We start from the raw sequence: 57203 nt of genomic DNA on the forward strand, positions 1-57203 counted from the left end.
CGGGCGAGCGCGAGGCCGTTCCCGGACGAGTCTCCGGGCCGGCCCTCGGCCGGTCGGCGAGGAACCGCACGTCGGCAGGCGCCGATGCGCTCTCGAATCGCCTCTCGGGCGCGCAGGCGATAGCTTGTAAGTTACTGGTTATTCTTTGTAGTACATTTCCGGGATGAGGAGTCCCTCACCATAAGCGCCAGTAGCGCGGCTGGGCACTGCGGGACGAGCAGTGCATTCCGTCCTAAGTTATGAGGAGTTCGGCAAGCATGAGCCATAGGACGCTCGGTCCGCCGCATGGCTCGACCGCGAAGCGATCGATGTCCGGAAGTGGAGCGGGGTACGTCGTGTCGATACCGCCCACGGATCGAACAGTGCTGTCGAGATGACAACCCCCCAGCACCTCCGGCATATCCACATCGAATCGGGAGCCTTGATCCTGGACTACCAAGCGTGTGCGGAACAGGCCAGGAGCGTGGCCGCCAACTTGGCGCGGAGCCATCCGGAGCTGATCGTCACCATCGATGACGACGTCCACGTCGAGTTGCCGACGCTGCCCTGCGGCGATTTGTGGAAGTGAATCCCGCAGGCGCGGACTCGCCCGAGTACGTGGTCGAGGCAGCGGGAGCTGATCGCGCCCCGGGCGGATCGGTCCGAGGATCGTCGCGGCCGGAGTCGCTGTCTACGTGAATGCGCGTACGAAACTGGCGATCGGCTGCGTCGGTCGTCGTAGCCGATCGCGCGCTCGCGCGGGAGCGCGCGAACTCCGGGATACCGTACGCTCACGGCATGGTTCTGCGGGCGGTGTCGCGACGGCTGTCTGCCTGGATTTCGCGTCGGCCCGCCTGGTTCCCGGATGTCCTGCTGGCGCTGTTCGTCACCGTGATCCAGGTGCAGAGCGCCGCGATCCCGGTGCCGCTCGAGCCGGCCTACACACCGGTGTCGGGTTTCGGATACGCCCTGCTCATCGTCAGCGGCCTGGCCGTCGCCGCGCGTCGCAGCCGGCCGGTCGCGGTGTTCGTGATCACGGGGCTGGCGAGTGTCGTCTATTTCGGTCTCGGCTTCCCCGACCGGCTTTCCTATCTGGGCCTCTTCGTCGCCCTGTACACCCTCGCCGCCTACGGCGACGGGCGGCGATCGCTGCTGGTCGCCGGTACGGGCATCACGGTGCTCGCGCTCGGCTGGCTGATCGCCGCGGCGGACATCCAGCCGCTGGTGGCCATCGGCTGGGTGTTCTTCCGGATCGGCGCGTCGGTGATCAGCACGATCCTCGGTGAGTCGGTCCGATCCCGCCGGGTCATCGCCGCCGATGCGCAACAGCGCGCGGAATTGGCCGAACGGTCCCGCGACGAGGAAGCCAGGGCTCGGGTCGACGCCGAGCGGCTGCGGATCGCGCGCGAAGTCCACGACACCGTCGCCCACGCGATCGCCATCATCAACGTGCAGTCCGGCGTCACCGCCCACGTGCTCGACAAGCGACCGGAACAGGCCCGCGAAGCACTGCGCACCATCGAACAGACCAGTTCGCGGGCACTGCGGGAGATGCGAGCCATTCTCGGCGTCCTGCGCGACGGCGACGAACGCGAGCCCTATCCCGGTCTCGGCCAGATCGATGAACTGGTCGGCAAGGCCCGCGACGCCGGGCTCGACATCGCGTTCGAGCAAGCCACCCCGGTGACGCCGCTCCCCAGCGCCGTGGGCAGCGCCGCGTACCGCATCGTGCAGGAATCGATCACCAACGTGATCCGGCACGTCGGCCCGACCAGGGTGACGGTGGCGCTCGAACCCGGCATCGACGCCTTGCGGATACGGGTGATCGACGAAGGCCGCGGCGACGCCGCGCGCGTCCCGGCGCACGCGGGCGGCTCGAACCCGACCGGCCGCGGCATCCTCGGGATGCGGGAACGCTGCCGGTTGCTCGGCGGTGAACTCGACGCGACGCCGCGTCCCGGCGGCGGGTTCGAGGTCACGGCCCGGTTGCCGCTGACTCCGGTCGGGTCGCGCTTGTGAACTCGACGCCTCCGATCAAGGTTCTGCTCGCCGACGACGAACGCCTGGTCCGCTCCGGTTTCAAGGTCCTGCTCGACCTGGAGGACGACATCACGGTGGTCGGTGAAGCCACCACGGGTGCGGAAGCTGTCGAACTCGCCCGTGCCACTCGCCCCGACGTCGTCCTGATGGACATCCGCATGCCCCGACTGGACGGGATACGCGCCACCGCCCAGATCGCGCAGGCCAGCGGGATGGAGCGGGTCAAGGTGCTCATCCTCACCACCTACGACACCGACGAGAACGTCTTCGACGCCTTGCAGGCGGGCGCGAGCGGATTCTTGCTCAAGGACGCGGGCCCTGCCGAGCTCTTGCACGCCATCCGGGTGATCGCCGCCGGTGACGCGTTGCTCGCACCCCGGATCACCCGCCGCCTGATCGGCCAGTTCACCGCGCAGCGCAGAGCTGCCAAGTCCGCGCAGGACCGGCTCGCCGTGCTGACCGACCGTGAGCGCGAAGTGCTGGCCCTGGTGGGGCAGGGCATGAGCAATGACGAGATCGGCGCCGCGCTGTTCCTCAGTCCCGCCACCGCGCGCACCCATGTCAGCCGGGCGATGGTGAAACTGGGTGCGCGCGACCGCGCGCAGCTGGTCGTGATCGCCTACCAGACCGGGCTGAGTGATCCCACCCCTTAGGGATCGGATTCCTCCGCGTCCGAGTGCCGGCGCGGCCTTCGGGCAACGAGCGGTGCGAGCACGAGATCCCCGCGGTTCGTCGGGGCGGTTGGCGCGGTACATCGTTGCCGCGGTGAGTGATTCGTGAACCGGATGCGCGCCCGGCTACGCCGACCGACGCAGCCGATCGCGCGTCGTGTACGCATATTCACGTAGACAGCGACTCCCGTCGCCGGAAGCCGAGTATGCCCGGCGAGCGCGACGATCGACGGCATGATCTTGGATCCCGAACTCGAAGCAGCTGTCTCGTTCTTCCCCCCGGCCGACCTGAGCGACCCCGTCACCGCCCGCAAACGCCTCGCCGAGCTGGCCGCCGCGATCCCGGTGCCGGCCACCGCGCACCTGCGGATCGAAGATCGCACGGTGCCCGGCGACGTCGATGTGCCGATACGCATCTATCGGCCACGCGGAGCGCGAGGCGCGATGATCTGGCTGCACGGCGGCGGATTCGTCATGGGCGATCTGGACACCGAACATCCGTGGGCCACGATGCTCGCCGAGAACTCCGGCGCGACGGTGATCTCGGTGGGCTTCCGCTTGGCGCCGGAACATCCGTTCCCCGCCGCCCATGACGACGTCTACGCGGTGCTGGCCTGGACGGCCGAGCACGCGGCCGAGCTGGGCATCGACCCGGCGCGGATCGCGATCGGAGGCCACAGCGCCGGCGCGGGACTCGCGACCGCGGTGGCGCTGCGGGCGCGTGACCGGCAAGGGCCGCCGATCCGGTTCCAGCTGCTCAACCAACCCGTCCTCGATGACCGGCAGCAGGCGTGGTCGGCGCGTAATTTCACCGATACGCCCTTCGTGACTCGGGCGAAGGTGACTCAGATGTGGCAGCACTACCTGGGTTCCACGCCTGCCACACCGTACGCCGCGCCCGCGCGGGCCACGGATCTATCCGGTCTGCCACCCGCCTACATCGCCACCGCCGAGTTCTGCCCGAACCGCGACGAAGACATCGACTACGCGCTGCGCCTGCTGCGGGCGGGCGTGCCGGTCGAGCTGCACCAGTGGCCCGGCACATTCCACGGGTCGCAGGCGATCCTGTCCGCCGAGGTGTCCCAGCGCCAGAGCGCCGAACTCGCCGCTGTCCTGCGCCGCGCCCTGGCCGATGCTTCGACCGGCTCGCAAAAGCATTCAGCCGCACAGTGATCGACGAAGGCCGCAGAACGATGAGCACCATCGACCTCGCCGAGGCGAGGAAGCAGTCCACCCCACCCCCATCGGGTGCCGAACCCTCGGCGCAGCGGAGCGCGACGGAGTTGCTGCGCCCATACCTCGGGGGTTTCGCCGCCGTCGTCGTCCTCCAGATCGTCGGCGCCGTCGCTGGTCTGGCCCCGTTGCTCGCGGTGGTCGAACTGGGCCGAACGCTGTTGTCGCCGAACCCGATCGATCACGGTCATGTCCGGATGATCGCGCTCGCGGGTGCGGCCGGGCTGTTCTTCCGGCTGCTGTGCACGGCCGCGTCGTCCGGACTCGGGCATCTTCTCGACAGCCGGGTGCAGCTGTCGTTGCGCAGGCAACTGGCCGCACGACTGGGCCGGGTCCCGATCGGATGGTTCTCCCGCCGCCGCACCGGCGAGCTGGCGACGATCGTCGGCAAGGACGTCGACGCCGTGCACCCGCTCATCGCCCACACCCCTGGCGAGCTGGTCGCGGCCTTCGTCGTGCCGCTGGTGTCGCTGATCTACTTGTTCACCGTCGACTGGCGCCTGACGTTGATCACCCTGATACCGGTGGTGCTGGCAGTCGCGTTGGTCCCCCTCATGATGACCCCCGCCCGGCTGCACGCGCAGAAGGAGTTCGACGCTGGGATGGGCCGGATCGCGAATGCGACCGTCGAGTTCGTGCAGGGCATCTCGGTGGTCAAGGCGTTCGGCTCCGGCGAGCGTGCCCACCGGAGATTCCGCACGGCCACAGACGATTTCGCGGACACCTTTCTGCGTATGGTGCACGGTCTCGCCGGAATCGGCGCGGCGATGCAGGTGGTGCTCTCGCCGCCGTTCGTGCTGCTGGTCGTGCTGATCGGCGGCACGGTGCTGATCCAGGGCGGATCCCTGGCTCCGGCGGATCTCCTGCCGTTCCTGCTGCTGGGACTCGGCCTGACCGCCCCGGTCGCGGCGCTGGGTCACGGCTTCGACGATCTACAGGCCGCGCGGCGCGCGGTCGGCCGGATCCGGGACGTGCTCGCGGTGCCGTCGCTACCGGAGCCCGCGCTCCCGGTCGCACCGCAAGGGAACCGGGTGGAGCTGCGTGACGTCCGATTCGGCTACGACGCCGATCACGAGGTGCTGCGCGGGATCGACCTGGTGCTCGAGCCGGGTACGGTCACCGCGATCGTCGGGCCGTCGGGAAGCGGGAAATCCACCCTGGTGCAGCTGTTGCCCCGATTCTTCGACCCGACCCACGGTTCGGTCCTGCTGGGCGGTGTCGACCTGCGCCGACTCGGCAGCCGGGAGCTCTACCGGATGGTCTCCTTCGTCTTCCAGGACGTTCGCCTGCTGCGCGCGTCGGTCGCGGACAACATCGCGCTGGCGGTACCGCGGGCCTGCCTCGACGACGTGGTGCGCGCGGCCCGGCTGGCGAACATCCACGACCAAATTCTGGAGCTGCCGCAAGGCTACGACACGGTGCTCGGCGCCGATGCCGGATTGTCCGGCGGTGAGGCGCAGCGGATCTCGATCGCCCGGGCGCTGCTGGCCGACGCACCCGTTCTCGTGCTCGACGAGGCGACCGCCTTCGCCGACCCGCAGACCGAACAGGCCGTGCGCCGAGCCATGACGACACTGAAGGACGATCGCACGATCCTGGTCATCGCGCATCGTCTCGAGACCATCGCCGACGCCGACACCGTCGTGATGCTGGAGAACGGAACGATCGTCGAACGCGGCACGCCCGCCGACCTGCTGGCACAGAACGGGAAGTTCGCCGAATTCCGGCGATCGCACCGAGCCGCGCGCACCGATGCGACCGAAACCCTCGGCGGCGTGCTGCGGCGCGAGCTCGGGCCACGGAGCAGGCAGCCGAACGCGACCATCGCCGATCAGACATCGCAAGGAGGCGAACCCCGATGATTCGAATGCTGCTGCGCGTGCTGGGACGCGAGTACGCCCGGCCCGTCCGTCGCACCGTGGCCATGATGACGGCCACCTCGATAGCAGAAGGCCTGTCCTACGCACTTCTGGTTCCGCTGTTGCGGGCGCTGTTCGGTGACACGCCCACGGACGCCTGGCCCTGGCTGATCGCCTTCGGCGCGGCGATCGCGGGCTATGCGGCGCTGCGCTATCGCAGCGATCTGTCCGGATTCCTCGTCGGGACCACGCTGCTGCGCGGTGTCTATCGCCGATTCGGCGATAGCCTGGCCCGATTGCCCCTCGGCTGGTTCACCGCACGCCGCGTCGGGGAGGTCTCGGTACTCGCGAGCGAGGGTGTGCTGCAGGCGATGAGCGTGATCGCGCATCTGCTCGCACCGATGATCACCGCGAGTGTGACGCCGCTGACGATCGTCGCCGTGATGCTCGCCTACGACTGGCGCATGGGGCTGGCCGCGCTGGCCGCCGTACCGGTCGTGGCGGTGATCCAGCTCTGGACGGGACGCTCGATGGCCGCCGCGGATGCCGAACGGACCGAACGCGTGAAGGAGGCGACGGGGCGAGTCATCGAATTCCTTCAAGCGCAGCCGGTCCTGCGCGCCGGCGGCCGGACCGCCGAACGATTCAGGATGCTCGACGATTCGTTGTCGGGGCTCGAACGCGCCTCCCGCCGGGCCGTGCTGTCGGCGCTGCCAGGCATCGTGGGACTGACGCTCACGGTCCAGATCATGTTCACCGCGCTGCTGGCCCTCGGCGCCTACCTGGCGCTCGGCGGGCACATCGGTGCGGCGGAGATCCTGACCATCCTGGTGCTGGCCGCCCGCTGCGCGGATCCGCTGCTGTCGCTGTCGGAGATCGGCGGCAAACTCCGCGGCGCGCGTTCCGTGCTGGCCGGTCTCGACACGGTGTTGCGCACCGAGCCGCTGCCGGAACCTCGCAGGCCGATCTCACCGACCGGTCACGACCTCGCGTTCGAGTCCGTCGTCTTCCGGCACGGCGGCCGCACCGTGATCGACGACGTGTCGCTGTCGGTACCCGAGGGACAGCGGGTCGCGATCGTCGGACCGTCCGGTGCGGGCAAGAGCACACTGCTGCAACTGCTCGCACGGTTCTACGACGTGGACGACGGCACGGTGCGGGTGGGAGGCGTCGACGTGCGCGCGATCGGCACCGATGTGTTGATGCGGCGGTTCGCCATCGTCTTCCAGGACGTCTATCTCTTCGACGGCACCATCGAGGAGAACGTGCGCCTCGGCCGTCCCGATGCCGACGAGGCCGAGGTGCGGGCCGCGGCGGCCGCCGCCCGGCTGGACGAGGTGATCGAGCGGCTGCCCGGCGGCTGGGCGACGAATGTCGGCGAGGGCGGGGCGCTGCTGTCCGGCGGTGAACGGCAACGGGTTTCGATCGCACGAGCGTTGCTGAAGGACGCGCCCATCGTGCTACTGGACGAGGTGACCTCCGCGCTGGACCCGGTGAACGAGGCGGCTGTGCACGACGGTATCGAGCGCCTGATGGCGGGCCGGACGGTGGTGCTGGTCGCGCACCGGCTGCGGACCGTCCAGCGCGCCGATCACATCGTCTTCCTGGACAACGGCCGGATCGTCGAAGAGGGCAGCCACGACCAGTTGGTGCGCCGGGGTGGCCGATACGCCGATTTCTGGGCGATGTCCATGGCAACGGCAGCGAGCGAATGAGCCGGGCCCGGTCACGCGGCCGCGAGGCGCCCTTCGGTGGCGTAACGGGATTCAGTGCGCTTCTCGGATCCAATCCCGATAGTGCGTCGATGCCAGGTGTGCGTCCGGCCCCGCGGTGAGCACATCCCCGGTGACGGCGGCGAACATGCCCGCGGTGTCGTCGGTGACGACGGTGCGGTCGTCGTGCTGGGCGGCCAGGGTGAGCCTGCCGAGTTCGTCGAGGGTGAAGACGTCCGGACCCGCGAAGTTACGAATCCCCAGCAAAGGCTCGCCGGTGGCGACCTCGACGACCGCGTCGACGACGTCCGCGGCGGCGATCGGCTGGATCGGGGTGGCGGGCAGGCGGACGGTGTCGCCGTCGGCGGTCCAGGACAGCACCGCGTCCATGAACTCGAAGAACTGGGTGACGCGGACGATGGAGTACGGCGTCGGCCCCTGCCGGAGCAGCTCCTCCTGGAGGGTCTTGGCCCGGTAGTAGTCCAGCTGGGGCACCTGGTCGACTCCCACGATCGAGAGGACGACCTGGTGGCGGACACCAGCGGTCTGTCCGGCGGCGAGCAGGTTGTCCATGGAGGCGCGGAAGAAGTCGAGGGACGCCTCGTCGAAGGTCGGCGAGTTCGCCAGGTCGATCACGACTTCGGCGCCTTCCAGTGCCTGGTCCAGGCCTTTCCCGGTGATCAGGTCTACACCGGTGGACATTGCCGCGGGGACGGCCTCGTGCCCGGCGGCGGTCAGCTTCCGAACCACCTGCGAGCCGATCCGCCCGGTTCCGCCGAGCACTGTGATCTGCATGGTTGCCGCCTTTCCCGTTGTGCCACCGGCCATTCCGGCGGTTGATGGCGGGTGGCCGTGCGCCACGAGCAGTCGACCGACCGTCCGCGGTCGAAGCATTCCACCGGCGACCGGCGGCAGGGCGGCTTTGCCGACCCACACGACAGAACCGTTATCGGTTCGTTCCGGCCGAGAGACCGGAGCGGTGGCCGGGAGGTCCTGGCGCTGAGCGTCGCCCTGCCCGGTCTGCGCCATCAGCACCCTGGCCTGCGCCGGCACGAACTCCGGCCCGCTTTCGACGCCGAGGCGGCAGGTAGAACTCCGGCTGATTCCGCGCGGTGGCCCGCCGGATCCGGCTCACCGATCGTCGAGCCGCCCGGGGCGGGTGTGACGGCGCCGGATCATTCCTCTGTTTCCATGTGCGAATCCATCCGCGAGAGGATCTCTTCGATGCGGTCGCGCACCCACAGGGCCAGCCGGTCGCTGCCCATGGCGGTGGCGACCGGGGCCGGGTCATCCAGGGGCATCACGTAGCGTCCGTCGTCGGGGAGGTCCCGCCACAACAGGCCCGCTTCGACACGTCCGCGGGGCCCGTACTTCGAGCGGCCCTGTAGCACTTTGACGATGCCGGTGCTGACGGCGGCGGTATCGAAGAATGTGGCGCTGCGGAACGCGTCGTCGTCCGGATCGTCGTTGTCCGAGATCGTAGCGCCGGGGCGCTCGGGCTCGGGCCCGGGTTCGGTAGCCGGGAGCGAGAGGCGGATGTCGTCGAGCCGGCCCGCGCCGGACCGGGGGAGGAGTCCGACCACGGTGTCGGCCAGCGCGTGCGGATCGCACTCGAAGGCGTCGAAACCGCCACTGTGCGCGAGTGTTTCGCCCGGCCGCTGGGTGATCACGTAACCGCGTGCCCGGTGCCGCACCGCGTGCACCCGGGTGCGCGCTTCGGGATTGCCGAAATCCTGGTCGTTCCAGGCGTGCGCGACGAGGAAGACATCCGGTTTGGCGAGCGCGCCCGCCAGGGCGTCCAGGTCGTGGTCGAGCCGTTGGCGCAGCCGCTGCCGAACCTGTGCCTTCTCCTGCTCGTAGTCGGCTTCCAGCCGGGTGCGGCTGGTGAAGACGAACGGGGCGGGCAGTTCGCCCTGCCGGACCTCCTCGCAGAGCAGGTTGAACTCCAGATCGGTGAACTCCCATGTGCCGCTCACGACTCGATCACCGGCTTCACCCGATCGGGCGCGGCGCCGATGGCGTCATCGAGATGGACCTTCGACTGCAGGAACTTGGCGGGCTTGTGGGCCGTGTTGCCCTGCCCGGGGCCACCCGCCGCGCCGGGCGCTCCCATCATGGGCGCGCCCGCGGGCATACCGTCCTGCCGCGCACCGGCCGCCGCGGCGGGATAGAGCGGCGCTTCGGCGCCGGGCAGCGACGCGCGCGGAAACAGGTGTGCGGCACGGGATTGCTGCGTCGGGTGTTCCGACAGCTGGGGCTCCGCTCCTGCTCCCGTGCCCCCGGGGCCGGAGCCCGCGCCACTCCCGCCCGCGGGATCGACGGGAGCGTGCCCCGCCGCGGCCGCCAGCGCATCCGGATCGAACTGCCGCAACAGGTCCTGTAGTTTCTCCGCACCCGGCAGCGTGCTCCCGAATTGCGTGAGACTTTCCAGCCCCTGGGTCAGCGCCTTGCCCAGCTGTCCGAGGAACTCCCGGCCCGCCGAGGCGAGTGAACCGGCGCCTTGCCCGCCCGCGGCACCCGCCGCCGCGTCCTGTTGTGCCAGGCCTGCCCCGGTGGCCGACGGCCCGTCCGTGCGGGTCGCCGCCGCGAGCGCCTGCTCGTCCAGCGCGCGGGGGAGGTTCTCCAGGACCGAGCGCACCCCCGCCGGGTCCACACCGCTGAGTTTCGACAGCGCGTTCTCGTCGACGACGTCCGGGATGCTGTCGAGAATCGAACGCACCTGCTCCGGTGGCAGCCCGGTCAGTTGCGACAGGGTGTCCTCGTTCAGCAGGCCCGGGAGATTGTCGAGGACCGACCGCACCTGTGCGGGGTCCGCGCCCGCCGCCCGTGCCAGCGCGTCCTCCAGGGACCCCGCGTCCGCGCCGGAAGCCGTGCCGCGCGATCCCGCCGGTGCGCCGCCTGGCGAGCCGCCCGTACCGGAGGACATGCGCGGCAGCGGGACCGACCCGAGCGAGGGAACGTCGGGCAGGCCGCTGCTCGTGGCGGTTTCGGGCTGTCCGCCCGGCGACCCGCCGCCCCGGGGTGAGGAAGAACTTCCCGACCCGCCGGACGAACGCGCGGGCGCCGCGCTGTCCTGGGATCCCGCGGCGCCGCCGAACAGGCCCGCGGGCACGGAACCGGATCCAGTGCCGGTGGGGCCGCCCGCCGCCTGCGAACCGGTTTCCGCCGCGTCATAGCCGGCGGGCAGGGAGCCGCCGCCACGGCTGCCTGGCGAGGCGCCCGCCGTCTGGGCGTCACTCCCTGGACCGGCGGCGGTGCCAGGGCCGGAGCCCGCGGTCTCGGAACCGGCCCGCCCCTGTCCGGCCTCCAGGCCTTCCCGGTAGCCCTCCTGGTAACCGGCCTGATAATCCGCGCTGGGGCTCTGATCGCCGGTGCCCTGGTCTCCATAGCCGGATTGCTGACCGCTGCCACCCGGCTGCCGGCGGCCCTGCCGGTTCGGATCGCTGCCGGGGGTGTTCTGATTGCCGCCCGGCTGGTTCTGAGTGTTGCCCGGTTGATTCTGCCCCTGGCCCCCGGAGGGCTGCGGCGCGGCGATCGGCCCGTTCACCACCGGCATCACCGACACCGTGTTCTTCATGCCCTCGCCGTAGTGCTTCTGCCATTCGTCGCGGTAGCGCCGGGTCACCCGGCCAGGGCAGCAGTCACCGGGATCCGAGGTCGCGGGCATGCTGAGTTTGGTGAGATGCAGCCACTGCGCCGTGTAGTCCAGGTTCTGGCTCATCGCGATCATGGAGGTGATCAGCGGCTGCACCCCGTCGGAGTAACTGCGGACCGCTTCGGCGGCCGCGGTCGCGCCCTGTCCCTCCCACGCGTCGGTCCCCGCGGAGATCACGGTCACGAAATTGTTCAGTTTGCCGAGCAGATCGTTGGCCAGGCTGTGCCAAGTGCCCGCGGCGGCGAGCACCGGCTGCGGATCGAGATCGCGCCCCAGCTCGTACAGTTCGGTGAAACCGAGACTGTCCTTGTTCTCGATGTTCGCCGTGACACCGGGATCCTTCGCACCCTGGTAGTCCTTCAGCGACGAGGGGAAGCTCTCGGCGTTCGCCTTCTCGACGTGCAGGTGCCCGTCCTTGTCCTTCCAACTGAAACCGCCGCTGGGCTTGTCGAATTCGGCGTCGGGAGCACCGGGCGCCTTCTTGCCCGGCGTGTAGGGCGTCGCCTGGGTGGGCATCTTCAGCGCGCTGAGCGCCTTGAAGGTGTCCCCGGAATCGCCGTCGGTCTTCGTGTACGACTTTCCCGCGGCGATGTAGGTCTCGCCCATGTCGGTGACGATCTTCGCGTGATCGCCGAGGATGGTGTGCAGGCGGGAACCCTTGGTGGTGAACGCCATCGCCAGTTGCGCGCCGGAGGTCAGCGTGCCGATCGGCGCGAAATTGTTCAGGCGCAGGTCGGTCACCGCGGCCGCCATGCCGAGCAGGTCGTCGACCAGATCGGCGCAGGCCTTGGCCGCGGCGAGGGCGTCGGCCGGGTCGAACTTCAGATACCCCGCCTTCGCCTGGTTCTCCAGTCCGGACCATGTGTTCGATTCGAGGGCCATCGTCACTTTCCTCCGCGGGGAATCGGGTCCCCGCTCCTTCGGGTGTCCACTGCCGGTGCGGCGTCAGTCGTCGTTGTCCGCGACCACCGACCGCGGCCCCGGGGCGCCGGAATCATCGACGGGCCAGCGCGCCGGATCGGGCGGCGTCAGCGGCGGGTCGGGCGCGGCAGGCATCAGCGAGCCGAGATCCGGTGCGCCTTCCACGATCTCGGAGAGCTTCGGCAGCGCGTTCTTTCGTTCCAGCAGCGGCGTCATCAGTTCCCTGCCGCGCGCGGCGACCTCCGCGGCCGCCGCCTGCACGGCCGCGGTGATGTTCTCGGCGATCTCGTCGAGACCCAGATCCAGGACGTCGTCGGCGAATCGGGTAGCGATCAGGACGCCGTCGGCGTTCACCGTCACCTCGATGCGTTTGTCGCACGCGGTCACCGTGGCCGTGAGCAGCGCACGCCGCTTCTGCAGTTCGGCGATCCCGCGGAACTGCTCGCCGAGACCCTCCAGCATCGTCGCCATATCCGCGCGCAGGCGTTCGTTCACCATGTGCCGCTCACTTCCCCAACTGGCCGCCGGAGGCATGGTCGGTGCCGGTGAGCGAGTCCGCGGCCTCCCGCTGCCCCTCGGACATGTCGTGCAAGGTCTGCGCGGCACCGGTCGCGCCGTCGAGCAGGTTCTTTCGCGCCGCCTGGTAACCCTTCTCGCCCTGCGCGAACTTCTTGCCCCGTTTGTCGTTTCCCCACGGCATCGTGGTGGCGTCGGATTCGATGCCGGCCAGGGTGTTCCGGAGCTTCTCGGCGGTCGCCGCGACCTTCGCCGACAATTCCCCGGTCAGCTCCGATGCCCGGCGCAGCTTCTGCGGATCGACCTCCACTCGGTCGGCGGCCATGGCACTCCCTTCGATATCGGCGGTCTAGAGGGTGAAAGGAACATCGACTTGCTCCGGATCCGCGGCCGCGGCCTGCGCACCGGCTCCGGGGAAGGGGGCCCCTGGCAGCCAGTCCTTCGGCTCCGACAAACCGCCGGCAGGTGGCGTGAAGGGGCCGGGCAGTGGTTCCACGGAGGGCCACTGTTTCGGGCGTGGCTTGCCGCGCACGTCCTTGCCCTCACCCAGGAACGGTTCGTCGGCGCCGGTGGCGATCGGGTTCCCGTGCGTGCCCGAACCACCGGTCACCTGCGATCCGGCCGGGCGCGGGGCGCCACCAGGCGGGGCAGGCGGCGTGTGCCCGCTGGTGGTGGGTGTCGCGGGCGGCGTCGGACCGGGGGCGGGTGGAAGCGGCGCACCCCCGGGGAGCCCCGATCCCGTGTTTCCGGACGGCGGCCCTCCGGTCGAGCCCCAGCCGTCCACCGACGACTCCCACGAGGTGGGTGGCCGACCGGTGAAATGGCCGGACTGGCCCGATCCCGTACCGACGCTGTCGGGCGTGGCGGGCCGTGAGGACTGCCCGCTTCCGCCGTATTGGCTGGTGGCGTCGTAGTACACGCTATGGACCGAAGCGCTCGAGGACGAGACGCTATCGGGTGTGGCGGGTCGCGAGGACTGCCCGCTTCCGCTGTACTGGCTGGTGGCGTCGTGATACACGCTATGGCCGGAGCCGCTGGAGGACGAGGCGTCGCCGCGGCCCGAATGGGTCGACGCGCCACCGCCGATCTCGGAGGGTGGGCGCGAGCCGCCGGCCGTGGAGCCGGTGGGATGCGGTGCCGGGCCTGCTGGAGTACCGGTCGAACCGGCGACCGTGGACGGCGCGGGCGTCGGGCGCCCGGACGGCACGCTCGCCGACGCGCCGGTGGCCGTCGACCCCGGCCTGCTGCCGCTCGTGCCGGTGGACGATCCGTCCTGAACCGGTGGGCGCCCGGTGTTGCCGGTCGACGGTTTCGGCATCCACAGGTAGGAGCGGATGTCCCCGCGTCCCGGCGGAATCGGGGTGCCGAGGGCGAATCCGCCCCGCGCCCCGCCGACCATGCCACCGCGCGCGATGCCGCCGACCCAGCCCGCACCGGACGAGAACGACGACCAGTCGCCGGTGACCGCGCCCGCCGCCACGTTCCCGAACGCGGTGCCGACGGCGCCGGAGACGCCGCCGATCACGACGCCGCGGCCCACCCGGCCGAACACGTTGTCGAGGTTCTTGCCCGCGGCCTTGTCGATGCCTTTCCCGAGATACCGGCCGACCTCGCGGCCGGGGATCATGCCCGCGACACCGGCGAGGATGGACAGCCCGAATTCCCCGCCGTTGAAGTGCCGGCGTTTGCCGTCGGCGAGCTGGCCGACCTGCACCGCTCCGTTGATCGTTCCGGTGATGGCGGCGGCCTCGATCGCTCGCGTGCCGTACACGCCGTACCCCTTCGCCGTGGGCAGCACCGGCCGCAGTTGCACCGCGCGGGACCAGAAGTGTCGCTTGACCGTCGGGGCGCGCAGGCGTGCGGCGATGTTCATGATGATCTTCTGGACGAAGTCCTCGAACACCTTGAGGAAGGATCGGGTGGTGGTGATCGCGGCCGCCTCCACCGCGGGCGCGGTCGGCGGGAACAGCCACGCCCAGAGGATCTCCAGCGCGAGCCAGGCCAGGGTCACGATGACGGTGATCTTGGTCGCCTGGATCTCGGTGCCCATGTCGAACGCACTGTCGCCGACCGTGCTCATCAGCTCGGCCAGCGCCTCCAAAGACTGATCCCCGGTGCGCAGGACGTCGTAGCGCTCCCCCATCGCGGCGCCGCCTTCCCCTTGCGGGTAGGCCGACACCGTGACCCGCTTCGCTTCGTCGATGCCCGCGAGCAGCGCTTCGAGTTCCTTGCTCGCCGTCTTCCACGCCTCCGACGCCGCCCAGGCCGCGTCCTCGTCACCCTCCGGCCAGGTCGTGCCCGCCACCCAGGCCAGCCACTGCAACCCGTCCGGCATGTAGAGGGTCACCGCTGCTCCGCGGTGGCCCCGAAGCGCCCTCTCGGATTGCTCCCCACAGCTCGCCTCCTCGGCGGTCGACGTCATCGGATTACACCGCAGCAAGTTGAACCTTCATCGACGCGCAAGCGAATTCTCCTCCCGCGCAGCATGGATCGACCGACCGAAGGTGAAAACCTGTTGTCGGCGACACCGTTGGTTCCCCTCCCGGTGGTAGCCTGCGCCGCGATCGAGGAGGTACCACGCCGTGACCGAGCCGTCCGCGGGCGGACCCACGCCGCCGGATGCGGCGAGCCGCCGGATCGCCGCGTTGCTGACCGCGCTCGGGCCGCAGGGCGGCCACGAGATCCACGCGGTCTTCGTACTGACGGCCGACGCCGAGCTGGCCTCGGTCGTCGCCACCGACGAGCAGGGCCGTCCGGTGCAGATCCTGCCGACGGAGGAGGTGCTGGCGCTGGTCCGCCGTCACCGGGAGGCATCGGCCGCGCTGCCCGAAGGTCCCTGGTGGCGGTACCTGCTGCTGGTGTCGTCCTCGGGTGGAGTGCGCACCGACTACGACTTCGGCGAGGAACCGTTTCCCGACGACCACCTCTTCCCGCCCGAGGTCTATCGAGCGGACCTCGAAGCCTTCCCGCGCGACCGGCTGCCGGTGTGGCTGGCCGCCCACATCGGGCATGCCGACCGGCAGTCGCGGCCCGCCGAGACGGCGGCGCGCGCCGAGCCGGGCGCGGCGGTGGTGGACGACGGTCTGCCCGCGCTGCCGGTGCTGGTGGCGCGCTGGGCGGTGCTGTCCGCGGCATTCGTGGCGGTCGGCTCCCCGCTGGGGCCACGAGTCCTGCCCTCGCTCGGCCTGTTCGAGGGGGCCGAGCGCAGCGGCTCGTCGCTCTGGATCGTGCCCGGCGACCGGGCGGTGCTGTCCGGCGGCGTGTGGAACGATCCCGTCCTCGACGCCGTCTACAACGCCGCGGCGCCCATGCCGGACCTCTACGCGGGCGCTCCCGCTTGGGTGGCGAATCCGCTGCTGAACCCGCGAGCCGGTATCGGCCTGCTGTCCTTCTGCTACTGGTGGGATCGGGGTAGGTGGTACCGCGGGGCCGCCCCGGCCGCCGGCGACGTGGCCGCGGCCATACCCGGTGTGTGGAGCGGGGAGAGCGCCGCCGCCATCGTCGCCGCGTTGGTCGATGACGAGCCCGGTCCCCGGGTCCGCGAGGCGGCGCTCGGCCTGGTGCGCGCCGCCGAACGGGGGGCGATCGAACGCGCAGCGCTCACCGAGTTCTTCGGCGCGGGCGAGATCGACGATGCCTATCTTCAGCTGGTCATGGCGGGAGTGGCCAGTCCGTGAAACAGCAGTGGCGATCAACGATTCCGCAGACCGGCCGGTCACACATCATGAAACGGTGGCGGCCGGTGCACCTGGTCCTGGCCTCAGCGGCACAGGGCGGTTTCGCGCTGCATACGGGAAAGCTTCTCGGGATTGCGCACCGCGTAGAGCCCGGTGACGAGTCCGTCGTCGATGCGCAGCGCCAGGACGGTGTCGATCTCGCCGTCCTGCCGGATGATCAGCGCGGGATAGCCGTTGACCTGCGCAGGCTGCCTTGACGACGTGGCGAAACCGGCCAATCCGGCAGCCAGTACACCGGCCACCCTGTCGGCTCCCATGATGGGTGACAGCGCGGCCCGCACGACGCCGCCGCCGTCTCCGAGCAGGACCACATCCGGTGCGAGGATGTCGAGCAGGTTCCGCAGATCGCCTGTTTCGATCGCTCGCTGGAACGCCTCGAGTGCGTTCCGCGTCTCGGTCGCCGACACGACTCCGCGCGGTCGGCGTGCGGCGACGTGCGCCCGCGCCCGGTACGCGAGCTGGCGGACCGCGGCCGGGCTCTTGTCCACGGCCTCGGCGATCTCGTCGTAGGCCAGATCGAACACTTCGCGCAGGACGAACACCGCCCGCTCGATCGGCGTCAAGGTCTCCAGTACCAGCAGCATCGCCATCGACACGCTGTCGGCCAGTTCGACGTCCTCGGCCACATCGGGCGCGGTGAGCAGCGGCTCGGGCAGCCACGGTCCGACGTAGGACTCCTTGCGCCTGCCGAGCGCGCGCAGCCGGTCGAGGGCCTGGCGGGTGACGATCCGGACCAGGTACGCGCGCTGATCCTGGACGATGCCGAGATCGACGCCCGCCCATCGCAGCCAGGTCTCCTGGAGGACGTCCTCGGCGTCGGCGGCGGAGCCGAGCATCTCGTAGGCGACGGTGAACAGCAGGTTCCGATGAGCGACGAACGCCTCGGTAGCGGGGGCGGGGCGGTCGTCGGTCTCGCCGGGCGTGCGCCGCGATGTACCGGCCATGGTGTGGCTCCTGTTCCGTCTCGACTGGCTCACCCACTAGACGCCGGGCCGCGCCGTCTCGTAACAGGGGGAGGCGGTGGCGCACGTCACATCGGTGCGTTGTCCCGAGTCCCGGGGCAGCCTACGTCTCGGCGTCCTCCGGGGCGGCGATCGTGAGGACCGCGTCGGCGATATGCGGGTTGCGCTCGAGTTCGCGTTCGAGAGCGCGCAGGGCGCGGGCGATGCTGGACTCCGGCGGGTCGCCCACCAGATCGACGCTGGCCACCAGGAAGACTTGACGCGGGCCGACGTACTCCAAGCGCACGAAGCGCACCGCGGCCACTTCGGGCATCTCCTCGATGCGGGCGGCCGCGGCGGCGCGGAGGTCGGGCGAGGCCGGTTCGCCGGTCAGGAAGCGGCGGTTACGGTCGATGAGCACTACGGCGATCACTCCGAGAAGCACACCGACGTTCGGTGATGCCGTGCCAAACGGACACCGCGGCGCCCGCGACGAAGAGCCCGACCGCCGCCAGCAACGACCAGACATACGCCTCCCGCCCGTACCCGAGGGGCCGCTTCGCGTCGGCGGTACGCGCGCTTCGACGGTTGGCGACGAGAAGGAAGATCTGATTGCCGGTGTCCGCCCACGAATGCGCGGCCTCGGCGACCATCGACGCCGAGCCGGAGAGCGTCGCGGCGACCGTCTTGGCCACCGCCACCGCGATATTGGCGCCGAAGGCGACGATCACGGTGCGGGTGCTCTCCCCGCCGGAGGCGGGCGAGGGTTTCTCGTCGTGGAAAGCGTTGACTCGCTCCATCTACGCCAGTGTGGCATGAACCGCGCGGATCATCGGGAGCGCGCAACGCGGTGGCGGGCTCCGTGGAGCGTGCGGCGCTCGGCTCCCTGATCCCGCGTGTCGGTGCCTGCCGTTAATCTGCTGGCATGGCCGGACCGGACGCGGCGCTGCGCCGACTGACGCGCGATGCGCGAAAACTGCTGCAGCCTTATGGCTTCGAGGGGACCGAAGCCGTGTGGATCCGGATCGCCCCGGGCGGAGTGGCCTCGGTCGGCCGCACCCGGACCTTGCGTACCTGGACCGGCGGCCGGCAGGAGTTGAAGTTCGGCTTGAACCCGAGTGCTACACCCATCGCCTGGTGGGAGTTCTGTAACTGGCGTAACGCGCAGCGGGGTCTCCCACTCACGCCGCTCGAGCAGGCGACCGGCCCCGGGCTGATCGACGACCACGGTATGGCGGACGACTCGACCGAGTTGTGGTCCCTCCAGGCCGATCCGGCACAACCGGGCCAGGTGCTGCAAGCAGACGTCGACGCCATCCGCGCCGCACTGCCCCGGCGCGTGCACGCCTGCGCGCGCCGTGCGCTGCGCCTGCTGGAACCGGGCCGGTACCTCGATGAACTGCTGGCCCTCCCGGACCCGCGGATCGGAGCCTTGGAGGCGATCGTCGTCCTGCTCGCCGAGCGCGGCCCCGGACCGCAATTGGACGAAGCGTTCGTCCGATTCCGGTCGTGCTTCGCGGACGGAGACGAGGCGGCCTACGCGGAGAACGTCGTCGCGTACGCACGAGGCCGCGCGGCTCGGATCTGACGGGCACGACTGCTGGTTCGAGGCTTGCGCCCGGAGGATCGCCGAGAGGGCCGGCAGCACGGCCGCGAACTTCGAGTCGGCCTTCATCTCTCACGGAGCGTCGGCAGTGCGACGGACAAGGACGGCCGGTCGCGGGCCAACTTCGAGCGAACCCTGGTCGATGGCCGGTGCCGGGATTTAGAGTTATCGGCTATGGGTGGTAGGCATCGGAAAGATCGGGGGCGGAGCAGCATGGACTTCGCGGCGGTCGCCCGTGACGTCGCCGCGGCGTGGCGTGATCCGGAAAGCCCGACCGTGCGCGAAGGATTCGCTGTTCGTGCGCTGGCTGCGCAGCCGCAGGTACCGGGGTGGATCGTGTGGCTGTACGAGCACGCGGGCGAGCAGTTGGCGCGGCTGGAGTACCAGATGCATTACCCGCTGGACTACGGCGGTCCGGGAGCTCGCACGAGCGAGGAGTGGCTGATCAACCAGCGCGCCTATCTCGCCGAGCGCTCGGCTCGCGCGGTCGAGCGTGCCCGCCGCTTCCACGGTGATCGTCCCGGTGTGGTCTACGCCCACGGCCCGGAGTTGCCCGATGACGAGGATTTCTACGATGCCCTCGAATCGGGCAGGGAATGGACCGGGCATTGGTATTCCCGCGACCCGATCGAGGCGTGGGACTGTCCGGGAGTGCCGGCCTGACCTGATCGGTGCAGGCCGAGCCCACATGAGCCCCTTGCGGGGCCCCGGGGGGTGGAGGGCGCCCACCCCCCGGGTGGGTGGGGGCGCCCTCAGGGGGTGGACACCCGCATCCCAATGGGACCGTAGCGGCTCGCGGGCCGGCTCCGTGGTAATTCGACGGCGGCGTCGAGCGGCCACGAGGTTGTCCGACGGCACGGCGGTGCCGCTGATGCACAACCAGACGTTGTGTTCGCCAAATGCTCGGTTGTTTGATTCGCGTTGTGCGCGAGCTGATTTCATCCGACGGTCGATGTGAGCGATTCGGATGAGGTGGTGGCGGTGGGTGACCTGGGTGGCAAGTCGCCGGAACGTCGGTTCCGGTGGTTATGGGCAGCCTATGCGGTCAGCGCCTATGGTTCGGGGTTCGGTTTCGGTGCGCTGCCGTTGGTCGCTATCGGCGTGCTGCACGCCGGACCGGCGGCAGTCTCCGCGTCGGCGGCGTCCGGTGTGGCGGTGGGAGCGCTGATCGCCGTGCCGTTGGGTCCATGGGTGGAGTTCCGCCGCAAGCGTCCCGTGATGATCGCGATGGATCTGGCCCGGTTCGTGATGCTGGCCGGTATCCCGGTCGCGTTCGCGTTCGGACTGTTGAGCATCGCCCAGTTGCTCGTCGTGTCGGTCGTCGCCGCTGCGGGGGAGATCACGTTCAAGGCCGCGAGCGGTGCTTATCTGAAAACGCTTGTCCGGCCGGAGGATCTGCTGGCCGCCAACGCCCGGTTCGAGTCGACGACCTGGACCGCGCAAATGGTGGGACCGCCGTTGCATAGTTCCTCGTGCGCGCCGAATCGGCTGCCCACAACGATCAGGAATCGAGAAGCGCCGGTCGCCGAGCAGTAATTAGCGTTATCGCCATGGATACCACCACCGAGCAGCCCACTATCGACTCCGTCATTCTCGAGATGCCCGATCCCGCGATCGGCGCGAGCTTCTACGCCGCCGCTTTCGAGCTCGGCGACAAGGTGCGCGTGCGCGCCTCGGAGGCGCCGACGAACGGGTTCCGCGGCTTCATCCTCTCGCTCGTGGTGTCGCAGCCGAGCACCGTCGACAGCCTCGTCGGCGCCGCGCTCGACGCGGGAGCGACGACGCTGAAGCCGGCCGAGAAGAGCTTCTGGGGGTACGGCGGCGTCGTCCAGGCTCCGGACGGGGCGATCTGGAAAATCGCGACGTCGGCGAAGAAGGACACCGGCCCGGCCACCCGGGAGATCGACGATTTCGTGATTCTGCTCGGCGTCGACAACGTCAAGGCGACCAAGCAGTTCTACGTCGATCGCGGCCTGACCGTGGCGAAGAGTTTCGGCAGCAAATACGTCGAGTTCGCTGCCCCGCCGTCGTCGGTCAAGCTTGCGCTCTACGGGCGTCGTGCCGCCGCCAAGGATGCCGGCGTCTCCTCGGAGGGCGCCGGCTCGCACCGGATCGCCATCGGCAGCGATATCGGGCCCTTCGCCGACCCCGACGGGTTCGCGTGGGAGGCCGGGGCCTGAGCGATGGCAGTGCGCGCGTTTCGGGAGGACGCCGAGAACGCTTACCGGAAAAATGTTCCCCACGCCCGGTAGCGGTGCGCGGAGATGGCGGTGAGCGGTTCCGCGGCCAGCGTCCCCGGAGTGACCCGCGCGAAGCTCGACACGTCCCGCGACAGATGGGACTGGTCGGTGTAGCCGCAGGTCGCGGCGACCTCGGCGGCGGGGCGGCCGGCCACCAGCCCTTCCACGGCGTGCCGGAATCGGACCAGCATGGCGGCACGCTTGGGCGTCAGACCGATCTGGGAATCGAACCTCGCCCACAGCCGCTTGCGGCTCCATCCGCACGATGCGGCGAGTTCGCCGACCGTGACCTGCCCGCGGTCGGCGAGGATGCGATTCCAGCCGGCGACCACTTCCGGGTCCGGTGTCCGTGCCGGGTCGGCACATCGCAGCAGAAAAGATCGCGTCAGCGCGAAGCGCTGTTCCCATGTCGCCGCATCCGCGAGTTGCTCGCGCAGCCACTGCGCCCGACGTCCGAAGAGGTCTTCCACGCCGACGACCGCCGCGCGGCCCAGCTCCGCCGGCGCGATATCCAGCAACGAATAGGCCCGCGCCGGTGACAACCGCACCTCGACGCACTCGACCCGCTCACCGCGGATACGCATCGTTCCGGGCGGAGACCCCGAAACGAACCCGGCGAATGCCTGCCTGCCGCCATTGCTCTCGACGACCAGTTCGCTGCCGCCGAACTCGAACAGCACCGTGACCGCCGGTATCCCGGTGACCCGCAGGTCCAGCTCGCCGCCCCCGCGATCACGGAACCCGATCATCGCCGCCCCACCTGCGTGCCCGCCTGCGGTCGCACGCCCGAAATCCCAATCGGCACCGCGATCCCGCTCGATCCCGACCGCTCCCATCCACCCAGGTTAACCAGTGGGTCGATGAAGATCGGAGTCGGTGAGCTCGGGACCGCAGTGCGCCATGCTCGATCTCGAGCGGCACTTCCGGGACGAAGACGTCCACCGCGCGCGCTCGCGCATTCCCGGGTGAACTCGGTAGGTGGGCGAGTCTGGCCGAGTCGACACCTGGAACATCAGCCACACCCACGATGCGGCCGCTGCGGTGCAGCTGGATCTCGGCCCATCCGAGTCCCGACGCCGACCCCGGCGAATGTGGTCCACCGGCCCTCCGCAGTGCGCGACCGGCGTAGGACACCACACCGAGTCGGGTGATTGTTCCCGATTGCGGGGTATACGCGGGTTGGGTGAACGGAGGTGGCTCATGCCTGAGATCAAGAGTCGTGACGATCGAGAGTGGTCTGCGACGGAGTGGGCGCGTGCGCGGTTCGCGCAACAGATGTTGCAGTCGGTTGCTCGTCCGGACCATGTCGCGGAGGTCATCGCGGAGATCGTCGGTGAGCGTATCGAGGTGGGCCCGGTTCATGCCGGTCCCGGCGGGCTGGTCTGTGTCACCGCGACGGGTCGGCCCGGGAAGGTCCGGGCCGAAGTGTGTGACGACGAGGGTTGGGACGTCGCCGTGGAGGTGCCGATCACCCTTCGGCTGCGGGCGGACTTCGCGGGGGTCATCGGGTGGTTCGCCGCGGCGGTGCGGGTGCGCATGCGAGTGGAGCTGGTGCTGGAGGACCCGTGCGCGGTGTTCGTCCGTACCGAGGAGGTGGGCGAGGAGCAGGTGGACATCAGGGTCCGCTCGGTGGATGCCCCCGCCCGGCTCCTCGGTCGGCTCGGTGATGTGCGTTCCCTGCTCGCCGAGCATGTCGTCGTCTATATCGGGGATCTCCTCGCGAGTCCGGAGATCCGCGAGGTGCGGCGCATCGACGTCGCGCGAGTCATCGAGCGTGCGTGGGAGGCGGGACTGATCGTCAACCCGGTAGCTCGGCCGATGCCCCGCAGCGCCTGAGTCGCGGCACCTGCTCGTAGCGGTCAGCGTCGCCAGAAGACGTGGTGCACCACTCCGCTCGGGCTCGGGATCCGCTCCAGGTGGAACCGGTCGGCGAGTTCGTCGGGGCTCGTCCACAGCCTTTCGCCGCGACCGAGTTCCACCCGCGCGACAGCGACATGCATCGTGTCGATGAGATCGGCGTCGAGGAACTCCCGGACGACGGCGACACCGCCGCCGATGCGTACGTCCTTTCCCTCGGCGGCATCGAACGCCTGGGCCAGCGCGTCCTTCGGAGTCGAGTCGAGGAAATGGAACGTGGTGTCTCCCAGCGTGATCGACGGTCGCGGATAATGGGTGAGGACGAACACCGGTGTATGGAACGGGGGTTCGTCTCCCCACCATCCTTGCCAGTCGTAGTTCTCCCATGGTCCGCGCTGCGGGCCGAATTTGTTGCGCCCCATGATCTCGGCGCCGATGTTGTTGTGGAAGTCGCGGGTGAAGTAGTCGTCGAGACCGTAGCTGCCGCCCGGATCGGTGCGGTTGGGCCAGTGCGCGGTGGCGCCCGCCCATGACATGAGCGGCCCCGGATCGGCGTGTCCGAACGGGCGATCCAGGCTTTGCCCTTCCCCCGATCCGTAGCCATCGCTGGACACGCTGAAGTTCTGAACGCGGACCAACTGTGCCATTGGCGCTCCCATCTGGTTGCAATCTGCAATTAGAGAGAACCTAGCCCCACTGATCTCATATTGCAACCAGTCGCTCGGTGCTGCGAGTTACAGGGGCCCGCTGGCAGCGCTCTATGCCGACGCTCGACGACCGTCCGGGAAGGCTCTGCGATACAGCCGATCCGGCGTGCCGGAGGGGAAAAACGCCAGGCCCCGTTTCCATCTCGTTCACCTGGGTAGCTCGGACTGGGAACGCGCGTAAGTTTGCGTGGGTCCTGGACTTCGGTGGTGGGAGGCGATGCGTATGCCGGGTTCGCCGGCTGCGGGTGCGGCTCGGGCCGGGTCGCGGGGATTCCGCTCGGCTCGGTTGGAGGAACAATGACTCGTTCACTGCTGAAGGTCGTCGCCGCGGCGGCGCTGGCGTGCGGCCCGGTCTCGGTGGGCGCCGGCGCGGCGGCCGGTGTTCCACAGTTGCCGCTACCGCCGATCGGCGGTGGATCGGGCATCGCGATCGATGACGAAGCCGAATGCACGCTCACCACCATCGGGCACGACACGGCCGGCCGGTTGGTCGGTCTGACGGCGGGACATTGCGGCGAACCCGGGGCTCGCGTCACGTCCGTGACCTATCCCAGCTATGGCGTGCTGGGTCGATTCGTCTACGCCGATCACGCACTGGATTACGCGGTCATCGAATTCGATGCCGCACGGGTGGTTCCCGCTCGGGAGGTCGGGGGGTTCCTCATCGACGGACTCGGCGCTCCCGCGCGGTTTCCCGACGTCGTCTGTAAGAAGGGCCGGACCACCGGCCATACCTGCGGTGTCGCCTGGGGCGACATGACGGGCGACAGCAGTGACACCTGGACTCAGATGTGTGTGCTCAAAGGCGACTCCGGCGCGCCGGTGGTGATCGGTTCGACCCTGGTCGGGATGGTCAACGCCTACTTGGGCATGGGGTGTCTCGGGCCGGAGGTGGGAACCGACATCAACGCCATTCTCACCGACATCGATTCCCGTAACGACGTAGGCGCCGGTTTCCGGCCCATCTGAGCCGCCGGCGCACCGATCCGGCCACCTCGAGACGATCCGCCGATTTTCCGAGTGATGCGCGAGTGCGGCGTTCGAGCCGAGCCTTGATGGTCGATAGAGCAGACGAAAGTCCCGTGGAGGTCGTCGACGCCCGAAATGGGGTAAGGCCGGTGCGCAGCCCGCTCGACGGTGCCCACAGCGCGCGAGAGTCGAGCTCGAAACTGCGGGTGATCGACCCCGGACGCCGATTCCGGGCGGCTAAAATGCACATATCATGGGGCAACGCAGGCCCACACGCGGAGTCGGTAATCTGCCGTCGGCGGTCACGAGTTTCGTGGGCCGGCAGCGGGAGATCCGCGAGGTCCGGGCGCTGTTGGCGACCGCGCGCCTGGTCACGCTGACCGGAGTGGGCGGGGTGGGGAAGACCCGCTTGGCCACCGAGGTCGCCGCTGCGTCCGGCCGCTCGTTCCCGGACGGGTCGTGGCTGGTGGACCTCGCCGCTGTCGATGATCCGCAACTGGTGGCCCGGGCGGTAGTGGCCGGCCTCGGGATCCCGGATCTGTCGCACCGGACCGCGGAGGAACAGATCGTGGAGCGCCTCGCCGACCGGCGGGTGCTGATCGTGCTGGACAACTGCGAGCACTTGCTGGACGCGTGCCGCGTGCTGTGCCACCAGTTGCTGCGCGCCTGCGCCGGGCTGCGGATCCTCACCACCAGCCGTGCGCTGCTGGGCGAGCCGGGCGAGCACGTCTACCCGGTCCGTCCGCTGTCGATGCCCGCTTCGGACGAGTCGGTGACACCTGTGGCGGTGGCTGGTTTCGACGCGCCCACGCTGCTGGTCGAGCGTGCCAGGGCGGTGCGTCCCGACTTCACGGTCACCGAGCGCAATGCGGACGCGGTGGTGCGAACCTGCGAGCGACTGGACGGGATTCCGCTCGCGATCGAACTGGCCGCTTCCCGGCTGCGATCACTGTCCTTGCAGACGATTCTGGACCGGCTCGAGGATCGGTTCGCGCTGCTGACCGGAGGCGCCCGCGCCGCGCTGCCACGACAGCGGACGCTGCGCGCGCTGATCGACTGGAGCTATGAGCTGTGCACACCGGCGGAACAATTGCTGTGGACGCGACTGTCGGTCTTCGCCGGAGTTTTCACCCTGCACGCGGCCGAGGGCGTCTGCGCAGGCCCTGACCTGCCCCGCGAGCAGGTGCTCGACCTGATCGATCACCTCGTCGCCCAATCGGTCGTCGTCCTCGTCGCGGCGGACGACCAGACGCGCTATCGGCTGCTGGAAACGATCCGCGAGTACGGATGGCAGCGGCTGACCGAGCGCGACGAGGCCACCGCGCTGCGCGACCGGCACCGTGACTACTACCGCACGCTCGCGGAGCGGATCGCCGGGCAGTGGAACGGACCCGGCCAGGAGACCGGCCTGGCGGTGTTGCGCGCCGACCGCGCGAACGTCCGGGCCGCGTTGGAGTGGGCGACCAGCACTCCGGCGAGTTCGCGCGAGGCGCTGGCTCTGGTGACGGCGCTGCGCTATCACTGGTGCGCCGATGGGTTCCTCGGCTCGGGACGGCGCTGGGTGGACCGCGCGCTGCGGGTTGCCGTCGACGCCGACCCCGAGCGGATCCACGCGCTCTGGGTAGCGGGATGGGTTCGGGTTCTGCAAGGTGACCTCGACGCCGCCGACGCGGCACTCGACGAGTGCGTGGCCCGCGCCACGGAAGCCGGGGATCGCCGCGCGCTCGGCTGGGCGAATAGCCTGCGCGCTTCCGCCGCGGGCTTCCGCGGCGACCTCGCCGCTGCCGTGACCGGTTTCGAGCGAGTGGTCGCGAGCTTCTCCGAGGATGACGAGCTGGTCCGGCTGACGCTCTTCCAGCTCGCGGTCGCCTACGGCCATGGACGCGATCCGAGGGCGGGCGCGACGGCTCGGCGCGCGATCGAGCTGGCCGACCGGCGCGGCGAGCAGTGGACCAAGTCGTACGCGGTGTGGGCACTCGGCTACGACCAACTCGTTCGCGGCGACTACGACCAGGCGATGGCCTCCGCGCACGCGGCCCTGGAGATTCAGCGCGAATTCAACGACCATGTGGGGACCGCGCTGATGATCGAGCTGCTGGCCTGGACGGCGGCGGCGCGCGGTGAGCATCGCCATGCGGCCCGGCTGCTGGGCGCGATCCATACGATGTGGCGGCGAATCGGGACCTCGATCGCCGCGTTCGGGCCGTACATGCCCGAACAGCACGCAGCGTGTGAGCGCAGGGTGATGGAAGCGCTGCCGGGGACGGTGGTGCGTGCGGAACGGGTGCGTGGCGAAGGGCTCGATCACGACCAGGCGATCACCTACGCGCTCGACCGGAGCGCGAGCGGCCCGCAACCCGCGCAGCTGCGCGCCGGGGTGCTGACAGCACGTGAGCGGCAGGTGGCCGAGCTGGTCGCGCAAGGTTTCAGCAACCGGCAGATCGCCGAGCGGCTCGTCGTATCGCCCCGCACCGTCGACCGGCACGTCGAGAATATCCTCGGCAAACTCGGCTTCTCGTCTCGTAGCCAGGTCGCGGCATGGACGGCACGCCCGCGCTGAATCCCGGCTCCGGCGGGCACGGCCCGTGCCGCTTCGGGTGCCGCGAACTGCGGAGATGGGTGCAGAAGTGGGTATTTTCACCCATGACCGCGCGGTGCCGGGTCTGTGATGCTCGTCAGATCGTGACGAGCAGGAGGTCGGTTTTGACAGCGGTTGACAGCGGCGTGAACGCCACCGGCGCCTTCGGCGGCCAGGCGAGTGGTATCACGGGCGGGAAACGACGGAAGCGTGGCAAACGATCAGCTGACCGCGCGGCGCCGGTCGGCGTCCGGTCGATCGACGGTGATCGCCGCCCGCGCGTGCGATGGGGGGCCGCAGATGGATGAGGTCCGAACCGAAGCCGACGGCCTCGGCGTCACCTGGCGGGTATTGCAGGATCATCTGATCTCCATCGTCGCGGTGCACAGCGCGTCCGACCCCGCGCCGATCGTCTCCTTCGGCCCCGACGCCTATCCGGATCTCGTGCAAGCACGCGAACTTCTTCCGGAGCTGACCAGGTTGTGGGACGCGGTGCGGCACGATTTCTGGGCGAAGCTCATTCCGCCGCCACCCGGATCGTCGAGATCACGGCGATGGGCGTGACCGCGGCACCTCGCGCGAGGCGTCACGGAAGTACCGAACGCGGCATGGCGGCGGCGATCTCGCGCCGCGACCGGAGGTCGAGCTTGGCCAGGATGTTCGACACATGTGACTGAATCGTGCGGCGCGACAAGAACATCTGCGCTGCTATATCCGCATTGGAGCAACCTTCGGCGACCAGCGCGGCGACCTTGCGCTCGGTGTCGGTCAGCGCCGCCCAGCCGGATTTGGGCCGATTGCGCCGGCCGCGCACACCCAGTCGGATCCCGTGTGGCCGGACCCGTGCGGCCGCACGGGCGCTGTCCCACGACGCACCCAGGCGACCGTAGAGCCCTATCGCCGTGTCCAGCGCGCCGCGGGCCTCGGCCTCTCGTCCCGAAGCGGCGAGCAGCACGGCGGCGTTCTCGTGTGCCTGCGCTTCGTAGAGCGGCCACCCGGACTGCCGGAACGCATGCGCGGCGGCGAAGAGCGTTTCGGGATCGCCGTCTGCCAGGGCTCGGCACAGCAGGGCCGTTCCGGTCCGGCCCGCAGTCTTCTGCCGAGCCAGCAGTTCGTCCGCGCCCGCTACCACCGACCGAGCCGCGGCCTCGTCGCCGACGTCCGAGGCCAGCCGGGCGATGTCCGGGTAGATGTAGTGCAGGGTGGACGCGGTCAGGCCATCGGCCAGTCGCCGCTGGGTGTCGACCAGCAGCTCCAGCGCCAGCTCCGGACGGCCACGGGCCTCGTGCGTCAACGCCTTCACCCAGGGGTGGAACTGCGCGTAACCGGTGCTTCCCAGCCGGTCGTCCGGCCCGGGAACGGCATCGGGGTCCGGCAGGAAGGTGCCGCGGTGGATTCCGATGAAGGCCGCCAGGCTGTGTGCGACGGGCGCGTACCCGAGGACATCGGGCGCCGCCAGACTCGCCTCGCATTCGGCCAGCGCGTCGTCCCAGCGGCCGTCGAGCAGATACAGCCGCGCCTTGGCCAGCAGGTTGGGGGCGAGGTAGACACCGTGCATCCGGCGGTTGTGCCCGATGGCCGTCTGCAGCGTCTGTTCGGCGTCGGCGAGCCGATCGAGTTCGATCAGGCAGTGCGCGTACAGCACGTACGGATCGAACTGGTCCGATCCGGTGCCGTCCTCGAAGACGGTGAGGATTCGGGTACTCAGATCCAGCGCCTCGTCGAGATAGCCCTGGGTGTAGCGGACCGCACCCAAGGCCATGAGTCCGTATCCGGTGGCGAGCGGGGTGCCACTGGCCTGTCCCGTCGACACGGCCCGCCGGCCCGCGCGCTCCGCCGCCTCGAACCGCTCGAGAAAGAAATTGTCCAGTGCGCACATTCCCACGAGCCTGCCCGCGTCCTCGGCGCCGAGTTCCATCGTGGACAGGGCTGTCTCGGCGACCGCGACGGCGTCGGCCAAGCGGCCTTGTGATTGGCAGACTTGGACGAGCAGCCAGGTGAGTTCGACATCGTGGTCGTGTTCCGGTCGGGTGCGCAGCGCGGTGCGCACCACGGCTTCGGCTTCGGCGGCGCGGCCGTTCCACAGCAGCGCCCTGGCCTGCCAGCGGACCAGAACCGAACGCGAGGCGCCGTCGAGGTCTGTCGCGGTCGCCGCGCGGCTCAGCAACTGCACCGCGAGTTCGGGGGCCCGCACGATCAACTTGCCTGCCACGGCCGTCAACCAGTCGAGGCTTGTCCGATCCAGTTCGTGGCCGCCCGCCGACAGGTAGTACGCGACTCGCTCGAGCGGCGCGCCGGTCGCTTGCAGGACCTGCCCGGCCCTCCGGAGCAGGTCGGAGCGCAGCGAATCGGGTAACTGGTCGGCCAGCACGTCTCGCACGAGGTCGTGGCGGAACACGAGTTCGGAATCGACCCGCGCGAGCAGCCCGCTGTCCATCGCTTCGGAGACCGCCCGCCAGACATCCAGCAGCGGGCTGTCCAGCACGGCCGACAGTTCCCCCACGTCGATGACGGGTCCGAGGGCAGCGGCCATCGGCAGCATGTCCCGCGTGGGACGGGACAGGAGTCCGAGGCGCTGGATGATCGCGGTCGACAGGGAGGCGGAGGACGGTTCGCCGGAGTCCGGTAGCGGCGCGGCGGTTTCGGCGACCAGTGTGATCGCCTCCGCGCGGAGCAACGCGGCCACCAATTCGGTGATGTGCAGCGGGTTTCCCCGCGCACCGGCCACGATTCGCAGCAAACCCGGCCCCGGCGGAGCGCCGACCAGAAGCCCGACCAGCGCCGACGCGGCCGAGTCGGGCAGTGCGCCGAGCCGTATCACCGGGGCCTGCCGTTCGACGAGTTCGGCCGACAGCGCCGCGAACGCCGGGTCCGCGGGCAGCGGACGGGCCGCGAGCACCAGTAGCAGCGGCAGCGCGTCGACCAGTGCGCACAGTCGCCGCAGTACCGACAGGCTCGGCGCGTCGGCCCAATGGACGTCGTCCATGATCAGTGCCACCGGAGCGGCGGCGCACCAAGCGTCGATCCGATCCAGAATCCCCTCGCTGACGGCGAACTCGTGCGTCGCCGCGGCGTCGCCCGCGCGATCCCCGCTGTGCAGCAGCGGGCGACTCGGATCCGGGCCGCCGCCGGGCGCGGTGTCATCGGCTGCCGGCCAGGAGCGCACCGCGGCGAACGGTACATCGCGCTGCAATTCCACCGCCGCGCCGGTGCGAACCCGCAGGCCCGCCGCCGCGATTCGGGCACCGGCGGCCTCCAGCAGCGCCGTCTTGCCGATACCGGGCTCACCTTCCACCAGCACCACCGCCCCCTGTCCCGCGGCGACTCGGCGCGCGAGCACCGCCAGGTTCTCGATCTCGGCATCACGACCGAGGAAGACCGGCGCGGGGAACTTCTGCATGCGGGTGAGCTTATGCATCGCGGGCGATGAGCCGATCGAGCGTCCGGGCCCGGCCCGGGCCATACGGATATTTCTCTCGGATTCGACGGATGTTCCCTCGGCTCGGCTGCCCTACCGTCCCTGAGGCGTGCCCGATGGCGCGGAACTCGGTTGAGCGAGCAGCCGAACCCAGCAAGCGGAGGAGTGTCCATTGGCGTCCAGTGCTTCCAAGCCCGTACTGGAGGTTGTGCGGGGGATCGCCCGCATCGGTGGTCATGTCGCGAAGGAAACGGTGACCCGGCAGCGGGCCCGTATCCCGAGCGACGTGCCGGTGACCGGCCGTGAAGTGACAGCGGAATGGCTGACCGCCGTGCTGTGCGGTGGACACCCCGGTGCGGAAGTCGACTCCTTCGAGACGCAGGACGTGAGCGCGGGCACCTCCACCCGCTGGAAGCTCAGCGTGACCTACAACGCCGCGGGCCGGGCGGCAGGCCTGCCGGAGGAGTTGTTCGCGAAGACCACCGCGGAGTTCAAACAGCGCCTCACCTTGGACCTGGCCGGAATCATCGGCGGTGAGCCGGGTTTCTTCACCCACCTACGGCCGGCCCTCGATATCGAGGCGCCGCGCGGCTACCACAGCGCTGTCGACTATCGGTCGGGCCGGACGATCTCTTTGCTCGAGGACATCGTCAGCACCAAAGGCGCCACCTTCTGCACACCGCAGACGCCGATCGACCGCACCGAGATCGAGGATCTGTTGCGCACGATGGCCACGTGGCACGCCCGCTACTGGAACGATGCCGAGCTGGAGGCCCATCGGTGGCTGAAGCCGCCGCGGGCGCATTTCGCCAACCTCGACCGGTTGATCGGCATGTCGAAACGCGCGCGGGTAGGAGCCCGGCGAGCGGCGGCGGTGATACCGGAAACGCTGGCGCACGACCACGACCGGCTCTATCACGCGCTGCAACGATCGCTGGAGATAGCCAGCACCGGTGCACAGACTTTTCTGCACGGCGACAGCCACATCGGCAACACCTACAGAACCTCCAGCGGTCGAATGGGTTTCACCGACTGGCAAGTGGTCTTGCGCGGCAGCTGGGCGTACGACGTCGCCTATGTGGTCGGTTCCGGTCTCGCCGTGCAGGACCGGCGGGATTGGGAGCGTGAACTGCTGGCCGTCTACCTCGACCACGTCGCGGCATGCGGTGCGCCCGCGCCCGATTTCGACACCGCGTGGCTGGCCTACCGGCAGCAGGCGTTGTACCCGTATTTCATCTGGTTGGCGACCATCGGCCACAGCGCTATCCAGCCGAGATACCAACCGGACGAGATCTGCCTCGGCATCATCGAGCGCACCGCCAACGCGGTGCTGGACCTCGACGCCGTGAAAGCGCTGGAAGAGGGTTAGGCCGTGCAGATCATCAGTACTCGCTGCCGGACCTTCGAGTACACAGTGACGGCGCAGGGGCCGTGCGCGGTCGATATGGAGTGGGGGATCGGGGTACGCAAGTGTTTCCGGGATTGCCTGCGGGTGTCCGTCGGCGTGCGTCACGGGGAGCTCACTCTCGCGGGTGCGGCCGTGCAGACCGTTCTGCGCATCGCCGGCGAGACCGATGCGCGGGAGGTCGTCATCGACGGCGTCGCCCATGTGCCGGGTGATCGCCCGGGTGTCACCGCCGCGGTGGATGTGCTTTCGGCACTCGCCGACACCCTGGACGTGCTGGTGGAAATGACCGAACGTCTGGAGCAGCGCGGCGAACGAGTCCACCTGATGCCGTTCGGCTGGCACAGGGAGTGTCACACCGAGGCGGTGGTGGGGCCTGGCGCACGGCAGATCATCCGGCTTCCGGTGGACGGCAACGTTCCCGTGCATCCGCGGTTTCGCGGCATGCGTCCACTGTCCGATCGGCGGCGCCGTGGGCGTTGTGTGACCGGTTTCTGATGAGGAAGCTCCCCGGTCGTCTGCCCACAGCGCTTCGCACCGGGTACGGCGTTGACCCTCCCGCCACGGGAGAGTCCACCATGTCGGCAACGCTCCTTTCGTCGCCCGCCACACGCGCGGCCGGGTAGCGAGGAGCCGCGAGATGACCTGATGATCTGCACTCGGGGAGGCATGGCATGGCCACGGTGATGAACGTCGACGCGCGCGGTACGCAGCACTGCGAGACGACGGCCCTGGGAGTACTGCTACGGCATCAGGGAATCGATCTGTCCGAGCCCATGCTGTTCGGCCTCGGCTCCGGTCTGTCCTTCGTCTACTGGGACAGCAAGAACATGGGCTTCCCCTTCCTCGGGGGACGGGTCAAGCCTTTCGACCTCACCAGGAACCTGGCCGCCGCGCTCGGACTGGAACTCTCGGTCGAGGAGACCACATCCGCCCGCCGGGCTTGGGAGAACGTGGTCGCCCCCATTGATGCCGGCCTCCCCGTAGGACTGCAACTCGACAGCTACTACCTGGACTACTTCAGCTCGAAGGTGCACTTCGGTGGTCACGTCGTCGCCGTGTACGGCTACGACGACCACGACGCCTACCTGGTGGACACCGACCAGCAAGGTGGAGCGGTATCCACCAGCCTGACCGGCCTCGCCCGGGCCAGGGCCGCGCGCGGACCGATGACCGCCAGGCACCGGTCCTTCACCCTCACCGCTGGGCGGAACCCGCCCTCCCCGCACAGCCGTATCGTTCCCGCCATCACCGCCTGCGCCGAGGCTTTCCTCAACCCGCCCATCGCCAACCTCGGTCACAGAGGCATCGAGAAGGCGGGCAAGCTGGTGCCCACGTGGCTCCGGCGCACCGACGACCCGCAGCGGGATCTCGCCCAGGCCGCCCTCTTGATGGAGAAGGCCGGCACCGGCGGCGCGCTGTTTCGGAACTTCTACCGCGATTTCCTCGCCGAATGCACCCAGACCCTCGACAGCAGCCACCTGCGCACCGGCCACGGGCTGTACACCGAGGCAGCCACCCTCTGGACGGAAGTCGCGGCATTGATCGCACAAGCCGGTGAATCGGGCGATGAGCGGCTCCTCGCACAGGCAGGCTCCCTTCTCCAGGATCTTTCGCGGGTGGAGTACGAGGCCATGCGGGCGCTGAACTGCCTGGGACGGTAGCGCTTCGAACGCCGCCCCTGCCCGTGCCGCACGGGTGGGTTCGAAGCCCTGTTCGGCGAATTCTTCTCGCTCACCGGGATCATGCCCTGAGCGACCACGCGGGCACCGGAGCTGCCTTCGGCACACCGTCGGTCGCCGCCGCGCTCGCGTGCCGAGCCGCGGCCAGCCGCGTGAGCGCGGCCTCGGTGAAGACCGACAATCCGAGGTCGGGGTTGTATCCGTGAATCTCCTTGACATCGAGTTCGGCCAGGAAATAGAGGATCTCCGTCGAGATCAGCTGCCCCGGGACCAGCACCGGGAAGCCCGGCGGGTACGGGACGACGAAGGAGGCGGACACCAGCGGCCTCCCCTTGGCGAGCTGTCGCCCCGCGTCGCCGAGCAGGACGTGCTCGCGGTCGGACTCCGCGTACCCGGCGTAGAAGGCCGATCGCATGTCCCCGAACGAGCTGGCGCCGTCGGGACGGAACGCGCTGTCGAACGCGCTGAAGTCGGGCAGCGCGGGCAGATCCTTGGTGATCTCGTCGACCCGTCGCTGTTGCAGGGCGCGATCGGCCTTACCGGCCGCGTTGCGGCCGCTCTCGAAGTCGGTAGCCACCCGGCGCAGCACGTCGAGCAGGTAGTGCACGCTCGACCAGGTGACGCCGATCGTGAAGATCAACAGCACACTGTTGATCGAGGTCTTGTTGATCTGGATGCCGAACCGGTCCATCAGGATCTTCTCGCGGAAGTCGTAGCCGTTCATGCCGGTTTCGCCGATGAACAGGGTGACCCGCGTCGGGTCGAGCACGAACTGATCGGACCGCCACGCCTCGTTCCACTCTGCCAAGCCACCCTGTCTGACCTGCCGGTACGAGCTGACGGCGGAGTTCCGGAACTCGCCGGGCACCAGGTCGGCCTCATCGAGGATGCGGAACCACTTGCCGATCAGCCGGTCTTTGCGGACGCGGTGGCGGAACACCAGCGCCATGTCGTAGGCGTGCCGGACCAGCTGGAAGCCCTCGATGTCGACCTGCCGACGCGCCAAGTCCAGCGACGCGAGCAGTTGCTGGTTCGGCGAGGTCGAGGTGTGGGTCAGAAACGCCTCGGCGAACGCCTCGCGGACGAGGGCTTTGAAATCCTGGTCGCGGATGTGGATCATCGACGCCTGCCGAAGCGCCGACAGCGACTTGTGGGTGGAATGCGTCGCGTACACGCGTACCCGCGCACGCTCGGGATCGGGAAGCAGCCGGTGGTCGCTCCACTCGGCACGGTCGACGCCCCGCATCGACGCACGCCATGCGCGGTACTGCTCGGCGTATCGGGGCGACGACAACGCCGATTCCAGTTGCTCGGCGGCGACCATCGCGGTCCGCTGCCGTGCCCACGGCACCGCGGTGGCGAAGGCGTACCACGCCTCGTCCCACAGGAAGCAGATGTCCGGCTTGATCGCCAGGACCTCCTCCATCACGCGCCGGGGGTTGTAGACGATGCCGTCGAAGGTGCAGTTGGTCAGCAGCAGCATGCGCACGCGGTCCAGTTGACCGGCCGCCTCGAGGTCGAGCAGCGCCTTCTTGATGGTTCGCAGGGACACCGCTCCGTAGATCGCGAACGGCGCGAGAGGGTAGGCGTCCAGGTACATCGGGTACGCCCCGGCGAGTACCAGGCCGTAGTGGTGCGACTTATGGCAATTGCGGTCGATCAGAACGATGTCACCCGGCCGGGTCAGGGCCTGCACGACGATCTTGTTCGCGGTGGACGTCCCGTTGGTCACGAAGTAGGTCTGATCGGCGCACCACGTCTTGGCGGCCTTGTCCATCGCCGCCCTGATCGTGCCGTGCGGGTCCAGCAGTGAGTCCAGCCCGCCGGAGGTGGACGAGGTCTCGGCCATGAAGATGTTGCGGCCGTAGAACTCGCCCATGTCCTGGAGCGACTTGGAGTTGAAGATGCTCGCGCCACGCGCGACGGGAAGGGCGTGGAATTGGCCTACCGGTGCGGCCGCATAGGCGCGCAGTGCGTCGAAGAAGGGGGTGGCGAACCGGCTCCGGACACCGGCGAGCACCGTGCTGTAGAGGTCGGTGGCGTCGTTGAGCCGATAGAACGTGCGATCGTAGACGTCCGGTTCTTCCTCGGTCTCGGCGGCGATCGACTCGTCGGTGAGCAGATACAGGTCGATATGCGGCCGCAGCTTCCTGATCCACTCGCCACATTCGACCCAGTCGCGGGTGCGGTCGGTTACGACCACGTCGTCGTTGACGCCGAGCAACGTGGTCATCAAGGGCACCCGGTCGCGGGAACGAAGCGGTAGGTCGTGCCGGATGATCGCCGCCTGGATCTCGCCGTTCAGCGCGACGGCGGTGATGGCGTCCTCGATGCTCGCCACGACGAGCAACTCGAACTGCACGTCGTCCGACGGGTCGCGAAGCGCCCGCAGGCTGTGCGCCAAGCCCTCGGGCGCCTCGGGCGGGGAGTCGTCGCCGAGCAGAACGGTGTAGAACTTCTGCTGTTTGGCCCGCGCCACGAGTTCCTGATCGGCCAACGGCGCGGCGTCGTCGAACATGGCCGCGCGGTCGCCGTACTCGGAGAGCAGGCGCACGGCCAGCGACACTTCCTCGGTGAGCCGCACCGTGGCGAGATCGGCGACATACCCGCGAAACGCCGCCAGCCTGGCCGCGCCCGGGTACAGCCAGTACCGCTCATAGGCGCCGAGACGGTCGAGCAGGCGCCGCACCCGCGCGGCTTCGCGGGTGGTGTCCAGGCCGGCGCCGTTGACATCGGCGAGCCTGCGGCACGCGTCGTCGAGCAGATTCCACGTGTCGATTCGCGAGTACGACGGGTTCGCTACCGCCGCCAGCGCGGAAACACTGAGCCCCTTCGGGCGCTCGCCGTCTCGGTGCATGTCGTCAGTTTCGCCCCTCCATCGCTGGGCGAGTGATCCGTCGAATGCGGCAGATCACGCTGGAACATCTATCCCCTGCGAATATTGTGCTCCGCCGAAGATCGAATTCCTAGCAAGCGAGAAATCCCGCCTCGCCGGTTCGGCCGGTGCGCGTCCACCGACGAGCCACTCCGGGTGCGATCGGCCTCGCGTCGGCGGCGGCGCTGCCCACACCGCGTCGCCTGAGTCCACCGGAATGTCGGTGGGGTCGAGATCATCACCGTCGCCTCCCACTGGAAGATCGACCAGCTGCACGGCAACGCGGGCAACGTCGACCGCTGGATCCGGGTCAAGACCGAGGACCTCGTGCTCGGGGTCAAGAAGTCGCTCACGGCCCGGGCCAACGGCCGTTCCGCCGATTGGATCGCGCCCTCGACGTCCAACGGCTGCGCGATGGCGTGCGCCTACTGCTACGTCCCCCGCCGCAAGGGCTACGCGAACCCGATCACGGTGTTCGCGAACATCGACAAGATCGTGGCCCACCGCGAAGGCCTCGTTCGCTCCGGCCGGTCGATCCGTGAGGATCCCTCTGCTATGCAATGCGATTGACGGCCCACGACCGGGGTATGGCGAGGACAGACGCTCGCTCGATCAGTGTGCGGGCTCAACTCGACGAATCGGAGAATAAGATGCTCGGTCTCGGAATCCTCGGTTGGATCATCATCGGCGGTCTGGCCGGCTGGATCGCCAGCAAGTTCATGAAAACCGATGCTCAGCAGGGCATTCTGCTCAATATCGTGGTGGGCGTTGTCGGCGGCCTGCTCGGTGGGTTCCTGCTGAAGCTTCTGGGAGTCGATGTCGAGGGCGGCGGACTGTGGTTCAGCTTCTTCACCTGCCTCGGCGGCGCGGTGATCCTGCTGTTCCTGGTCGGGTTGGTGACCGGCCGTCGCGGCGCACTGCGCTGAGACCCGCGCTCGGCGGCGTAGAGCCGAACGCGCGCGCTTCGAACGGCCCGAACCTTTCGAGGTTCGGGCCGTTCTTCGTGAGAGCGAAGGTACTACCAGCGCAAAAGCCGGCTCGAGCAGTGAGTGAACCCAGGCCGACGAGGTTGCGGCCGATCCCCGAGGACGGATGCGAGAAAGCTTGCGCGACAAGCCACGTCCGCGACGATGCTCCGTAGACGACTAGGCTCACCGCATTATCGGCATGGGGCACGTGATCAGCGAGGGGAAGGCGTAATGGAGGATCTCGCCGCGCGATTCGAGGAGCTGGGTCGCCTGGTACCGATCCCCGATCCATGGGACATGACGGAATACATCGCGCGGGTGGCAGCGTACCGGGAACGGCCGATCACGCTGTGCCCGATCGACGTCGGCGCACTCTCGGGGAACGGATGCGGCACCGGAAGCGGCCTGTGGATCGCCCGGGACGGCGACGACGTGATCATGTACGGGGCCGACACCGAATGGCACGCCGATCACATCATCGCCCACGAGATCGGTCACATGCTGCTCGGCCACGGCGGGACCGCGAGCGGTCCCGGTGCAGGCGCGGCCGATCTGCCGTTGCGCGAATTGATGCCCTCGCTGTCGCTGGAAACCATCCGCGGCGTACTGCGCCGCCAAGACTACGGCAGTGAGCGCGAGCGCGCCGCCGAAACTTTCGCCGACCTGCTCCTGGTGGAAGCGATGCTGCCGAAGCGGTCGGCGAGCCGGTTCCACTCGACGTTCTTCCGAAACCGGCACCGGTGAAATGACCTCCCCGATCCCGGTTTGGATCACCTGGCCTGTTCTGACAGGTCTCACGTGGGTGCTGGCCGGTCGGTGGTGGCTGTTGGCAGACAGCGTCGTCGACCGTCTCGTCAACCGCGCGCTCGCCGCCGGTATCTGCGAACACCTGTTGCGGGAGGCACGGTTCGAACAGGCACTGGTCTGGTTGCTGCCCGGCGGTGACAGTGACGTGGTGAACCTCGCCCGGCAGCTCTCGCTGGGAGCGACCGTGTTGGCCGTCTCGAATATCTACGGCATCGCCGAATTGTGGGCGGGCGCCGACCCCGCCCAGACGTGGCGCAGGCAGCGGCGTTATTACCTGCTCTCGATCGTCGTCACCGCCGTCATCCTGATCGCAGGGGCGCCCGCCCGCCGCGCTGATCAGTTGATCGACCAAGCCCTCGGCTGGCCGGCTGTCGTGGTCTGGGTCGCGTTTTCCCTGCCGCTCGGCGCTGCGGCCCTGCTCGTCGGACGGGTGAGCGTGCGCGAGATGCGCGCAGCGGGGGACACCACCTGGCAGGAACGTGCCCTGTACGCAGTCGTCCTGTGCACCGCCGTGGGCATGGGGATCGTGGCGGTCCTCTACCCGATCGAGACCGCCTGCGATGTCGTGACCGGCCGGCCGTCATTCGATCCGGAGATGTACTGGAAAGCATGGAGCGGCTTCCTTCTCTCGGCCGTCGGCGCTCCCGCCGTGATCACGGTGCCGCTGATCAGCACCCTGCTCAGCCGCCTCGGATGGGACCGCACCGGCCGATACTGCCGCCGCCTGCAACCGATGTGGGCCGATCTCGCCGCAGCCGTCCCCGAAATCGTTCTGGAGGCGCACGACCGCGACGGCCGAACCGACCCGGCCATCCGTCTGCACCGCATGACGGTCGAGATCCGCGACAGCCTGCTGCATCTCAAGCGCTACAGCGACAGCCCCGACGATCTTGCCGCCACCGGCGCTGACCCACATATCTATGCCCGCCGCGTCGCCGAGGCGATTGCCGCCAAAGCTGCCGGGCGGCCCCCGAACGCGAACCGGATGACATCCCGCCACCGAATCCGGCCGGGGGCACGGGATCTCACCGCGGAGTTGCGCCGGCTGCTCGCACTCGCCGAGGCATGGCCACACGTCCGCCGCCTGACAAAGCAGCCGTAACGCCGGTGACGCGGACCGGCCATCGGGACCCGCCTCGACGCCGCTGCGCCGCGGTGGGCTCGGTCACGCCGGCCCACCGCCGCACCGCTACGGCACGAGCGCCGGCTGGTCCACGGCCCACAACCACGACCCGTCCGGCTGGCGACGGGCGATCTCGACAGTCACCTCGCCGGTGGTCAGCGTGGACGCTGTCAATGCCAGGTCGCCGCTCACCAGCGCTGGATGTTGCCTACCCGGCGAGAGCACCGGCGCGGCCGCGACGAATTGTTCGTACACCTTGCGGATCTCCGCGTGTCCGGTCGCGAGGTTGCCCGGTGGGAACGCCAGCACGGCGTTCGGCTCATACAACGCCACCAGCCCCTCGACGTCGCCCGCATTGGCGCGCTCGATGAAGTACCTGCCCAGATCGTCGGGGTCGGTGGCCATGTTCTCGTTTGTCATGATGATCAGCCTCCCAGCGAATCACGACATCCTCTGTCGTGTATTCCGGTAGATTTTTCGGATGCGCGCCGACCGATTGGTCTCGCTGGTGTTGCTGCTGCGTCAGCGCGGTCGGTTGACCGCCGACATGCTCGCCCGCGAGCTGGAGGTATCCACCCGCACCGTCTTGCGCGACATCGAAGCCCTCTCCGCGGCAGGCGTCCCGGTCTATGCCGAACGCGGACGGCACGGCGGTTTCGCATTGTTACCCGGTTTCCAGACCGAACTCACCGGGCTGAACCACGACGAGGCGCTCGCCCTGCTCGTCGCCGGATCACGGCGCGGCGCACAAGCATTCGGCCTCGGTTCCGCGCTCGCCTCGGCCATGCGCAAGGTGGTCGACGCGCTACCCGAAAGCTATCGGGCCACCGCGACCGGCGCGGCCCAGCGATTGCTCGTCGACCCGGAGACCGACCTCCTCGCACGACGGCTGGTCCCCGAAGAGGTGCCCGATACCGTAGTGGGCGAGATCCGCCGCGCGGTGTTCGCCGGACACAAGCTGCGCATCCACTACGCGGCGGTAGCCCAGACCGCGAAGTGGCGAACGGTGGACCCGATCGGCCTGGTCACCGTACGCGACCAGGGTTACCTGCTGGCGACCGTGTCCGGCGCGGACCGCACCTACCGGCTGTCGCGGGTGCTGGCCGCCGAGGAACTTCCCGAACCCGCACAGCGACCGGAACGAGTCGATCTGGACCGCGCCTGGCAGGAACGCAGCACGCAGTTCCGGACCGGTGGCGACCGAGTCACCGTGCTGGTACGGGTGGACCCGGCACGCCGGGAAGACCTGGTGCGCACCGCACTCGCCGTCCGCGCCGAAGAAGCCGACGCGGACGGCCGGCTGCGACTCGAGGTGGGCTTCCAAGATCGCAGGCACGCCGAATGGGCCCTGTGGCAGCTCGGCGCGGACGCCGAAGCCCTCACCCCGCAGTGGTTGCGCACCTCCCTGCGCGACCGCGCCGCCGCAATCGCCACCTGCTACGGAGAGTCGTCCGGCCGAACCGGAACAACGTGAGGCGTCCTCCTGAACGGCCGGACACCGGCTCTGACCGCCTCCGGGCATTTTCAGATCTCTGGTGAGGTTCCGGCGGCGAACGCTATCGAGCGTGTGGTGTCCTGATTCGTTGCGGCTTTCGCTGTTTCGGTGACATCGCGGTCGATGGTCCAGCGTGTGCGGTTCGGGACTTGTCGATGGCGCTGGTCGCTTCGGCCTGGATCCATACGCCGATCATCCGCCCGGTCATGGCGATAGTCCGGTGGCGCAGGTCGGGGTCGACGTCTGTCGCTGTGGCGCGCAGGACCGCGGCGAAGCTGGTGTTGATCAGTACAAACGTCATCGTATCGTGTGCGCCGTCGTCACCGGGCCCGAGGAGCTGGACGAGCAGTGTGTTGACCAAGCGATTCAGGCGGGGTTCGAACTCGGGCAGACCGCTGCTGTAGAACTGCACGCCCCCGATCAGAGCGCGCACCAGGGTGGCGTTGGCGGCCAGTTCGGCCGCGAACAAATGCAGCATCTCGGTGATCACCTGCGGTGCCGAGGACAGCAGATCGGGCCTCGGTTGCTGCGACAGCTCGGAGACCCAACCGGCGAAGCGGCGTTCGACGTGGTCGAGCATGCGGTCGAGCAGGGCGTCGACGATGACATCACGGGCGGCGAAGTATCGGTAGACCGTGCCGATGCTCACCCCGGCCTCCGCCGCGATCCGGTTGGTCGAGGTCGTCGAGATTCCGCGCTCACCGAACAACCGTGCCGCGGTATCGAGTATGTGCTCCCGGGTCGCCTTCGCGCGCTCCTGATTGGGTTGACGCCGCTGTCCGCCGGCTCGTGCGCCCACAACACCCCTAGCCTGTCCGATGAAACCGAACCGGACATATCCTAAGTGTGCATGCTATCTGCGGGGAGCGGATCGTCGAGGGATCTCGGCCTGCCGGTCACCGGCGGATCGCGGCGATATTCCCGACGTCCGGGTCGAGTTCCGCCACCGGGCGGCCCAGCGGTGCGACCATGTCGCTCCAGCTGCGGAACTCGGTATCCCAGCCGATTTCGTCGAGCCACTGTTCGACATCGTCGCCGAGGCCGCCGGCCGCGCGCGGAGGGGCCGCATCGCCGGAGACGAGGCGGCGCAACTCGGGATACGGGCCTGCCGTGGCGTCGACCCGGAATCCGCTGACGCCGAAACGACTTCCTCGACAGGATAATTCGGTAAGTGTCAGAACGACTCGACGGTTCTGCTCGGGCGGCAGGTAGGCGAGCGCGCCCTCGTCCACCCAATAGGTCGGGATATCGGGACGGAAACCGTTCTTCCTCAGCGCCGTTGCCCAATCCTCCGCCAGATCCATGGCGATGACCTGGCGTCGACAGGTCGCGGTGGAACCGGCCCGGGTCAGTACAGGCTCCTTGAACGCGAACAGCCCGGGCAGGTCTATCTCGAAGACGTGTACGGACTCCGGTAGCCCCATCCGGAAGGCGCGAGTGTCCAAGCCGGCGCCGAGCAAGACGATCTGGCGACAACCGGCGTCGATCGCCTCACGTACCCGATCATCGACCACCCGCACACCGAGGCTGCGCCCGGCATAGAACTGCTCCGCCAGGGTCTCGAGCCGGGCCCAGCGCTCGGGTTCGAAATCCGACCGGGCGGCGGCGACGAACTGCTTCGCCCACGGGTCGTCGTACAGCCGATCCGGCCGCTCGGATTCGCGTGCCCGGATCATCGCGACCCCGATCGCGGTCATGGCCGCGCCCACGACGGGCGCCTTCGCTGCCTCTTCGGTCATCGGTTCTCCCCACAGCTCCGATTCAACTTGCCGACCGGCTAGTTATTTGTGCTAGGAGGTGACGTTAAGCTCCACCTAGCCGGTCGTCAAGCAAAATCGAGGAATCCCATGGATAGGCGTCGCAGCGACACCCGGGAACGAATTCGTTCCGTCGCCATGGAACTGTTCTCCGAACGCGGTTATGAGAAGACGTCGCTGCGGGAGATCGCCGAACGCCTCGGCATCACCAAAGCCGCGCTCTACTACCACTTCCGCACCAAGGAAGACATCGTCGCAAGCCTTTCGGAGGATCTGCGCCGCGGCATCGACGACATCGTCGAGTGGGCCGAATCCGCACCGCCGGGCCCCGAACGCGCCCGGCAGATCGTCAGCCGCTACGGCGCACTGCTCCACGGGCTCGGCAAGGATATGATCCGCTTCTGGGCCGAAAACCAGCCCGCCTTCCGGGACCTCGGCTTCGGGACCAGCCTGCGCTACCAGTTCCGAGTTCTCGCCGGTCTGATGACCCAGCCCGACTCCTCGCCGCTGGCGGAATTCCACGCCCGCCAAGCCCTGCTGGCCATCAGTTGGAGCCTGTCCATGATGGGCGACCTCGACATCAGCGACGAGGACAGCTATCAAGCCGCCACCGGTATCGCCTCGAGCATCGTCGACCGTATGGGGCAGCCGTGATCGGGCGCTGCCGACGGCCGCCGGCTATCAGCGCGGCACGGCCGCATACGGTGCGGCCCGTGTCACCGCCCGACGAGCCACCATTCGCGCGAAGCACACCGCTCGATTCGTCTTCACCAGGGCACCGGGCCGTCCTCGCTGAACATGCCAGCGGTCGGTCCGTCGGCGCCGAGAGTGGCCAGGCGCACCAGGACCGCGGCGCCCTGCGCGACCGTGAGGAACCCGGTGTGATTGTTGCTGTCGGTGTCGACGTAGCCGGGGCAGGCGGCATTAACGAGGAATCCGTCCTTGCGCAGTTCGTTGGCGTAGTTGACGGTCAGCGCGGCCAGCGCGGACTTGGAAGGGTTGTAGGCGGCCGACGGCAGCAAACCCGCGAAGGGGCCGTTCGGGTCGCTGATCAGAGTGAGTGAAGCGGCGTGGCTGCTGACGTTCACGATGCGCGGCGCCGGCGAGCGCCGCAGCAGTGGCAGCATCGCATTGGTCACCGCGATCACGCCGAAAACGTTGGTCTCGAACACCGCCCGGACCATCTGCAGGTCGACGGTACTGGGCACCTGATCGTGCGCGTCCTGCGGCGAAACCTGCCCGGAGCCGGTGATTCCGGCGTTGTTGATCAGCACGTCGAGTTGTCCGAAACGCTCCTCGATCCGCTTCGCCGCCTCCTCGATGGTGACCGGGTCGGTGACATCCAGGACGATGGCGTGGGCGTCGCCGCCTGCCGAGCGCAGTGCCGCCGCGGCTTCCTCTCCCCGCAGCGGATCCCTGGCTCCGAGCAGGACCGTCGTACCCAGCGCCGCGAGTTGTTCGGCGGCCCCCCGGCCGATCCCTTTGTTCGCCCCGGTGATCAGCGCGACTTTCCTGTGTGTGGTGTGCCCGCTCATGGTCGGCTCCTAGCTGTTCGTCGTGTATCGGACGAACACAAGACGCCTCCGGCCCGATCGCCATAACAGGGCAGGCGTGTGTCGTACATCACCGGTGGTGCAACGAATCAGGCGGAGCCTGCCGCGCCCGCCACGGCGTCGTGCAGCGGCACGAGGCCCGCGACGAGCAGTTGCAGGCCGAAGCGGAATTCGCTTTCCAGAGTTTGCCTCGGCAGGCAATCGGAGACGGCGATCGTGGCGGGGAACCGCGCTGGATCGAGCTGGCGATAAAGCGTGGTGATTGCCGCGGGGTTGATGTTGGCTTCGGTGTCGTGGCCTTGGAGCTGTGCGGCGAAGCCGGCGACATAGCGGGCAAGGGTGGCGTAGACGAGTGCCGCGGACTCCGGGGGAAACCCGTTGGCGAGCAGTGTGGCCAGGACTCGCTCGCGCAACACGAGCGAATTGGGTCCGATCGGCACCTGCTCGATGAGCAGGGGCGCGATCCCACGATGACGGTGCAGGACCGTGAAGATGGCCTCCGCGGCGGTGACGCACGCGCGCTGCCAGTCGCCGGCGGGTGTGTCGTCGATTTCGATCTCGCCGAGGACCGAGTCGACCACGTGGGCGATGAGTTCGGCACGATTGGCGACCGCTCGGTAGAGCACGGCGGTGCCCGTTTCGAGACGTTGCGCGAGCGTTCGCATCGACAGCGCGTCGGCGCCTTCCTCGTCGATGATGCGCAGCGCGGTCGTCACGATCCGCTCGAACGGGACCCGCGGACGGCCGGGGGAGCGGCGAGCCGGGGTCTCGACGGCGTCTGAATCGGCAGTGGTCACACTCGCATTGTTGCGCATCGAAAAGTTGGACATATGACCATCATGTATCGGTCACGATGTTGCCGATATCGCTTGACCTGTGCGCATATATCGGCAACACTGTCACCATTATGAGTAGACGAGCAGCCGCCGATGACTACATCGACTCTGATTCGCGCTTCGCGATCGTCGAGGGCCGTAACCTCCACTACAAGCGGGCCGGGACGGGGCCGTCCGTGTGCCTTCTGCATGGCAGTGGCTCCTCGCTGCACTGCTTCGACCAGGTGGCCGCCGCGCTGTCGTCGTCGTTCGATGTGATTCGCCCGGACCTGCCCGGCTTCGGGCTCACGGGTCCGCGCGCCGACCGGGACTACCGGATACAAACCTTCGCCGAGACGGTCGCCGCCTTCTTGGACGCCATCGCAGTCTCCAAGGCTTCGCTGGTCGGCAATTCCCTCGGCGGCAATATCGCCTGGAACTTCGCGCTGGATTACCCGCAGCGGGTGGACCGGCTGGTGTTGATCAATGCCACCGGTTACCCGGGCAAGTCGTTGCCGTTGGCGCTGTGGCTGGCGCGTAACCCCGCCTGTCGCGTGTTGATGCGCAAATTGTCGTCTCGATCGGCCACCGAACGCAATCTGCGATCGGCGGTGGGGTCGCGCAAGTCGGTGGTGGATGACGCGATGGTCGACCGGGTGCACGCGATGCTGACCCGGCCCGGCAACCAAGAGGCGTTCATCGACTTCGCCAACACCGAACAGATCGACCGCACCGCCGAGATTCCGGCCATCGAAGCGTCCACGCTGGTGCTGCGCAGCGCATCCGTCGACGGACAGTATTTCAGTCGCGATATCGCAGGCAGCGTCGAACGGATTCACCCCAGCGGCGGCCACCTGCTGCCCGACGAAGATCCGGACTGGGTGACCAGCGCGTTATTGAACTTCTTGACTGCCGAGGCGGACTCGTCGACGGAGGGACAGTGATGAAGTACTTCGTGGTGCCCGGCGAGTCCCGCCACTTGGACCAGGCCACACGTGCCGAGTTACGTGGTGACTTCATCGAATGCGGTGATGGGATCACGCATTACGAGATGGCCGGGCCCGAGGGCGGCGAGGTCGTCGTATTCGCGGGCAGTCTGACCACCCCGCTGTTCTACTGGGATCAACTCGTCGGCGAGCTGCATTCGCGCGGATTCCGTACCGTTACCTTCAGTGCCTACGGACGTGGCTATTCCGATCGTGTGGCGGCTGCCTACGATGAGGCCCTGTTCGTGCGGCAAATCGCTGAGCTGACCCAGCGGCTGGATCTGGCCGAGCCTTTCCACCTCGTCGGAGCTTCGATGGGTGCATTGGTGGCTATGGCTTTCCACATTGTTTCGCCTTGCGGGCACATGGTGCCCTACGAGGAGCCCGCCCGGACGAGTCTGCTGTTCACCGCGTTTGTCGATACTGCCAGAAAAGAGTCGTCACGATGAAGACCGAACCGACCGACGTTCTCGTCGTCGGCGCCGGGCCGACCGGCACTGCCCTGGCGATCGATCTGACCCGCCGCGGCCTGGCGGTACGGATAATCGACAAAGCCGCGATGTCCTTCGACGGTTCACGCGCCAAGGGAATCCAGCCGCGCAGCCTGGAAGTGCTCGAGGATCTCGGCGTCCTCGACGATATCCGCGCAGGCGGCGCCGAGTACCCCCTGCTGGGCATCCATGCGGGTCCGGTGACGATTCCGTGGCACATGGTCTCCCGCAGCGAGCTGACATCCGATGTGCCGCATCCGAATACGTGGTTGATTCCGCAATTCCGCACGGATGCCGCGCTGCGCGCCGGATTGCAGCGGCTGGGCGTGACGGTCGAATCGAAACGTGAACTCGTCGGATTCGAGCAACATCGGGATGCGGTCGTTGCGACGGTCGCCGGCGGCGACGGTGCCGAAGAGATCGGCGCTCGCTACCTTGTCGGCGCCGACGGTGGGGCGAGCACGGTCCGAAAAACGGCGGGCATCGGTTTCGAGGGCGCGACGGACGAAGCCGATCGGATGATCATCGTCGACGCCGTGGTGGACGGTCTTTCCCGGAACCGCTGGCATGTGTGGCCGCGTCCGGACGGCCGGTTCGTCGGCGCGTGCCCGCTGCCGCACTCCGATGTCTTCCAGGTGATGATCCGTCTGCAACCCGGTGAGGAGCCCGCCCTCGACGAGGACAGCCTGAACGCGCGCATCCGCAAGCACACCGGCGACAAGCGCATCCGCTTGTCGCGCATCGGTTGGACATCGGTATTCCGCCCCAATATTCGCCTGGCGGACCGGTACCGGGCGGGACGGGTATTCATCGCCGGTGACGCCGCTCATGTCCATCCCCCCGCGGGTGCGCAAGGACTCAATACCGGTTTGCAGGATGCCTACAACCTGGGCTGGAAACTCGGCCAGGTGCTCGCCGGCGCACCGGACAGTCTGCTCGACACCTACGAGGCCGAGCGGCAGCCGATCGCGGCCGGAGTCTTGGGCTTGTCGACCAAGAAATACGAGGGCCTGGCCAAACTCGAGCCGTCTTCGATCAAACGCGGCGACGACGAACGCCAGCTCGGCCTGCGTTACCGCGGCGGCCCACTGGTCACGGCCGATGCCGAACAAACCGGAACGCTGCGGGTGGGCGACCGGGCGCCGGACGCGAAACTGCTGAACGCGGCCGGAGGAGCGCAGCGCCTGTTCGACCTCTTCTCCGGACCGCATTTCACCGCGATCGGCTACCGCCGCGCGGCCGTGAAGGAACTGGCCGCGTTGACGTGGCCGTCGTCGGGCGCGGGATTGAAGAAGGTCGCTATCAATGGCGGAGAGCAGGCGGACGCCGATGTCCTGCTCGCCGACATCACCGATTCCTTCGCCCGGATCTACGGTGTAGCCGATTCCGCACTCCTGTTGATCCGTCCCGACGGCTACATCGGCTCCATCGCCACCACCGACATGGCGCGGGTAACCATGGCGCACGCCGGCGCGATGATCCCAGCCGTCTCCGATTCGCAGCGCTGCTGAGGGCGTTCACGAGTGTGGAAATGCGCTGATGTGGCATCTGATGGTCGATTTCGGTACCGGTTCACCATTGCATTTCGTTGCCTCCTACGAGGCGGCTGTGACGTTCGCGCGGGAGGCCATCGAAGGGGGCTGGGCTCGGGCCGTCGCTGTAGATGATCGAGTGGAGCAGAGCTATCCGGCTATGCCTTGCCAATGCCTGTTCTCACCGCCGAACGGGCAGGATCCGGCGCCCATGTTCTGAAACGCCGGACGGTCCAGCCGGAGTGCGGCGACGAAGTAGCCCGTCGCCGTGGAGTACTCCGAGTGGGGCTCGACGCGGTTTCACGAAGCTGGTCGTATGGTCCGGAGTACACTGAATTCGCTACAAATTGTCGGCGGATTTCTGAAACGATCCGCGCGCTCGCACCGGTGGCGGGCAGTGCCCGGCCGCGTTATTGCCGACTGGAACATGACCGGGATATTCGCCCGCCGACGATAGCGCCGACTCTCGACTGTCGGCCTGGCTGAATCAACCAGTGTGGCGCCACCCGCTCGGGCGGGGGTTGGAATGTAATCACCGTTTGCCAGTCGGGTGGTCATGGGACGGCACGATGGATGACACGTTACTAGGTAACGGGGACGCCGCTCGGGGGCCTGCGGAGCCGTTCGGACGCTATCGGCTTCTGTCGCTGCTGGGGCAGGGCGGCATGGGCCAGGTGTGGCGGGCGCACGATTCGCTGACCAACCGGGTGGTGGCGCTCAAGGTGTTGCCCGAGCGCTTCGCGGATGACGAGCAACTGCGAGAGCGGTTCCGTCGAGAGTGCCGGGCGGTGGCACAGTTGACCGAGCCGCATGTGATCCCCATCCACGACTTCGGCGATATCGACGGTCGGCTCTATTTGAATATGCGCTTGATCGAGGGCACCGACCTGCGCACGGTGATCACCCGCGAAGGGGCCCTGTCGCCGAAGCGGGCAGCGGCGATCACCGCACAGGTGGCCGGCGCGCTACAGGCGGCCCACGACGCCGGCCTTGTCCACCGCGATGTCAAACCCTCCAACATCCTGCTGGGGGACGACGAGTTCGCCTCCCTGATCGACTTCGGAATCGCCCACGCCGCCGACGACCGTACGTTGACCACTATCGGCGAGACCATCGGCACCGTCGCCTACATGGCGCCGGAGGAGATCAGCACGGAGGTCAAGGCCGATGCCCGAGTGGACGTGTACGCGTTGACCTGCGTGCTGTATGAGTGCCTGACCGGCAGGCCGCCGTTTGCGAGCGCATCGGGACCGCAGGGTGTGATCGCCCATCACCTGCACAGCCCGCCGCCGCGTCCCAGCGCCGATACGCCCGATGTACCGGCTGCGTTCGATGCGGTCATCGCCAGGGGAATGGCCAAAAACCCCGACGATCGTTACCAGACCGCGCGCGAGCTGGCCGCGGCGGCCCGTGCCGCGGTGGACGATTCCGTGGCCGACACCACCGGGGGCGTGGCGGCGCGCCATGGGTGGCGAATCGGATTGTCGCCCAAGACCGCTGCGCTGCTCGCCGCCACGGTCGCGGTTACGGTGGTGGCCGTCGTAGCTGTCGTCGCCGGTGTCCAACGGGGCTCGGGCGGCGGTGGCGACTCGCCCAACTCGGCTCAGACTCCGCTGCCGTTCAGCGGCGTCAGCCTGCCCACCGATGTGGCGGTCGACACGGCCGGCAACATATATGTCACCGACATGGGCAACGATCGGGTGTTGAAGTTGGCGGCGGGCGCTTCGGCGCCGGCGCCGCTGCCGTTCACCGGCCTGAATAATCCCCAGGGTGTGGCAGTCGACACGGCTGGCAACGTATACGTGACCGACACGAGTAACGATCGGGTGTTGAGGTTGGGGGCGGGCGCGTCCACGCCGGCGCCGCTGCCGTTCACCGGCCTGAAGAACCCCCAAGGTGTGGCCGTCGACGTGGCGGGAGACGTGTACGTCGCCGACTGGGGTAATGATCGGGTGTTGAGGTTGGGGGCGGGCGCGTCGGCGCCGACGACGCTACCGTTCACGGGGCTGCGAGATCCCCAGGGGGTGGCGGTCGACGCTGCGGGCAACGTCTATGTCACCGAATTGGGTACCGAGCGGGTGTTGAGGCTGGCGCCGGGCGCATCGGCGCCGACCATGTTGCCATTCATCGGGCTCAAAGATCCCCAGGGTGTGGCCGTGGATGGGGCGGGGGACCTGTACGTCGTCGACTGGGGCAACAAATGGGTGGTGAGGTTGGGGGCGGGCGCGTCGACGCCGACGCCGCTGCCGTTCGCCGGCCTGAAGAATCCCCAGGGGGTGGCGGTCGACGCTGCGGGCAACGTCTACGTCACCGACCTGGGCCCCGATCCGGTGGTGAAATTCCCGGTCGGCTGATTCGGGGGATACGGAGATCCTGTATGCGGGCGTCGCATGGATCGATTGCTCGACGAGTCATCCGCCTGCCCGGCCCACCGGCCGGACCCAGGCCGATCATGGCACGTCGAATGTCATGACAGGTATCGGCATCCCGTGAAGAGGATGTCGGTGGCTCGGGAGCGACTGATGAGCCCGGTGGCCGAACGTTCGAGTTGTTGCAGCACTTGTTCGATGTCCACGCCGAGTAGTCGGCCCTCGCGTTTGACGATGCGCCCGTCGACGATCACGGTGTCGACGTTGCTGGTGTCCATGTGCTGGACGACGGCGCCCGCCGCGTGATCGACCGGTCCGGCGTCGAGTGTGCGGGTGTCGAGTGTGATGACGTCGGCACGCTTGCCCGGAGTGAGGGACCCGACCAGATGGTCGAGGTGCGCGCCTCCGGCTCCGCCGAGCGTTGCCATTCGGAGTGTGTCTCGCACCGTGATCGGCTGAACCTCGGGTGAGTTGCTCTGTATCGCCGCGTGGATGCGGCTGCGCTGCCAATGGAAGGCCGCACGCATCTGGGAGAAGAAGTCGACAGGCGCGATGCCCACTGTGTCCGTGCCGAAACTCGTCGAAATGCCGTGCTCCAGAGCAGTTTGCAAGGCCGGCTGGCCCATGGCGAGCGATTGCTCCGCGCTGGTGGAGACCGATACCCTGCCGCCGGTTCGTTCGATGGCTCGCCATGCGGGGTCCTCGATACCGAGGCAGTGGATGTAGGTGATCCAGGGACCGAGCAGCCCCTCCTTTTCGAACTGCTCGAGCACATGCCCCCAGCGCCCTGGCGACCGACCGCGTGCCCTCGCCGCGGACTGTATGGATCGTAATCCCGTTCATGTAGGAACCGGACAGGCAGTTGACGCATCGCATACAGCCCCGATGTGCCTCGGTGACAACGCGATCGCCCACCGAGAACTCGTCGACGGCGCTGCCGACCGCGGCAACGACACCCGCGTACTCGTGGCCGGGAACGAACAGCTCGTCGATGATGCGGCCAGGAGCACCAGCGGGCTTGGTGAACGCGGCACCGACTTCGTTTCGGCGGTCATAGCTTACGTTGGAGCTTGGTCCAGCCGGTCCAGCCTCGCTTCGTCAGCAGTTCGATGAGTCGGCGGGCCGGCGGTGCGTTGTCGAACGCCAGCGTGTCCAGCAGCTCGACCAGCGATGGCTCGAGTTCGACGTCGTCGACATACCATTCGCCCCGCTCGTCGGCCATCTGCGTGATGTATGCGGCCATCTTGTCGGCCAGCACGACCAGCTTCGGGTCGTCGCCGGTCCGGTCGAGTGCCTGGCTCAGGGTGAGATAGAACTCGACTAGTTGTTGGTCGCCGATCTGCTCTCGCTTACGCGTCATCCATTCGGGGACTCGTTCGGGTGAGTGCGCGGCCAGTAGGATCCAGCCGTCGCGTTCGACCTGGACAATCCGCTCATCGACCCCCAGCGCTCGAAGTCGGTCGAGAAACTCGACGACTTCTGATGGCAGTGCCAGGTTGCCTCCAGCGGCGAGGTGGGCGATCCGCTCACGGTGCCGCTGTCGCTCACGGATCTCCGCCCGCAGCCGCTCGTCGATGTCCGCGACCGCCGCGGCGAGCTCCTGTTCGTTGGCCCGGAGTAGTTCTCGCACGCGTGCCAGTGGAACCCCGGCCTCGGCGAGGGTCCGGATCTTGATCAGTTCGACCACATCTCCAGCGTCGTATCTCCGATAACCGGAGTGGTCGCGCTCTGGCTCCGGCAGCAGCCCCTTGGCGTGATAGTGCCGTACTGCGCGCACTGTCACGCCGGCATGAGAGGCCAGCTCGCCGATGGTCAGCATCAGACCGGTGTGCCTGGACATGAGGTTACGAAGCGGTCTGGCTTGCTGGAGCTTGTGTGCGCCGGATGATCTGGGCGATGTCCGGGGCATGGGTGATGACCAGGCGGTGATCGGCGTCGAGCCAGGACGTGGAGATGTCCGGCCGCTCGCGGACGAGCCGTTCGATGCCGGCGCGCCAGTTCCCGTTGCGCCGAGTTGCGCGCGCTTCGCCGCTGTCGCCGGCCATCGAGGCCGACATGATCATGCTGATCGGACGATCGATCTTCCGGTAACTGTCGAGGATTGCGGAGCGCATCGCATCCACCTCTACATTCAGGTCGAGGATTTCCTGTGCGGTGAGCACTACCTGACGTGCGGTGCCGTTGGCGCGCTGGACCTCTTGCCGCAGTTTTTCCGCCATCGCCGTGAATTCCGGCAGGTCTGCCTCGGTGATGAATGGTTCGGGCACCGGGTTCGCCCCGTCGATGAGGACGAGTCCGGCGACGGTGTCATCATGCTCGGCGGCGTAGTGCACGATCAGGTCCGCGCCCAGCGAGTGGCCCACGAGCACGGGCGCCGAAGGCAGGCCGAGACGCCCGAGTTCCGCCATCACGGTGATGAAGTCGCCCAGGAATGCTTCGAAGGTGTACCGGTCGGCGGCCGATGCGAGGCCGTGGCCCCGGAGGTCGAAGGTCACTACATCGTGGTCGTACCGCAGCAGTGTGGCCAGCTCGTGCAGATCGTCCTGTGTCGACAGCAGTCCGGGACACAGGACCAGCGGTCGTCCCCGGCCTCCGCGAGATACCGGGATCGTGACACCGTCGTGGTAAACCGTGAAGTGCTGCATTACCTCAGATTCCGCTGGCATGCCGATCATGATGCGGGGTTGCCCCTGCGTCAAAGTCAACCTCCGGCCGACGCATTCTCCTCACACGGCAACCAACCACCAGGTCGTGAACAGCCGGCACGATGATCAAACCTGCGCTGCGTCGTCGTGGCGGGGGTCGTCGGAGAGCGTCCAGTGTGGTGGCTGTCTTGACCGGCCGAGTGTTCGACCCGTGTGACCGGTCCGCAGAGTTTCCGGCGAACTCGGGATACGGTGTGATCGACTCACCATCGCGTATCGGAGGTATCGAACGTTGGCCGCATTGGAATTGGGGTCAGTGTTCGCCGGATACACCATCGAACGCCTTCTCGGTGTCGGCGGCATGGGCGAGGTTTACGTCGCCCGACATCCACGGCTGCCTCGCTCCGACGCGGTGAAGGTGCTTGCCGCGCAGTTCACCCGCGACGACTCGTACCGCCGCCGCTTCGAGCGCGAGGCCGACCTCGCCGCATCCCTGTCGCATCCCGGCATCGTCAGCGTCCACGACCGTGGAGAATCCGACGGGCGATTGTGGATCGCGCTGGAGCTGATCGACGGCATCGATTTATCGGCGTCGCTCACCTCCTCGCCGGGCGGGTTGCCCGGCGCCGATGTGGCACGTGCGATCATGGAGGTAGCCGATGCGCTCGACTACGCGGGTGCTCGGGGGCTGATCCATCGAGATGTGAAACCCGCCAACATTCTGCTCGCCAGGACCGGCCACTACCTGCTGACCGATTTCGGGATCGCACGAATGGGACCGGAGAACTCCGATCTCACCGGAACGGGCCTGACCCTCGGCACCATCGCATACGCATCCCCTGAGCAGATGCGGGGGCTGCCTGTCGACCCGCGATCCGACCAGTATTCACTGGCCGCCACCGCCTTTCATCTGCTCACCGGCGCGCAGCCGTTCACCGGCATCAATCCCGTCGCGGTGATCATGGCTCACGCCCAGCAGCCCGTTCCCAGTGTGCGAGAGCATCGGCCCGATCTCGCGCCGCACGTCGATTCGGTGATCGGACGGGCGATGGCGAAGAGTCCGGAGCATCGCTTTCCCACCAGTAAGGATTTCGCGACCGCCCTCGGTCACGCTCTCGCCACGCCCGCGACGCACCGACAATCGTCGGCCGCGACCGCGGTGGTGGCCGACCGCTACGCAGCCACCGTCGTCCGACCGTCCCCTCTCAGCCCCGGACCGCATCATCCGGCCCCGCCGGGTCCCGTGGGAACGGGATCACGAAACGCTCAGCGCCGCAATACGCCTCGCCTCATCGGAGCAATGGTGGTCACGGTGGCGCTGGTTGTCGTCGGCTTGCTGGGTGTCCGGGCATTCATGCACGACGCGGGTGCGGAGGAAGCCGCGCGGCTGCCTCGTCAACCCGTGACGCCGATTCTGCCGTCGCTCGACAAGCGCCCCGACACCGCGATCTGGACGTTGCAGGATATTCCCGGCCCTCCCGGCTCCCAGCCGAACGGCACGTCAGCGCTCGGCGGAGATTCCGACATCGTCATCTTCGGCCGCAGAGTCCGCCTGGCCGACGCGAACCGCATCCAGTACCTCGACATAATCGATGCGAATACCGGTCGGCTCCGGGTCGGCACCGAGCCCATCGTGGTGGACACGAGCCAACGAAGCCTCAACCGCTGTGTCGTCAGCGCAAATCATTCGGCAGCCGCCTGCCACCTCGACAGTTCGTCGGCACCCTCCGATGCCGTGGTGGTCGTCGACCTCGAGGCGAGCCGGATCATCGACACCTTTCCCGCTACGGGCCAAATCGAAGGCTTGACCGCCGCGGGTGGGCGTTTCGTCTTCGTGGACAGGGCGGATCTGTCTCAACCGCCGTCACTGCGATCGATCGGTGAGGATGGCCGGGAACTCCCGGCCATCCGCTGGACCGATGCCAACCCGCGTCCGCGGTCGACGCAACCACTCCATTCGATCGAAGTCTTCGACTCGGTCCGTCTGGCCGTGGTCAAGTCCGCACCCGACCCCTCGGAACCGTTGTCGAAGTGGGAGTTCCGTGTGGTCCGGCTCGAAGACGGCCAAGAGGTGTTCCGCCGGGACTCGGTCGAAGAGATCGGTGACGAGGACTGGAACGTCTTCATCGACGGATTCGTCGTCGCCGACGGCCGGTCACCGACCGGGATCTACGACCGGAACGGCACCAAGACAGCGGATCTACCAAAAGGCTGGCGACCCAGCGAGCGCCCGACAACGCTGGTCGGGCCGGGGCCGGCGGAGACTTCGGTGCCGACCGCCATTCAGACTCAGGGTAATAGAACGACCTACGCGGGGATCAGTCCACGCACCGGCACCATCCTGTGGCAGAAGCAGTCATTCGGCGCCGACAACAGGCCCGAGCGACTCCTGTTGCGCGGCATCGGAACCCTGATCCTCACCTCCGATTCGGGCCGTGTGGTAGACGCCTATACCGGTGACTATGTGATCCCCGGTTTCGTACCGAAAGGCACCCAGCTCGGCACCGACGGCAGCCGGATCGCCGTCAGCGCCGACTCGGTCCATTCGGGCAACTCACTCGCGGTGTGGAGCCGCGACGGTGAAGTCTGGGAGATCACGAGCGAGTACACATCTGTGGCGATCGGCGGCAAGGTCTACGTCGGAAACCTGAGGCTCTTCTGATCCTTCGAGGTGCCCGGCCGAACCCGCGCGTCGACCGGCAACCCTGCGGACGGTTGGCAACTTCCGATCGCGATGAGCGAAGCCTCTGAGGGGCACCCTGCGTCGCCAACGATTCAGCCCTCCAGGACGGGGTTGTTTCGCCGGACGCTTGGCTATGATCGGACTGCCAAGACTATGCGAGCGGTAGCTCATCTCGAGGTAGGCGGGGGACCGATGGCGAGTAGCGAACACTCACGGCCCGCTCAAAGGCGACAAGCCAATGAGCGTGCGATCTACCGCCAGTTGCGCGAGCAAGATATGGCATTCGGTGACGCCACACCCTCTCCTCATCAGTTGGTCGCCGTTGTTTTCGACAGCGACCTGTCGGAGACCGGCGACCTCACCAGAAGGATCCGCGTCATACTCCGCCTGGGCGATCTGCAAGGAGGAACGCCAGAATATCGTTGGCGTATTCCCCATCCGCCGCGCCGGCCGCCGTTCGCCCTCGACATTCGAGTCCTGCCGAATCCTCTGGCATATCGCATCGAGCAAGCAGAGATATCGACCGATGTCGCTTGCACCACCGTTGTCTTCGATCTGAGGGACTGCGCAGCGGGAAGGATTATAGAGTTGGCATTCAGCTACTCGCTCGAGAATTCGATAGACATAACGCGCCGTGGTCTATTCGCTACGAGTCATACCTTCGTCTGGACATATACTTTCGTATCTCACACCAACTATTTCGAGACCAAACTCGGTTTTCCGAGAGGTGCGAGCCTGAGCGTCGACAGCAATGAAACCTCGCTACATGCCTTCGAACGCACTGCGGAGATCGACGGGCGTGCGGTGTACTCGTACACGAGCTGGGAGCCGCGGCAAGGTCAGACAATCAGCGGCTGCGTGACGTACCGAATCTGGTCGTCGGCGATCGAGCCGGTCATCGCGATTGCGGGTGGCGCTGTCATCGCCATTCCTGCGGCATTCGCGACGAATGTGCTCACGGGCGTCATAACCTTCGGCCTTGCCGCGCTGGTTACCGGATTCGCCCAATCCATGATCGGCCGACTGAAGTAAGTTTCAGGAGCATTCCGGCCGTATCGGAAGTCGGCTACGATACCGTAGGGGTAGTATGCGAAATAGGGAATCTCGAGTATTCGATTGGAACTCCCTGCCTGCCGGCTACGCGGCTCGATACGAACACCTCAACGAGGAATATGGGCAACTCTATTCGACTTCCGCCGAACGGCTGATGACGATTTCGGGAATCTCTCGCGGTGATGTGGTCATCGATCTGGGTGCGGGCAGCGGCTTCTCGACCGAGATTCTGGCCCATAGGGTCGGCAGGCGGGGCCGGATATTAGCCATTGATCCGAGCATCCCGATGCTCGAGCGCGCGCGCGAGAGAGCCTATCCATGTCCG

General features: G+C 68.0%; 50 protein-coding genes and 2 pseudogenes (1 of these 52 running past the window's edge). 31 read left to right on the forward strand and 21 right to left on the reverse strand.

Annotated elements, in window-relative coordinates; genetic code table 11:
• The first annotated feature begins 373 nt into the window (after positions 1-373).
• The 6 genes from NG1_RS23310 to NG1_RS23335 all read left to right on the forward strand — a co-directional run bounded on the left by NG1_RS23310 (position 374) and on the right by NG1_RS23335 (position 7497).
• Complete coding sequence (locus NG1_RS23310) at positions 374-568, forward strand: hypothetical protein (protein ID WP_062974112.1); 195 nt, start codon at positions 374-376, stop codon at positions 566-568.
• 209 nt (positions 569-777) lie between these two features.
• Positions 778-1998 carry a sensor histidine kinase gene (locus NG1_RS23315; protein ID WP_062974262.1) on the forward strand — a complete coding sequence of 407 codons (1221 nt, stop codon included), beginning with the start codon at positions 778-780 and terminating at the stop codon, positions 1996-1998.
• Positions 1995-2672, forward strand: a complete 678-nt coding sequence (locus NG1_RS23320) for a response regulator transcription factor (protein WP_062974114.1) — start codon at positions 1995-1997, stop codon at positions 2670-2672. Before NG1_RS23315 ends, NG1_RS23320 begins: the two co-directional genes overlap by 4 nt.
• A gap of 252 nt (positions 2673-2924) precedes the next feature.
• Complete coding sequence (locus NG1_RS23325) at positions 2925-3863, forward strand: alpha/beta hydrolase (RefSeq protein ID WP_210750511.1); 939 nt, start codon at positions 2925-2927, stop codon at positions 3861-3863.
• 20 nt (positions 3864-3883) lie between these two features.
• Positions 3884-5785: an ABC transporter ATP-binding protein gene (locus tag NG1_RS23330; RefSeq protein ID WP_084499138.1), complete on the forward strand. Its 1902-nt coding sequence runs from the start codon at positions 3884-3886 to the stop codon at positions 5783-5785.
• The gene (locus tag NG1_RS23335) at positions 5782-7497 is read left to right on the forward strand and encodes an ABC transporter ATP-binding protein (protein ID WP_062974116.1); all 1716 of its coding nucleotides are present in this window, start codon (positions 5782-5784) and stop codon (positions 7495-7497) included. Before NG1_RS23330 ends, NG1_RS23335 begins: the two co-directional genes overlap by 4 nt.
• Positions 7498-7548: 51 nt before the next feature.
• Here the strand turns inward: NG1_RS23335 and NG1_RS23340 are convergent, their stop codons facing one another.
• From NG1_RS23340 to NG1_RS23365, 6 genes are all read right to left on the reverse strand, one after another.
• The gene (locus NG1_RS23340; RefSeq protein ID WP_062974265.1) at positions 7549-8289 is read right to left on the reverse strand and encodes an SDR family oxidoreductase; all 741 of its coding nucleotides are present in this window, start codon (positions 8287-8289) and stop codon (positions 7549-7551) included.
• Between the two features lie 380 nt (positions 8290-8669).
• Complete coding sequence (locus NG1_RS23345) at positions 8670-9470, reverse strand: ESX secretion-associated protein EspG (RefSeq protein WP_062974118.1); 801 nt, start codon at positions 9468-9470, stop codon at positions 8670-8672.
• Positions 9467-12031, reverse strand: a complete 2565-nt coding sequence (locus NG1_RS23350; RefSeq protein ID WP_062974120.1) for a WXG100 family type VII secretion target — start codon at positions 12029-12031, stop codon at positions 9467-9469. Before NG1_RS23350 ends, NG1_RS23345 begins: the two co-directional genes overlap by 4 nt.
• Positions 12032-12094: 63 nt before the next feature.
• Positions 12095-12568, reverse strand: a complete 474-nt coding sequence (locus NG1_RS23355) for a YbaB/EbfC family nucleoid-associated protein (protein ID WP_062974122.1) — start codon at positions 12566-12568, stop codon at positions 12095-12097.
• Between the two features lie 7 nt (positions 12569-12575).
• Positions 12576-12911, reverse strand: a complete 336-nt coding sequence (locus tag NG1_RS23360; RefSeq protein ID WP_062974124.1) for a hypothetical protein — start codon at positions 12909-12911, stop codon at positions 12576-12578.
• A 24-nt stretch (positions 12912-12935) separates the two neighbouring features.
• A complete protein-coding gene (locus NG1_RS23365; RefSeq protein WP_062974126.1) occupies positions 12936-14933 on the reverse strand; it encodes a WXG100-like domain-containing protein in 1998 nt (665 codons plus the stop codon).
• 235 nt (positions 14934-15168) lie between these two features.
• Here NG1_RS23365 and NG1_RS23370 point away from each other — a divergent pair, with 235 nt between their 5' ends.
• Entirely contained in the window at positions 15169-16263 is a 1095-nt protein-coding gene (locus tag NG1_RS23370; RefSeq protein ID WP_062974128.1) for a hypothetical protein, read from the forward strand.
• Between the two features lie 83 nt (positions 16264-16346).
• On the opposite strand, the gene NG1_RS23375 is transcribed toward NG1_RS23370, so the two are convergent.
• Entirely contained in the window at positions 16347-17267 is a 921-nt protein-coding gene (locus NG1_RS23375; protein ID WP_062974130.1) for an RNA polymerase sigma-70 factor, read from the reverse strand.
• Between the two features lie 121 nt (positions 17268-17388).
• Positions 17389-18064, reverse strand: a pseudogene (locus NG1_RS35005) (cation diffusion facilitator family transporter).
• Positions 18065-18189: 125 nt separating this feature from the next.
• Between NG1_RS35005 and NG1_RS23390 the strand changes: the two are divergent.
• The 4 genes from NG1_RS23390 (at position 18190) to NG1_RS23405 (ending at position 21050) form a co-directional block, all read left to right on the forward strand.
• Positions 18190-18852, forward strand: coding sequence for a hypothetical protein (locus NG1_RS23390; RefSeq protein ID WP_062974136.1), 663 nt, complete (start codon positions 18190-18192; stop codon positions 18850-18852).
• A 231-nt stretch (positions 18853-19083) separates the two neighbouring features.
• A complete protein-coding gene (locus NG1_RS23395; protein WP_062974138.1) occupies positions 19084-19533 on the forward strand; it encodes a hypothetical protein in 450 nt (149 codons plus the stop codon).
• Between the two features lie 291 nt (positions 19534-19824).
• Positions 19825-20406 (forward strand): MFS transporter, encoded by a 582-nt coding sequence (locus NG1_RS23400; protein WP_217275400.1) that lies wholly within the window; start codon positions 19825-19827, stop codon positions 20404-20406.
• Between the two features lie 14 nt (positions 20407-20420).
• Positions 20421-21050 (forward strand): VOC family protein, encoded by a 630-nt coding sequence (locus NG1_RS23405; protein ID WP_062974140.1) that lies wholly within the window; start codon positions 20421-20423, stop codon positions 21048-21050.
• Between the two features lie 41 nt (positions 21051-21091).
• Here NG1_RS23405 and NG1_RS23410 read toward each other — a convergent pair whose 3' ends face one another.
• Positions 21092-21946 carry a helix-turn-helix domain-containing protein gene (locus tag NG1_RS23410; protein WP_062974142.1) on the reverse strand — a complete coding sequence of 285 codons (855 nt, stop codon included), beginning with the start codon at positions 21944-21946 and terminating at the stop codon, positions 21092-21094.
• 364 nt (positions 21947-22310) lie between these two features.
• Here NG1_RS23410 and NG1_RS23415 point away from each other — a divergent pair, with 364 nt between their 5' ends.
• On the forward strand, positions 22311-22946 hold the full coding sequence (locus NG1_RS23415; RefSeq protein WP_157114184.1) for a hypothetical protein: 636 nt from the start codon (positions 22311-22313) through the stop codon (positions 22944-22946).
• A 23-nt stretch (positions 22947-22969) separates the two neighbouring features.
• Here NG1_RS23415 and NG1_RS23420 read toward each other — a convergent pair whose 3' ends face one another.
• Positions 22970-23614, reverse strand: a complete 645-nt coding sequence (locus tag NG1_RS23420; RefSeq protein WP_062974146.1) for a dihydrofolate reductase family protein — start codon at positions 23612-23614, stop codon at positions 22970-22972.
• Between the two features lie 357 nt (positions 23615-23971).
• Between NG1_RS23420 and NG1_RS23425 the strand changes: the two genes are divergently transcribed.
• The 3 genes from NG1_RS23425 to NG1_RS23435 all read left to right on the forward strand — a co-directional run bounded on the left by NG1_RS23425 (position 23972) and on the right by NG1_RS23435 (position 27785).
• Positions 23972-24643 (forward strand): chymotrypsin family serine protease, encoded by a 672-nt coding sequence (locus NG1_RS23425; protein WP_062974148.1) that lies wholly within the window; start codon positions 23972-23974, stop codon positions 24641-24643.
• A 253-nt stretch (positions 24644-24896) separates the two neighbouring features.
• Positions 24897-27203 carry an ATP-binding protein gene (locus NG1_RS23430; RefSeq protein ID WP_062974150.1) on the forward strand — a complete coding sequence of 769 codons (2307 nt, stop codon included), beginning with the start codon at positions 24897-24899 and terminating at the stop codon, positions 27201-27203.
• A 228-nt stretch (positions 27204-27431) separates the two neighbouring features.
• Positions 27432-27785, forward strand: coding sequence for a hypothetical protein (locus NG1_RS23435; protein WP_062974152.1), 354 nt, complete (start codon positions 27432-27434; stop codon positions 27783-27785).
• Between the two features lie 22 nt (positions 27786-27807).
• On the opposite strand, the gene NG1_RS23440 is transcribed toward NG1_RS23435, so the two are convergent.
• Positions 27808-30621 (reverse strand): helix-turn-helix transcriptional regulator, encoded by a 2814-nt coding sequence (locus NG1_RS23440; RefSeq protein ID WP_168434158.1) that lies wholly within the window; start codon positions 30619-30621, stop codon positions 27808-27810.
• A 190-nt stretch (positions 30622-30811) separates the two neighbouring features.
• Here NG1_RS23440 and NG1_RS23445 point away from each other — a divergent pair, with 190 nt between their 5' ends.
• The 3 genes from NG1_RS23445 (at position 30812) to NG1_RS23455 (ending at position 33708) form a co-directional block, all read left to right on the forward strand.
• Positions 30812-32008: a protein kinase family protein gene (locus tag NG1_RS23445; protein WP_062974156.1), complete on the forward strand. Its 1197-nt coding sequence runs from the start codon at positions 30812-30814 to the stop codon at positions 32006-32008.
• Positions 32009-32011: 3 nt separating this feature from the next.
• Positions 32012-32542 (forward strand): hypothetical protein, encoded by a 531-nt coding sequence (locus NG1_RS23450; protein ID WP_157114185.1) that lies wholly within the window; start codon positions 32012-32014, stop codon positions 32540-32542.
• A 176-nt stretch (positions 32543-32718) separates the two neighbouring features.
• Entirely contained in the window at positions 32719-33708 is a 990-nt protein-coding gene (locus NG1_RS23455) for a BtrH N-terminal domain-containing protein (RefSeq protein ID WP_062974160.1), read from the forward strand.
• A gap of 79 nt (positions 33709-33787) precedes the next feature.
• Here NG1_RS23455 and NG1_RS23460 read toward each other — a convergent pair whose 3' ends face one another.
• Positions 33788-36583 (reverse strand): aminotransferase class I/II-fold pyridoxal phosphate-dependent enzyme, encoded by a 2796-nt coding sequence (locus tag NG1_RS23460; protein WP_062974162.1) that lies wholly within the window; start codon positions 36581-36583, stop codon positions 33788-33790.
• Between the two features lie 255 nt (positions 36584-36838).
• Between NG1_RS23460 and NG1_RS23465 the strand changes: the two genes are divergently transcribed.
• From NG1_RS23465 to NG1_RS23480, 4 genes are all read left to right on the forward strand, one after another.
• A complete protein-coding gene (locus tag NG1_RS23465; protein WP_369691022.1) occupies positions 36839-37171 on the forward strand; it encodes a spore photoproduct lyase family protein in 333 nt (110 codons plus the stop codon).
• 80 nt (positions 37172-37251) lie between these two features.
• Positions 37252-37527 (forward strand): GlsB/YeaQ/YmgE family stress response membrane protein, encoded by a 276-nt coding sequence (locus NG1_RS23470; protein WP_040871565.1) that lies wholly within the window; start codon positions 37252-37254, stop codon positions 37525-37527.
• Between the two features lie 273 nt (positions 37528-37800).
• A complete protein-coding gene (locus NG1_RS23475; protein WP_062974166.1) occupies positions 37801-38313 on the forward strand; it encodes a zinc metalloprotease in 513 nt (170 codons plus the stop codon).
• Position 38314: 1 nt separating this feature from the next.
• Positions 38315-39478 carry an MAB_1171c family putative transporter gene (locus NG1_RS23480; protein ID WP_062974168.1) on the forward strand — a complete coding sequence of 388 codons (1164 nt, stop codon included), beginning with the start codon at positions 38315-38317 and terminating at the stop codon, positions 39476-39478.
• Between the two features lie 87 nt (positions 39479-39565).
• Here the strand turns inward: NG1_RS23480 and NG1_RS23485 are convergent, their stop codons facing one another.
• Positions 39566-39919, reverse strand: coding sequence for a YybH family protein (locus tag NG1_RS23485; protein WP_210750509.1), 354 nt, complete (start codon positions 39917-39919; stop codon positions 39566-39568).
• 61 nt (positions 39920-39980) lie between these two features.
• On the opposite strand from NG1_RS23485, the gene NG1_RS23490 reads away from it, so the two are divergent.
• Positions 39981-40973, forward strand: coding sequence for a helix-turn-helix transcriptional regulator (locus NG1_RS23490; protein ID WP_062974170.1), 993 nt, complete (start codon positions 39981-39983; stop codon positions 40971-40973).
• Positions 40974-41055: 82 nt separating this feature from the next.
• Here NG1_RS23490 and NG1_RS23495 read toward each other — a convergent pair whose 3' ends face one another.
• Both NG1_RS23495 and NG1_RS23500 read right to left on the reverse strand, forming a co-directional pair.
• Positions 41056-41793, reverse strand: a complete 738-nt coding sequence (locus NG1_RS23495; RefSeq protein WP_063910413.1) for a TetR/AcrR family transcriptional regulator — start codon at positions 41791-41793, stop codon at positions 41056-41058.
• Between the two features lie 97 nt (positions 41794-41890).
• Positions 41891-42733, reverse strand: coding sequence for an SAM-dependent methyltransferase (locus NG1_RS23500; protein WP_062974172.1), 843 nt, complete (start codon positions 42731-42733; stop codon positions 41891-41893).
• 108 nt (positions 42734-42841) lie between these two features.
• Between NG1_RS23500 and NG1_RS23505 the strand changes: the two genes are divergently transcribed.
• Positions 42842-43405 (forward strand): TetR/AcrR family transcriptional regulator, encoded by a 564-nt coding sequence (locus tag NG1_RS23505; protein WP_062974174.1) that lies wholly within the window; start codon positions 42842-42844, stop codon positions 43403-43405.
• A 113-nt stretch (positions 43406-43518) separates the two neighbouring features.
• Here NG1_RS23505 and NG1_RS23510 read toward each other — a convergent pair whose 3' ends face one another.
• Both NG1_RS23510 and NG1_RS23515 read right to left on the reverse strand, forming a co-directional pair.
• Entirely contained in the window at positions 43519-44286 is a 768-nt protein-coding gene (locus tag NG1_RS23510; protein WP_062974176.1) for an SDR family oxidoreductase, read from the reverse strand.
• Positions 44287-44393: 107 nt separating this feature from the next.
• Positions 44394-45101, reverse strand: a complete 708-nt coding sequence (locus tag NG1_RS23515) for a TetR/AcrR family transcriptional regulator (protein ID WP_245660013.1) — start codon at positions 45099-45101, stop codon at positions 44394-44396.
• 110 nt (positions 45102-45211) lie between these two features.
• Here NG1_RS23515 and NG1_RS23520 point away from each other — a divergent pair, with 110 nt between their 5' ends.
• From NG1_RS23520 to NG1_RS23535, 4 genes are all read left to right on the forward strand, one after another.
• A complete protein-coding gene (locus NG1_RS23520) occupies positions 45212-46063 on the forward strand; it encodes an alpha/beta fold hydrolase (RefSeq protein ID WP_062974178.1) in 852 nt (283 codons plus the stop codon).
• Positions 46063-46554, forward strand: coding sequence for an alpha/beta fold hydrolase (locus NG1_RS23525; RefSeq protein WP_062974180.1), 492 nt, complete (start codon positions 46063-46065; stop codon positions 46552-46554). Before NG1_RS23520 ends, NG1_RS23525 begins: the two co-directional genes overlap by 1 nt.
• Positions 46551-48107, forward strand: a complete 1557-nt coding sequence (locus tag NG1_RS23530) for an FAD-dependent oxidoreductase (protein ID WP_062974182.1) — start codon at positions 46551-46553, stop codon at positions 48105-48107. The genes NG1_RS23525 and NG1_RS23530 overlap by 4 nt, the downstream gene beginning before the upstream one ends.
• A 590-nt stretch (positions 48108-48697) precedes the next feature.
• Positions 48698-50482: a serine/threonine-protein kinase PknD gene (locus NG1_RS23535; protein WP_062974184.1), complete on the forward strand. Its 1785-nt coding sequence runs from the start codon at positions 48698-48700 to the stop codon at positions 50480-50482.
• Between the two features lie 113 nt (positions 50483-50595).
• On the opposite strand, the gene NG1_RS23540 is transcribed toward NG1_RS23535, so the two are convergent.
• The 4 genes and pseudogenes from NG1_RS23540 to NG1_RS23550 all read right to left on the reverse strand — a co-directional run bounded on the left by NG1_RS23540 (position 50596) and on the right by NG1_RS23550 (position 53163).
• A complete protein-coding gene (locus NG1_RS23540) occupies positions 50596-51270 on the reverse strand; it encodes an amidohydrolase family protein (protein ID WP_062974186.1) in 675 nt (224 codons plus the stop codon).
• A 49-nt stretch (positions 51271-51319) separates the two neighbouring features.
• Positions 51320-51493, reverse strand: a pseudogene (locus NG1_RS35855) (alcohol dehydrogenase catalytic domain-containing protein); the annotation flags it as partial.
• Between the two features lie 55 nt (positions 51494-51548).
• Positions 51549-52316: a MerR family transcriptional regulator gene (locus NG1_RS23545; RefSeq protein WP_062974272.1), complete on the reverse strand. Its 768-nt coding sequence runs from the start codon at positions 52314-52316 to the stop codon at positions 51549-51551.
• Positions 52317-52341: 25 nt separating this feature from the next.
• Positions 52342-53163 carry an alpha/beta fold hydrolase gene (locus NG1_RS23550; protein ID WP_245660014.1) on the reverse strand — a complete coding sequence of 274 codons (822 nt, stop codon included), beginning with the start codon at positions 53161-53163 and terminating at the stop codon, positions 52342-52344.
• Between the two features lie 280 nt (positions 53164-53443).
• Here NG1_RS23550 and NG1_RS23555 point away from each other — a divergent pair, with 280 nt between their 5' ends.
• The 3 genes from NG1_RS23555 to NG1_RS23570 form a co-directional block, all read left to right on the forward strand.
• Positions 53444-55804: a serine/threonine-protein kinase gene (locus NG1_RS23555; protein WP_157114186.1), complete on the forward strand. Its 2361-nt coding sequence runs from the start codon at positions 53444-53446 to the stop codon at positions 55802-55804.
• Positions 55805-56017: 213 nt separating this feature from the next.
• On the forward strand, positions 56018-56857 hold the full coding sequence (locus NG1_RS36890; RefSeq protein WP_157114187.1) for a hypothetical protein: 840 nt from the start codon (positions 56018-56020) through the stop codon (positions 56855-56857).
• A gap of 55 nt (positions 56858-56912) precedes the next feature.
• Positions 56913-57203, forward strand: the 5' end (the start) of a protein-coding gene (locus NG1_RS23570; RefSeq protein ID WP_084499129.1) for a class I SAM-dependent methyltransferase. The gene runs 651 nt beyond the window's last position; only the first 291 of its 942 coding nucleotides appear in the window; its start codon is at positions 56913-56915; its stop codon lies beyond the right edge, outside the window.

This window comes from Nocardia gamkensis NBRC 108242 (genome assembly GCF_001612985.1).
GTDB classification, from domain to species: domain Bacteria; phylum Actinomycetota; class Actinomycetes; order Mycobacteriales; family Mycobacteriaceae; genus Nocardia; species Nocardia gamkensis.

What these genes read in the sequence shown, in the direction of transcription:
- NG1_RS23310 (WP_062974112.1), top strand. Translation starts at nt 374, where the DNA reads ATGACAACCCCCCAGCACCTCCGGCATATCCACATCGAATCGGGAGCC.
- NG1_RS23315 (WP_062974262.1), top strand. Translation starts at nt 778, where the DNA reads ATGGTTCTGCGGGCGGTGTCGCGACGGCTGTCTGCCTGGATTTCGCGT.
- NG1_RS23325 (WP_210750511.1), top strand. Translation starts at nt 2,925, where the DNA reads ATGATCTTGGATCCCGAACTCGAAGCAGCTGTCTCGTTCTTCCCCCCG.
- NG1_RS23330 (WP_084499138.1), top strand. Translation starts at nt 3,884, where the DNA reads ATGAGCACCATCGACCTCGCCGAGGCGAGGAAGCAGTCCACCCCACCC.
- NG1_RS23335 (WP_062974116.1), top strand. Translation starts at nt 5,782, where the DNA reads ATGATTCGAATGCTGCTGCGCGTGCTGGGACGCGAGTACGCCCGGCCC.
- NG1_RS23340 (WP_062974265.1), bottom strand. Translation starts at nt 8,289, where the DNA reads ATGCAGATCACAGTGCTCGGCGGAACCGGGCGGATCGGCTCGCAGGTG.
- NG1_RS23350 (WP_062974120.1), bottom strand. Translation starts at nt 12,031, where the DNA reads ATGGCCCTCGAATCGAACACATGGTCCGGACTGGAGAACCAGGCGAAG.
- NG1_RS23355 (WP_062974122.1), bottom strand. Translation starts at nt 12,568, where the DNA reads ATGGTGAACGAACGCCTGCGCGCGGATATGGCGACGATGCTGGAGGGT.
- NG1_RS23360 (WP_062974124.1), bottom strand. Translation starts at nt 12,911, where the DNA reads ATGGCCGCCGACCGAGTGGAGGTCGATCCGCAGAAGCTGCGCCGGGCA.
- NG1_RS23375 (WP_062974130.1), bottom strand. Translation starts at nt 17,267, where the DNA reads ATGGCCGGTACATCGCGGCGCACGCCCGGCGAGACCGACGACCGCCCC.
- NG1_RS23390 (WP_062974136.1), top strand. Translation starts at nt 18,190, where the DNA reads ATGGCCGGACCGGACGCGGCGCTGCGCCGACTGACGCGCGATGCGCGA.
- NG1_RS23395 (WP_062974138.1), top strand. Translation starts at nt 19,084, where the DNA reads ATGGACTTCGCGGCGGTCGCCCGTGACGTCGCCGCGGCGTGGCGTGAT.
- NG1_RS23405 (WP_062974140.1), top strand. Translation starts at nt 20,421, where the DNA reads ATGGATACCACCACCGAGCAGCCCACTATCGACTCCGTCATTCTCGAG.
- NG1_RS23410 (WP_062974142.1), bottom strand. Translation starts at nt 21,946, where the DNA reads ATGGGAGCGGTCGGGATCGAGCGGGATCGCGGTGCCGATTGGGATTTC.
- NG1_RS23415 (WP_157114184.1), top strand. Translation starts at nt 22,311, where the DNA reads ATGCCTGAGATCAAGAGTCGTGACGATCGAGAGTGGTCTGCGACGGAG.
- NG1_RS23420 (WP_062974146.1), bottom strand. Translation starts at nt 23,614, where the DNA reads ATGGCACAGTTGGTCCGCGTTCAGAACTTCAGCGTGTCCAGCGATGGC.
- NG1_RS23425 (WP_062974148.1), top strand. Translation starts at nt 23,972, where the DNA reads ATGACTCGTTCACTGCTGAAGGTCGTCGCCGCGGCGGCGCTGGCGTGC.
- NG1_RS23430 (WP_062974150.1), top strand. Translation starts at nt 24,897, where the DNA reads ATGGGGCAACGCAGGCCCACACGCGGAGTCGGTAATCTGCCGTCGGCG.
- NG1_RS23440 (WP_168434158.1), bottom strand. Translation starts at nt 30,621, where the DNA reads ATGCAGAAGTTCCCCGCGCCGGTCTTCCTCGGTCGTGATGCCGAGATC.
- NG1_RS23455 (WP_062974160.1), top strand. Translation starts at nt 32,719, where the DNA reads ATGGCCACGGTGATGAACGTCGACGCGCGCGGTACGCAGCACTGCGAG.
- NG1_RS23460 (WP_062974162.1), bottom strand. Translation starts at nt 36,583, where the DNA reads ATGCACCGAGACGGCGAGCGCCCGAAGGGGCTCAGTGTTTCCGCGCTG.
- NG1_RS23470 (WP_040871565.1), top strand. Translation starts at nt 37,252, where the DNA reads ATGCTCGGTCTCGGAATCCTCGGTTGGATCATCATCGGCGGTCTGGCC.
- NG1_RS23475 (WP_062974166.1), top strand. Translation starts at nt 37,801, where the DNA reads ATGGAGGATCTCGCCGCGCGATTCGAGGAGCTGGGTCGCCTGGTACCG.
- NG1_RS23480 (WP_062974168.1), top strand. Translation starts at nt 38,315, where the DNA reads ATGACCTCCCCGATCCCGGTTTGGATCACCTGGCCTGTTCTGACAGGT.
- NG1_RS23485 (WP_210750509.1), bottom strand. Translation starts at nt 39,919, where the DNA reads ATGACAAACGAGAACATGGCCACCGACCCCGACGATCTGGGCAGGTAC.
- NG1_RS23490 (WP_062974170.1), top strand. Translation starts at nt 39,981, where the DNA reads ATGCGCGCCGACCGATTGGTCTCGCTGGTGTTGCTGCTGCGTCAGCGC.
- NG1_RS23500 (WP_062974172.1), bottom strand. Translation starts at nt 42,733, where the DNA reads ATGACCGAAGAGGCAGCGAAGGCGCCCGTCGTGGGCGCGGCCATGACC.
- NG1_RS23505 (WP_062974174.1), top strand. Translation starts at nt 42,842, where the DNA reads ATGGATAGGCGTCGCAGCGACACCCGGGAACGAATTCGTTCCGTCGCC.
- NG1_RS23510 (WP_062974176.1), bottom strand. Translation starts at nt 44,286, where the DNA reads ATGAGCGGGCACACCACACACAGGAAAGTCGCGCTGATCACCGGGGCG.
- NG1_RS23520 (WP_062974178.1), top strand. Translation starts at nt 45,212, where the DNA reads ATGAGTAGACGAGCAGCCGCCGATGACTACATCGACTCTGATTCGCGC.
- NG1_RS23525 (WP_062974180.1), top strand. Translation starts at nt 46,063, where the DNA reads ATGAAGTACTTCGTGGTGCCCGGCGAGTCCCGCCACTTGGACCAGGCC.
- NG1_RS23530 (WP_062974182.1), top strand. Translation starts at nt 46,551, where the DNA reads ATGAAGACCGAACCGACCGACGTTCTCGTCGTCGGCGCCGGGCCGACC.
- NG1_RS23535 (WP_062974184.1), top strand. Translation starts at nt 48,698, where the DNA reads ATGGATGACACGTTACTAGGTAACGGGGACGCCGCTCGGGGGCCTGCG.
- NG1_RS23545 (WP_062974272.1), bottom strand. Translation starts at nt 52,316, where the DNA reads ATGCTGACCATCGGCGAGCTGGCCTCTCATGCCGGCGTGACAGTGCGC.
- NG1_RS23550 (WP_245660014.1), bottom strand. Translation starts at nt 53,163, where the DNA reads ATGCCAGCGGAATCTGAGGTAATGCAGCACTTCACGGTTTACCACGAC.
- NG1_RS36890 (WP_157114187.1), top strand. Translation starts at nt 56,018, where the DNA reads ATGGCGAGTAGCGAACACTCACGGCCCGCTCAAAGGCGACAAGCCAAT.